This window comes from Aminobacter sp. SR38 (assembly GCF_014843375.1).
Classification (GTDB): domain Bacteria; phylum Pseudomonadota; class Alphaproteobacteria; order Rhizobiales; family Rhizobiaceae; genus Aminobacter; species Aminobacter ciceronei.
Genome location: NZ_CP062112.1, coordinates 113,414 through 170,567 on the forward strand (window position 1 = coordinate 113,414; position 57,154 = coordinate 170,567).

Annotated in this window: 52 protein-coding genes, 4 tRNA genes and 2 pseudogenes (2 of these 58 cut by a window edge); 43 read left to right on the forward strand and 15 right to left on the reverse strand. The window is 61.9% G+C overall.

Annotation, left to right across the window (positions count from 1 at the left end):
* Positions 1-158 carry the start of a glycerophosphodiester phosphodiesterase family protein gene (locus tag IG197_RS00555; RefSeq protein WP_192316327.1) on the reverse strand. The gene continues 823 nt to the left of window position 1, outside the view, so the window shows 158 of its 981 coding nt (coding positions 1-158); it begins with the start codon at positions 156-158; its stop codon lies beyond the left edge, outside the window.
* Between the two features lie 257 nt (positions 159-415).
* Positions 416-1,672: a cyclopropane-fatty-acyl-phospholipid synthase family protein gene (locus IG197_RS00560; protein ID WP_067961817.1), complete on the reverse strand. Its 1,257-nt coding sequence runs from the start codon at positions 1,670-1,672 to the stop codon at positions 416-418.
* A gap of 602 nt (positions 1,673-2,274) precedes the next feature.
* Between IG197_RS00560 and IG197_RS00565 the strand changes: the two genes are divergently transcribed.
* On the forward strand, positions 2,275-2,562 hold the full coding sequence (locus tag IG197_RS00565) for a Dabb family protein (RefSeq protein ID WP_154384181.1): 288 nt from the start codon (positions 2,275-2,277) through the stop codon (positions 2,560-2,562).
* Positions 2,563-2,623: 61 nt separating this feature from the next.
* On the opposite strand, the gene IG197_RS00570 is transcribed toward IG197_RS00565, so the two are convergent.
* Both IG197_RS00570 and IG197_RS00575 read right to left on the reverse strand, forming a co-directional pair.
* Positions 2,624-3,085, reverse strand: a complete 462-nt coding sequence (locus tag IG197_RS00570; protein ID WP_067961820.1) for a MucR family transcriptional regulator — start codon at positions 3,083-3,085, stop codon at positions 2,624-2,626.
* Between the two features lie 165 nt (positions 3,086-3,250).
* Positions 3,251-6,121, reverse strand: coding sequence for a ribonuclease E/G (locus tag IG197_RS00575; RefSeq protein ID WP_192316328.1), 2,871 nt, complete (start codon positions 6,119-6,121; stop codon positions 3,251-3,253).
* A gap of 649 nt (positions 6,122-6,770) precedes the next feature.
* Between IG197_RS00575 and IG197_RS00580 the strand changes: the two genes are divergently transcribed.
* The 7 genes from IG197_RS00580 to IG197_RS00610 all read left to right on the forward strand — a co-directional run bounded on the left by IG197_RS00580 (position 6,771) and on the right by IG197_RS00610 (position 14,454).
* Positions 6,771-8,036, forward strand: a complete 1,266-nt coding sequence (locus IG197_RS00580) for an N-acetylmuramoyl-L-alanine amidase (RefSeq protein WP_067961822.1) — start codon at positions 6,771-6,773, stop codon at positions 8,034-8,036.
* 217 nt (positions 8,037-8,253) lie between these two features.
* A complete protein-coding gene (locus IG197_RS00585; protein WP_067961823.1) occupies positions 8,254-10,704 on the forward strand; it encodes a penicillin-binding protein 1A in 2,451 nt (816 codons plus the stop codon).
* Between the two features lie 265 nt (positions 10,705-10,969).
* Positions 10,970-11,440, forward strand: coding sequence for a VOC family protein (locus tag IG197_RS00590; RefSeq protein ID WP_067966506.1), 471 nt, complete (start codon positions 10,970-10,972; stop codon positions 11,438-11,440).
* 143 nt (positions 11,441-11,583) lie between these two features.
* Positions 11,584-12,715, forward strand: a protein-coding gene (gene prfB, locus IG197_RS00595; protein WP_154384183.1) for a peptide chain release factor 2 whose coding sequence is annotated in 2 segments (ribosomal slippage) — positions 11,584-11,649 and positions 11,651-12,715 — 1,131 coding nt in all. Because the reading frame shifts where the segments join, the coding sequence is not laid out codon by codon here.
* A gap of 133 nt (positions 12,716-12,848) precedes the next feature.
* The gene (locus IG197_RS00600) at positions 12,849-13,184 is read left to right on the forward strand and encodes a hypothetical protein (protein WP_246765281.1); all 336 of its coding nucleotides are present in this window, start codon (positions 12,849-12,851) and stop codon (positions 13,182-13,184) included.
* Between the two features lie 103 nt (positions 13,185-13,287).
* A complete protein-coding gene (locus tag IG197_RS00605; RefSeq protein ID WP_192316330.1) occupies positions 13,288-13,656 on the forward strand; it encodes a GFA family protein in 369 nt (122 codons plus the stop codon).
* Positions 13,657-13,806: 150 nt separating this feature from the next.
* On the forward strand, positions 13,807-14,454 hold the full coding sequence (locus IG197_RS00610) for an OmpA family protein (protein ID WP_067961829.1): 648 nt from the start codon (positions 13,807-13,809) through the stop codon (positions 14,452-14,454).
* Between the two features lie 179 nt (positions 14,455-14,633).
* Here the strand turns inward: IG197_RS00610 and IG197_RS00615 are convergent, their stop codons facing one another.
* From IG197_RS00615 to IG197_RS00625, 3 genes are all read right to left on the reverse strand, one after another.
* Positions 14,634-16,175, reverse strand: a complete 1,542-nt coding sequence (locus IG197_RS00615) for a DEAD/DEAH box helicase (protein ID WP_192316332.1) — start codon at positions 16,173-16,175, stop codon at positions 14,634-14,636.
* Between the two features lie 167 nt (positions 16,176-16,342).
* Positions 16,343-17,116, reverse strand: coding sequence for an NAD kinase (locus tag IG197_RS00620; RefSeq protein ID WP_067966513.1), 774 nt, complete (start codon positions 17,114-17,116; stop codon positions 16,343-16,345).
* Positions 17,117-17,229: 113 nt separating this feature from the next.
* Entirely contained in the window at positions 17,230-17,646 is a 417-nt protein-coding gene (locus IG197_RS00625) for a hypothetical protein (RefSeq protein WP_067961833.1), read from the reverse strand.
* A gap of 237 nt (positions 17,647-17,883) precedes the next feature.
* On the opposite strand from IG197_RS00625, the gene IG197_RS00630 reads away from it, so the two are divergent.
* Positions 17,884-18,624: a GGDEF domain-containing protein gene (locus tag IG197_RS00630; protein WP_067961835.1), complete on the forward strand. Its 741-nt coding sequence runs from the start codon at positions 17,884-17,886 to the stop codon at positions 18,622-18,624.
* 21 nt (positions 18,625-18,645) lie between these two features.
* Here IG197_RS00630 and IG197_RS00635 read toward each other — a convergent pair whose 3' ends face one another.
* A complete protein-coding gene (locus IG197_RS00635) occupies positions 18,646-18,813 on the reverse strand; it encodes a hypothetical protein (RefSeq protein WP_165915959.1) in 168 nt (55 codons plus the stop codon).
* Between the two features lie 161 nt (positions 18,814-18,974).
* Here IG197_RS00635 and IG197_RS00640 point away from each other — a divergent pair.
* A tRNA-Thr gene (locus IG197_RS00640) sits at positions 18,975-19,050 on the forward strand.
* A 44-nt stretch (positions 19,051-19,094) separates the two neighbouring features.
* Here IG197_RS00640 and IG197_RS00645 read toward each other — a convergent pair.
* Positions 19,095-20,280, reverse strand: a pseudogene (locus IG197_RS00645) (integrase core domain-containing protein).
* A 76-nt stretch (positions 20,281-20,356) separates the two neighbouring features.
* Positions 20,357-20,851: a YbaK/EbsC family protein gene (locus IG197_RS00650; RefSeq protein ID WP_192316334.1), complete on the reverse strand. Its 495-nt coding sequence runs from the start codon at positions 20,849-20,851 to the stop codon at positions 20,357-20,359.
* 205 nt (positions 20,852-21,056) lie between these two features.
* On the opposite strand from IG197_RS00650, the gene IG197_RS00655 reads away from it, so the two are divergent.
* Positions 21,057-21,380, forward strand: a complete 324-nt coding sequence (locus IG197_RS00655) for a BA14K family protein (protein ID WP_192316335.1) — start codon at positions 21,057-21,059, stop codon at positions 21,378-21,380.
* A 54-nt stretch (positions 21,381-21,434) separates the two neighbouring features.
* On the opposite strand, the gene bhcR is transcribed toward IG197_RS00655, so the two are convergent.
* Entirely contained in the window at positions 21,435-22,271 is an 837-nt protein-coding gene (gene bhcR / locus IG197_RS00660) for an HTH-type transcriptional regulator BhcR (RefSeq protein ID WP_067961840.1), read from the reverse strand.
* Positions 22,272-22,464: 193 nt separating this feature from the next.
* On the opposite strand from bhcR, the gene gcl reads away from it, so the two are divergent.
* From gcl to IG197_RS00675, 3 genes and pseudogenes are all read left to right on the forward strand, one after another.
* Positions 22,465-24,246: a glyoxylate carboligase gene (gcl, locus tag IG197_RS00665; RefSeq protein ID WP_067961842.1), complete on the forward strand. Its 1,782-nt coding sequence runs from the start codon at positions 22,465-22,467 to the stop codon at positions 24,244-24,246.
* Between the two features lie 18 nt (positions 24,247-24,264).
* Positions 24,265-25,062 carry a 2-oxo-tetronate isomerase gene (gene otnI / locus IG197_RS00670; RefSeq protein WP_067961844.1) on the forward strand — a complete coding sequence of 266 codons (798 nt, stop codon included), beginning with the start codon at positions 24,265-24,267 and terminating at the stop codon, positions 25,060-25,062.
* Between the two features lie 30 nt (positions 25,063-25,092).
* Positions 25,093-26,013 (forward strand): annotated as a pseudogene (locus tag IG197_RS00675) (2-hydroxy-3-oxopropionate reductase); the annotation flags it as partial.
* A 109-nt stretch (positions 26,014-26,122) separates the two neighbouring features.
* Here the strand turns inward: IG197_RS00675 and IG197_RS00680 are convergent.
* The 3 genes from IG197_RS00680 to rlmB form a co-directional block, all read right to left on the reverse strand.
* Complete coding sequence (locus IG197_RS00680) at positions 26,123-26,872, reverse strand: exo-alpha-sialidase (protein ID WP_192316339.1); 750 nt, start codon at positions 26,870-26,872, stop codon at positions 26,123-26,125.
* 77 nt (positions 26,873-26,949) lie between these two features.
* Entirely contained in the window at positions 26,950-27,351 is a 402-nt protein-coding gene (locus IG197_RS00685; RefSeq protein WP_192316340.1) for a hypothetical protein, read from the reverse strand.
* Between the two features lie 8 nt (positions 27,352-27,359).
* Complete coding sequence (gene rlmB / locus IG197_RS00690) at positions 27,360-28,235, reverse strand: 23S rRNA (guanosine(2251)-2'-O)-methyltransferase RlmB (protein ID WP_192316342.1); 876 nt, start codon at positions 28,233-28,235, stop codon at positions 27,360-27,362.
* 198 nt (positions 28,236-28,433) lie between these two features.
* Between rlmB and IG197_RS00695 the strand changes: the two genes are divergently transcribed.
* The 17 genes from IG197_RS00695 to IG197_RS00775 all read left to right on the forward strand — a co-directional run bounded on the left by IG197_RS00695 (position 28,434) and on the right by IG197_RS00775 (position 48,440).
* Positions 28,434-28,518: transfer RNA gene (locus IG197_RS00695), tRNA-Tyr, on the forward strand.
* A 121-nt stretch (positions 28,519-28,639) separates the two neighbouring features.
* A tRNA-Gly gene (locus IG197_RS00700) sits at positions 28,640-28,713 on the forward strand.
* 195 nt (positions 28,714-28,908) lie between these two features.
* A complete protein-coding gene (gene tuf, locus IG197_RS00705; RefSeq protein ID WP_067961853.1) occupies positions 28,909-30,084 on the forward strand; it encodes an elongation factor Tu in 1,176 nt (391 codons plus the stop codon).
* 123 nt (positions 30,085-30,207) lie between these two features.
* A complete protein-coding gene (locus IG197_RS00710) occupies positions 30,208-31,809 on the forward strand; it encodes a hypothetical protein (RefSeq protein ID WP_192316344.1) in 1,602 nt (533 codons plus the stop codon).
* A gap of 86 nt (positions 31,810-31,895) precedes the next feature.
* Positions 31,896-32,375, forward strand: coding sequence for a group II truncated hemoglobin (locus tag IG197_RS00715; protein ID WP_192316346.1), 480 nt, complete (start codon positions 31,896-31,898; stop codon positions 32,373-32,375).
* Between the two features lie 89 nt (positions 32,376-32,464).
* Positions 32,465-32,974 (forward strand): metal-dependent hydrolase, encoded by a 510-nt coding sequence (locus tag IG197_RS00720; protein ID WP_192316347.1) that lies wholly within the window; start codon positions 32,465-32,467, stop codon positions 32,972-32,974.
* A 153-nt stretch (positions 32,975-33,127) separates the two neighbouring features.
* Positions 33,128-33,203, forward strand: a tRNA-Trp gene (locus IG197_RS00725).
* Positions 33,204-33,506: 303 nt separating this feature from the next.
* Positions 33,507-33,707 carry a preprotein translocase subunit SecE gene (secE, locus tag IG197_RS00730; protein WP_192316349.1) on the forward strand — a complete coding sequence of 67 codons (201 nt, stop codon included), beginning with the start codon at positions 33,507-33,509 and terminating at the stop codon, positions 33,705-33,707.
* A gap of 26 nt (positions 33,708-33,733) precedes the next feature.
* Entirely contained in the window at positions 33,734-34,261 is a 528-nt protein-coding gene (gene nusG / locus IG197_RS00735; protein WP_067961861.1) for a transcription termination/antitermination protein NusG, read from the forward strand.
* 155 nt (positions 34,262-34,416) lie between these two features.
* Entirely contained in the window at positions 34,417-34,845 is a 429-nt protein-coding gene (gene rplK, locus IG197_RS00740; RefSeq protein WP_067961864.1) for a 50S ribosomal protein L11, read from the forward strand.
* A gap of 4 nt (positions 34,846-34,849) precedes the next feature.
* Positions 34,850-35,548, forward strand: a complete 699-nt coding sequence (gene rplA / locus IG197_RS00745) for a 50S ribosomal protein L1 (protein WP_067961865.1) — start codon at positions 34,850-34,852, stop codon at positions 35,546-35,548.
* A 388-nt stretch (positions 35,549-35,936) separates the two neighbouring features.
* Positions 35,937-36,455 (forward strand): 50S ribosomal protein L10, encoded by a 519-nt coding sequence (gene rplJ, locus IG197_RS00750; protein ID WP_067961867.1) that lies wholly within the window; start codon positions 35,937-35,939, stop codon positions 36,453-36,455.
* A gap of 54 nt (positions 36,456-36,509) precedes the next feature.
* Positions 36,510-36,884, forward strand: coding sequence for a 50S ribosomal protein L7/L12 (gene rplL, locus IG197_RS00755; RefSeq protein WP_067961869.1), 375 nt, complete (start codon positions 36,510-36,512; stop codon positions 36,882-36,884).
* Between the two features lie 202 nt (positions 36,885-37,086).
* Positions 37,087-41,220 carry a DNA-directed RNA polymerase subunit beta gene (rpoB, locus tag IG197_RS00760; protein ID WP_067961871.1) on the forward strand — a complete coding sequence of 1,378 codons (4,134 nt, stop codon included), beginning with the start codon at positions 37,087-37,089 and terminating at the stop codon, positions 41,218-41,220.
* Between the two features lie 178 nt (positions 41,221-41,398).
* Positions 41,399-45,595 carry a DNA-directed RNA polymerase subunit beta' gene (gene rpoC / locus IG197_RS00765; protein WP_067966519.1) on the forward strand — a complete coding sequence of 1,399 codons (4,197 nt, stop codon included), beginning with the start codon at positions 41,399-41,401 and terminating at the stop codon, positions 45,593-45,595.
* Between the two features lie 135 nt (positions 45,596-45,730).
* Complete coding sequence (locus tag IG197_RS00770) at positions 45,731-46,825, forward strand: esterase-like activity of phytase family protein (protein ID WP_192316351.1); 1,095 nt, start codon at positions 45,731-45,733, stop codon at positions 46,823-46,825.
* A 199-nt stretch (positions 46,826-47,024) separates the two neighbouring features.
* A complete protein-coding gene (locus IG197_RS00775) occupies positions 47,025-48,440 on the forward strand; it encodes an APC family permease (protein ID WP_192316352.1) in 1,416 nt (471 codons plus the stop codon).
* Positions 48,441-48,465: 25 nt separating this feature from the next.
* Here the strand turns inward: IG197_RS00775 and IG197_RS00780 are convergent, their stop codons facing one another.
* Positions 48,466-48,747 carry a transcriptional regulator gene (locus IG197_RS00780; RefSeq protein WP_115732109.1) on the reverse strand — a complete coding sequence of 94 codons (282 nt, stop codon included), beginning with the start codon at positions 48,745-48,747 and terminating at the stop codon, positions 48,466-48,468.
* A gap of 474 nt (positions 48,748-49,221) precedes the next feature.
* Here IG197_RS00780 and rpsL point away from each other — a divergent pair, with 474 nt between their 5' ends.
* The 12 genes from rpsL to rpsC form a co-directional block, all read left to right on the forward strand.
* Positions 49,222-49,593: a 30S ribosomal protein S12 gene (gene rpsL, locus IG197_RS00785; protein WP_008837709.1), complete on the forward strand. Its 372-nt coding sequence runs from the start codon at positions 49,222-49,224 to the stop codon at positions 49,591-49,593.
* A 76-nt stretch (positions 49,594-49,669) separates the two neighbouring features.
* The gene (rpsG, locus tag IG197_RS00790) at positions 49,670-50,140 is read left to right on the forward strand and encodes a 30S ribosomal protein S7 (RefSeq protein ID WP_067961877.1); all 471 of its coding nucleotides are present in this window, start codon (positions 49,670-49,672) and stop codon (positions 50,138-50,140) included.
* Between the two features lie 32 nt (positions 50,141-50,172).
* A complete protein-coding gene (gene fusA / locus IG197_RS00795; RefSeq protein WP_067961879.1) occupies positions 50,173-52,263 on the forward strand; it encodes an elongation factor G in 2,091 nt (696 codons plus the stop codon).
* A 67-nt stretch (positions 52,264-52,330) separates the two neighbouring features.
* Positions 52,331-53,506 (forward strand): elongation factor Tu, encoded by a 1,176-nt coding sequence (tuf, locus tag IG197_RS00800; protein WP_067961853.1) that lies wholly within the window; start codon positions 52,331-52,333, stop codon positions 53,504-53,506.
* 64 nt (positions 53,507-53,570) lie between these two features.
* Positions 53,571-53,879 carry a 30S ribosomal protein S10 gene (rpsJ, locus tag IG197_RS00805; RefSeq protein ID WP_006205468.1) on the forward strand — a complete coding sequence of 103 codons (309 nt, stop codon included), beginning with the start codon at positions 53,571-53,573 and terminating at the stop codon, positions 53,877-53,879.
* 58 nt (positions 53,880-53,937) lie between these two features.
* Positions 53,938-54,648 (forward strand): 50S ribosomal protein L3, encoded by a 711-nt coding sequence (rplC, locus tag IG197_RS00810; RefSeq protein WP_067961881.1) that lies wholly within the window; start codon positions 53,938-53,940, stop codon positions 54,646-54,648.
* Positions 54,648-55,268, forward strand: coding sequence for a 50S ribosomal protein L4 (gene rplD / locus IG197_RS00815; RefSeq protein ID WP_055976408.1), 621 nt, complete (start codon positions 54,648-54,650; stop codon positions 55,266-55,268). Before rplC ends, rplD begins: the two co-directional genes overlap by 1 nt.
* On the forward strand, positions 55,265-55,558 hold the full coding sequence (locus IG197_RS00820) for a 50S ribosomal protein L23 (protein ID WP_067961884.1): 294 nt from the start codon (positions 55,265-55,267) through the stop codon (positions 55,556-55,558). The genes rplD and IG197_RS00820 overlap by 4 nt, the downstream gene beginning before the upstream one ends.
* Before the next feature lie 22 nt (positions 55,559-55,580).
* Positions 55,581-56,414, forward strand: a complete 834-nt coding sequence (gene rplB / locus IG197_RS00825) for a 50S ribosomal protein L2 (protein WP_055976411.1) — start codon at positions 55,581-55,583, stop codon at positions 56,412-56,414.
* 15 nt (positions 56,415-56,429) lie between these two features.
* On the forward strand, positions 56,430-56,708 hold the full coding sequence (gene rpsS, locus IG197_RS00830; protein ID WP_055976414.1) for a 30S ribosomal protein S19: 279 nt from the start codon (positions 56,430-56,432) through the stop codon (positions 56,706-56,708).
* 1 nt (position 56,709) lies between these two features.
* On the forward strand, positions 56,710-57,099 hold the full coding sequence (gene rplV, locus IG197_RS00835; protein ID WP_055976417.1) for a 50S ribosomal protein L22: 390 nt from the start codon (positions 56,710-56,712) through the stop codon (positions 57,097-57,099).
* A protein-coding gene (rpsC, locus tag IG197_RS00840) for a 30S ribosomal protein S3 (RefSeq protein WP_067961888.1) crosses the window boundary here: on the forward strand, positions 57,099-57,154 show its start. Its footprint extends 664 nt past the window's final position; the window shows 56 of its 720 coding nt (coding positions 1-56); the start codon lies at positions 57,099-57,101; its stop codon lies off the right edge, out of view. The genes rplV and rpsC overlap by 1 nt, the downstream gene beginning before the upstream one ends.

Genomic DNA, 57,154 nt, shown 5'->3' on the forward strand with positions numbered 1-57,154 from the left:
TTGGTCAGTCCGGTACGATCATATTCCTGCGCCAGCCCGCGATGGGCCAGCACCACGGGCTTTCCGGCGGCTCGGTCCGAGAGCAGCGACGTGTTGTTGAGATAGACGGCTCCAGCGGCCGTAACGACCAGAAGCAAGATAATATTGCGCTTGCGCATGCCAGGTTGTCCCTCCGTTGCCCCGACCGAGACAATGATACAGAGGAGCGAGCAGGCATTTTCACGGCGGAAATGCGCAAATTGAAGACTATTTCAAGAATTCATCGGGAGTTGCGGCCTTGGATGTGCCGAGATCGAAGATTACAAGCAGGAAGAATGTCGCTGATTCTTGCGCAGGTCAGGCCTAGTCAAATCGAGACGGGGGCGGGGGCGAAGAGCACCGGTCTCCGCCCCTTGTCCTGTTCAGCTTAACGCGCCTAGGCCTTGTAGACCACTTGCCTGACGTCGATATACTCGGCGCGGAAGCCTGCCTCGCAATAATGGAGATAAAACTCCCAGAGCTTCTTGAAGCGATCGTCGAAGCCGAGCGGCACGATGCGCTCCCAGGACGACCAGAAGCGGGTGCGCCATTCGGCGAGGGTACGGGCATAATCCTGCGGAAAGACGCGCTCGCGCAGATAGTCGAGGCCGTGCTCGGTGCCGAGCGACTTGAGCAGCGTCGGCGTCGGCAGCATGCCGCCGGGAAAGACGTAGCGCTGGATGAAATCCGGCCGCTTCCGGTACACGGGATAGGCCGCCTCATTGATGGTGATGATCTGCAGGCCCGCCGTGCCGCCCGAGGGCAGGCACTGCTTCATCTTGGCAAAGAAGGCCGGCCAGTATTTTTCGCCGACGGCCTCGAACATCTCGATCGATGCGATGCGGTCGTAGCGGCCGGTCTCGTCGCGATAATCCTGCAGCTTGAGCTCGACCTTGTCGGCAAGCCCGGCATTGTGGATGCGCTTCTGGGCAAAGTCGAACTGCTCGCGGCTGATCGTGAGCCCGGTCACCTTGCAGCCGATCTCGCGCGCCGCAAACTCGGCGAAGCCGCCCCAGCCGCAGCCGATCTCCAGCACATGGTCATTCGGGCCGATACCGGTGTCGCGCGCCAGCGCCCGGTACTTTTCGGTCTGCGCGCCGGCAAGATCATTGGCGCCGGTGGCAAAAAGCCCCGACGAGTATGTCATGCTCGGGTCGAGCCACTGGCTGTAAAAGGCGTTGCCGAGGTCGTAGTGCGCGGAAATGTTCTTCTTCGAGCCGGTGCGGGTGTTGTCGTTCAACCAGTGACGAATGCGCTGGATGGTGGTCAGCAGCCAGTTGGCGCCGCCGGCGACACCTTCGCCGGCTTCGCTGTTGATCACGAACAGCTCTAGGAAGCTGGTGACGTCGGGGCTGTCCCAGTCGCCGTCGATGTAGGATTCCGCGACCCCGATCGTGCCGCCGCTGAAGGCGCGCGATGGCAGCTTCCAATTGTGCAGGACAATCTCCGCCTCGGGTCCGGGTGCCTTGCCGCCGACCAGGATGCTGCGTCCGTCAGGCATCTTCACCTTGAGCGAACCGCGCGGCAGGTGCAGTGCTGCAGACAGCGTCATGCGCACGCGCGCCGGCAAACCTCTGGCAAAGTCCGCGACATTGCCCTCGTGAAGCTTTGTCACGCCCTGATTCGTGAAACCGTCCGAGTTCCGCTGGGCCATCTCGACGTCCCAATGTTGCTGCCCGGTTCGGCGTGTCGGGCGCGTTGCTCCAAGCCAGTGCACCGCTCACTCATCTGATCGGGGACGCGCCGCCGGACGCATCTCCGGTCAGCTCGCGATCGACTTGGCGTGGACCCGCCAAGACTTCTGCGCGCTGCGGTGAATCTGTCGTGATCTTCACCGTCAAAATCTCCAACTTCAAGTGACATCTGGCAAGCGCTGATATGCCAGAGGGGAGCCCTCCGGGATTGCCCTGATGCAATCCCGTGCAGCGTCGATTTCCTTTGTTATTAGAGCGCGCTAATGCTCTAAGGTGAGCCGACGGCGCATATCGTTTCCCAGGCTGCTGCGCCGCTCAGGGGAGGACATCAAATTCGCTACGTCATCGCGATCATGTGCGTCGCCTTGTTCCTGATCTGGGACATGCTCTACAACCATGGCGACGCGACCGCCAAAGCCGTGCGCGAAGTGCATCGCATCGTCAGGATGGTCACGGACTGACGGATCTGCTGCCCGATCTCTGCTGCTGCCTTTTGCCCGATTGACGCGGGCCGAAAGCCGACCCAAAAGGCGCCAGCGAAAGCAGCAGAAGGAGTCGCGGCTTGATCCGGCACATCGTGTTTTTCAGTGCGCGGCAGAAACAGGACGTCGAGATGATCCGCGAGGAATTGTCGGCGCTTGGCAGCATTCCGCACTCGACGGTCTTCGAAGTGACGGTCAACACCAAGGTCGACTGGTATTCCGACGAGATCGACATCGTCGTCTATGCCGAGTTTGCCGACCAGGCAGCGCTGGACGCGTACAAGGCAGATCCGATCTATGACCGGACGACGCAGCGCGTGCGTCCGATGCGCGAACTGCGTTTTTCGGCGGACGTGGTCGCCGCATAAAAGCCGCGCAACAAAAAACGCGCTCCGGGAAGCCCGAAGCGCGTAACTGAAGCTCGGGAAATTATGCCTTTTTGGCGCGGCCGCGTGTCTTGGCAGGTGCGGCCGCTGCCTTCGAGGACGCGGCAGCTGCCTTTCGTCCGAGGCCCAGCGACCTTGCGAGCTGAGAGCGCGCGGCGGCATAGTTCGGCGCGACCATCGGATAATCGGCCGGCAGGCCCCACTTGGCGCGATATTCTTCGGGTGTCAGCCCGAAATGAACCGAGAGATGGCGCTTGAGCGACTTGAACTTCTTTCCGTCCTCCAGGCAGACGATGTAGTCGGGGTGAACCGAGCGCTTCGGGTTCACCGCCGGCTGCTGGGCTTCGACAGGTTCTTCGGCGGGCTGATCGAGCGACAGGATCGAGGCGTTGATGCTGGCGATCAACTCTGGCAGGCCAGTTGCAGGAACCTTGTTGTTCTCTACATAGGCGCTGACGATATGGGCAGTCAGTCCTAGGATGTCGATCTTGCTATCACTCGTCATCGGCCGTCTCTCCGGGCAGTATTAAAAGCAAAATATGAGTCTAACCATTTGCTGAGCCGTATATCGGTGCAAATGGTGTCGGACGGCAAGCAAAATAATCTCACAAATTGAAGACCCCGGCCAGCGAATGCTGGCCGGGGTCTTTAATGTCGGAAAAATCGAAGATTAGAAAAAGCCCTTGCGCTGCCACCAGCCGCCTTTTTTCGGCTTGGCTTCGCCAGCGGCAGCTTCTTCGGTCTCGACGACCGAGGTGACGACAGGCGTCGCAGGCGCGATTGCAGCCGCGGCAGGGGGTTCAGTGCTGCGGGCTTCGGAGACGACCTCATCCTCGGCTGGGGCTGCGGCAGCCTTGCGACGTGGCGCACGCGGCTTTGCCGCCTTCTTTCCGGGCTTCGTTTCAGCTTCCGGCGCTGCAGCCTCGGCAACGACTTCGGCGGCGGGCGCTTCAGCGGCTGCTGCTTCGGCCTCAGCCTTCTTGGCCTTTGCCGAGCGGCGCGGCGCCTTCTTCGGCTTGGCTTCGATGACGGCCTCCGGCTCTTCAGCGGCAACCTCGACCACCGCCACTTCCGCCGTCACGACTTCGCTGGCAACGGTTTCGGCAGCGGCGCCTTCGTCGCCTGCGACCTGTTCGCTGCCTTCCGCCGACTGCTCGTCGTCTTCCTTGCGGTTACGCTTACCGCCACGCTTGCCGCGACGGCGCTTCTTGGCGGCGGCATCTTCGGCAGCGGTTGCGTCGACAGCGGCGATTTCACCGGCTTCCTCGGACACAACGGCTTCAGCGGCGACGTCCTCTTCGCCATCTTCGGCTTCGTTGGCCTCGCCAGCGACGACGGCACCTTCCTGAGGAGCGCCATGCTCGCGGTCACGGTCGCGGCCGCCACGGCGACGCCGGCGCTTGCGCCGCTTGCGGTCGTGCTGCTCGCCGCCTTCGGCCGCAGCCGGCTGCGGCGCGCGGGCGGGCTGCGCCTCGACGACGACGGTCTCTGCTTCCTCTTCGACGATCTCGTCTTCGATTTCCTCTGGCTCTTCATAGGCCGGAGCTGCGACGGGCAGGGCGAAGTTTGCCGGCTTCTCGGCAATGGCACCGCGGAAGATGGCGTGGTTCTGCGAACCGACGCTGTCATCGGCCTCGAGTGTGACCGTCACACCGAAGCGGTTTTCGAGATCGACCAGCGTCGAGCGCTTGTGGTTCAGCACGTAGAGCGCGGTCGCAACCGGCGTCTTGACCGTGATGTGGCTGCGCGAGTCCTTGAGCAGGAACTCTTCGATCGCGCGCACAACCTGGAGTGCCACCGACGAGTCCGAACGGACATGACCGGTTCCGCCGCAATGCGGGCAGGGCTTCATCGTCGATTCCAGCACGCTGGCGCGGATGCGCTGGCGCGACATCTCCATCAGGCCGAAATGCGAGATGCGGCCGACCTGGATGCGGGCGCGGTCGTTCTTCAGGCAGTCCTTGAGCTTCTTTTCGACCGCACGGTTGTTGCGGTTCTCCTCCATGTCGATGAAGTCGATAACGATCAGGCCGGCGAGATCGCGCAGCCTGAGCTGGCGCGCGACTTCCTCGGCGGCTTCAAGGTTGGTGTGAAGGGCGGTTTCCTCGATCGAGTGCTCCTTGGTGGAGCGCCCGGAGTTGACGTCGATGGCAACCAGCGCTTCGGTCTGGTTGATGATGATGTAGCCGCCCGACTTCAGCGTCACCTGCGGCTGGACCATACGTTCGAGCTGCGATTCGATGCCGCTGCGTACGAAGATCGGCGTGATGTCGCGGTAAGGCTGGACGACCTTGGCATGGCTGGGCATCAGCATGCGCATGAAGTCCTTGGCCTCTCGATAGCCGTCTTCGCCGGCGACCAGAACCTCGTCGATGTCCTTGTTGTAGAGGTCGCGCACCGATCGCTTGATCAGGCTGCCCTCCTCATAGACCAGTGCCGGGGCCGTCGACTGCAGCGTCAGGCTGCGGACGTTCTCCCACAGGCGCATCAGGTACTCGTAGTCGCGCTTGATCTCGGCTTTGGTGCGGCTTTCACCTGCGGTGCGCAGGATGACGCCCATGCCCTTCGGCACTTCGAGATCGGCAACGACCTCCTTCAGACGCTTGCGGTCCTGGGCGTTGGTGATCTTGCGCGAAATGCCGCCGCCGCGTGCCGTGTTGGGCATCAGCACCGAGTAGCGGCCGGCGAGCGACAGGTAGGTCGTGAGAGCAGCGCCCTTGTTGCCGCGCTCTTCCTTGACCACCTGGACCAGCAGGATCTGGCGGCGCTTGATGACTTCCTGGATCTTGTAGTGGCGGCGAACCGGCTTGCGGCGGTTGCGCACCTCTTCGAGTGCGTCTTCGGCGCCGACCGATTCGATCTCGTGATCGTCGTGATGGGTCGAATGCACTTCCTCGATCACGCCGCCGTTTTCGTTTTCGGTGACCGTCGGCTCAGGTGCCCGCTCGGACACGACGTCGGCATCGACCGATGCGGCGATCGACGTCGGTTCGCGCTCGTCGGAACCGCCATTGCCTTCATCGTTGGACGTCTCTGTGGCGTGCTCGTCACCATTGGCGTCCGAAGCATCGCTTGCGGCGATGGAATCGCCATCGTCCTCGGAAGACGCGCTGTCGTCGTCGCCCGAACCCTCCGGCTTGTTCTCGTCGTTGCGGTCACGGTTCTTGCCGCCGCGGCGCCTGCGGCGGCCACGGTTACGATCCTGGCTCTTGCTCTCGTCGCCGTCGTTGTTTTCGTCGTCCTCGTCCTCGGCTTCTTCCGCCTCGGCGCGCAGCAGCGCCTGCCGATCGGCAACCGGGATCTGGTAATAGTCGGGATGGATTTCGCTGAAGGCGAGGAAGCCGTGACGGTTTCCGCCATACTCGACAAAGGCAGCCTGGAGAGACGGCTCAACCCGCGTTACGCGGGCGAGGTAGATGTTTCCTTTGAGCTGCTTCTTGTCCTGTGATTCGAAATCAAATTCTTCAATACGGTTACCGCGAACTACGACAACCCGTGTTTCCTCCGGGTGGGAGGCGTCTATCAGCATCTTGTTGGGCATTATTTGTCCTCCCGGCAGCCGTCAGCTGCGGCCTGCGGGAACTCGTCCGCCGCCGTGGGGTCGCTGAAATGGGGGTGCCGGATGATTTTGCGCCCGCCGGTCGCAGCCAAAACGCCATGGCGGTGCCGCCCGCTGCCGTGATGGCGCGGTTACCTGCGGACCAGTCCATGATTGCGTCTGTGGCCAATGCGTGACCTTGCGGAACCTTGTTTCAAATCGAAGCCCGGGAATCCGGACCAGCTACTTTGCTCTTACAGAGCCGGCGCGGAACGGTGCCCGGGCCGTTTTTCCAACGCAGTCGCTACCCCGCCACGGGCCGCGCCTGCGAATCTCGTCGCGATCACTGAAACTGTCTCTGTTGCGAGCCGGGCCATCGCTCGTCGCGTGGTTCCCTAGCGGAAGGCGCTGGGGGCGCGGGCCCTGGATTGCAGTGATCCAATGTCGCTTTTATGATTTGGCGAGACTGAGCGCAACCCTGATTTCCGATGCCGGCAAAGGCGGATGCGGCGACGTCGGGGGGAGCATTCCGACAAAGACTCGGTTAACCTTCTCTGGTTACCACTCGTTAATCGAGGGGCCGCCTGTTCGGCCTGCGAATGGTAACGGCGTGCAATGACTGCACGCCTGCTTTTGGAGCGGCAAGACTGAGATGGGGCCTGCGGCATTGACTGGCAAGAGCTTCCCGTTCGGGGGCACTCAGCCCGGCGGCGCGGTTCGCCGCACCGTGTTCGCGGCTTTGGCGTTCCTCACCATCTTTGCCGGCATCTTTTGCCAGCCGGTAATCGCCGCCGACACGATCAGGACGCTCGACTACAAGATGGCGGGTGACGCGACTCATATGCGCATCGTCATGAATTTCGACAAGGAACCCGAACCGAAGTGGTTCTTGCTGCGTAGCCCGCATCGACTTGTCGTTGATCTTCCTGGTGCGACGCTCGCGATCGACGCCAGGGACTTGAAGCCGCGCGGTCTCATCAAAAGCGTGCGTTATGGCGCCGCGGGCGAGGGCGCCTCGCGGTTGATCGTGACCTCGAAGGGGCCGTTCAACGTCGAGAAGGTCGACATTCTCAAGAATGAAGACGGATCGGGTTATCGCCTGGTTGCCGACATCGCCGCCGCCTCGGAGCGCGAGTTCGATGCCGCGCTGGCCATCCAGGCTGAAACGACAGGTTCGACGACACCCAAGACCGACAGGCTCGGCAAGATCGCGCATCGCGGCGACCGCCCGTTCACCATCGTGCTCGATCCTGGCCACGGCGGCATCGACGGTGGCGCCGAAGGCCTGAATGGCACTGTCGAGAAGACGGTCACGCTCGCCTTCGCCAAGGAGCTGCAGGCCAAGCTCGCCGCCAACAAGGCCTACAAGGTCGTCCTGACCCGCGAAGGTGACGAGTTTCTCCGCCTCGACGACCGTGTTCGCATCGCGCGTCAGCAGGAAGCCGACCTGTTCATTTCGATCCATGCCGACACGATCCGGCTCAAGGGTATCCGAGGTGCCACCGTCTACACCGTCTCGGACAAGGCCTCCGACGCCGACGCGCAGGCACTGGCTGATCGCGAGAACCTCTCCGACCAACTGGCTGGCGTCGATGTCGCCGAAGAAGACCACGCGGTATCCGACATTCTTGTCGATCTGATCCGGCGCGAGACGCATGGCTTTTCGACGCGTTTCGCGCGCTCGTTGGTCGGTGAACTGTCGCCGACGGTCGGCATGATCAACAACCCGCATCGTTCGGCCGGCTTCCGGGTGCTGAAGGCGCCTGATGTGCCGTCGGTCCTCGTCGAGCTCGGCTATCTCTCCAATCCGCAGGACGAAGAGCAGCTGCGCAGCGCCGACTGGCGCGAGAAGGCCGCGACGAGCATTTCCAAGGCGGTGGCAGCCTTTGTTGCCGAGCGCGGCGCAACCGGCGGCTGAGTCGACTTGCCTGGCATGCTTGCTGGCATTGCCGGCAAGCGGCGGAACGGGCATTTCTAGTGTTTTCGGCCAGAATATTTGGTGCTTGCGGGCTGTTGCCGTATTTTGTCCACAACCGCGCGACATGGGTGGCCGTTAGCGGATCGGGACAGTACCTGCGGCTTGCGATGATGGCGGGTTGGTTTAGGGAATCCCCGGACCTTGTACTGGAGCGGGCATGATTCGTCTTATCGGCTATTTCTTCGGCATCGGCACGACGCTTGCGCTCGTCGTCGCAGCTGGCGTGGCGATCTATCTCGGCCAGCTGACCAAGGAGCTTCCCGACTACGAGGTGCTCGCCAAATACGAGCCGCCGGTGACGACGCGTGTCCACGCTTCGGACGGCGCGCTGATGGGCGAATTCGCGCGTGAGCGCCGGCTCTACCTGCCGATCCAGGCCGTGCCTGATCGCGTCAAGGCGGCGTTCCTGTCGGCCGAGGACAAGAACTTCTACAATCACCCCGGCATTGACGTGACCGGCCTTGGCCGCGCCGTGCTGACCAACTTCCAGAATTTCGGTTCCGGCCGCCGCCAGGTAGGCGCGTCGACCATCACCCAGCAGGTCGCCAAAAACTTCCTCCTGAGCTCGGACCAGACCTACGAGCGCAAGATCAAGGAAATGGTGCTGGCCTTCCGCATCGAGCAGGCCTACTCGAAGGACCGCATCCTCGAACTTTACGTCAACGAGATCTTCTTCGGGCTCGGTGCCTACGGCATCGCGGGTGCCGCGCTGACCTATTTCGACAAGTCGGTCAACGAGCTGACCGTCGCTGAAGCCGCCTATCTCGCCGCGCTGCCGAAGGGCCCGTCGAACTATCACCCGTTCAAATATGCCGACCGTGCCATCGAGCGCCGCAACTGGGTGGTCGACCAGATGGTCGCCAACGGCTACGTGTCGCGCGAAGAAGGCGACAAGGCCAAGGCCTCGCCGCTTGGCGTGACGCCGCGCCGGACCGGCACCTATGTCTTCGCCGGCGAATACTTCACCGAGGAAGTGCGCCGCGAGCTGATCGCGCGCTACGGCCAGGACGCGCTCTATGAAGGCGGCCTGTCTGTCCGCACCACGCTTGATCCGAAACTGCAGGCCATGGCACGCAAGGCCATGCAGTCGGGCCTGGAGAAATATGATCGCCTGCGCGGCTATCGCGGCCCGGTCAAGAGCATCGACATATCTGCTGACTGGGGCACGGCGCTCGGCGAGGTCAAGGCGCTGGACGACATTCCGGAATGGCGTCTCGCCGTGGTGCTCGACGCCACGAAGACGGGCCTCGATATCGGCTTGCAGCCCAAGCGCGAGATATCAGGCGCGCTGTCCAAGGAGCGCGAGACGAGCACCGTTTCGAAAGACGACATGAGCTTTGCCATGCGCTACGTCGCCGACGGCAAGCGCGTGAAGGCCAACTCGCCCTCCGAAGTGCTGAAGGCCGGCGACGTCATCTATGTCGAGAAGAACGAAGGCGACAGCTACGCGTTGCGCCAGGTGCCGGAGGTGTCGGGCGGCCTCGTCGCCATGGACCCGCACACCGGCCGCGTGCTCGCCATGGTCGGCGGCTTCTCCTACTCGCAGTCCGAGTTCAACCGCGCGACCCAGGCGATGCGCCAGCCAGGTTCGGCCTTCAAGCCGTTCGTCTACGCGGCAGCACTCGACAACGGTTACACGCCGGCCTCGGTGATCATGGACGGCCCGATCACCATCCAGTCGGGCAATACCAGCTGGTCGCCGAAGAACTATGACGGCAAGGCGGCTGGCCCGTCGACCCTGCGCGCCGGCATCGAGCGCTCGCGCAACCTGATGACGGTGCGCCTCGCCAATGACATGGGTATGAAGACGGTTGCCGAATACGCCGAGCGCTTCGGTGTCTACGACAAGCTGGCGCCCTATCTGCCGATGGCGCTGGGTGCGGGCGAAACCACCGTCATGCGCATGGTTTCGGCCTATGCCGTGATGGCCAATGGCGGCCGCCAGATCAAGCCGTCGCTGATCGACCGCATTCAGGACCGCTACGGCAAGACCGTGTTCAAGCATGATGAGCGCGGCTGCGAGGGATGCGTCGCCACGGAATGGGCCAATCAGCCCGAGCCGGAACTTGTCGACAATTCCGAGCAGGTGCTCGACCCGATGACCGCCTACCAGATCACCTCGATGCTGGAGGGCGTTGTCCTGCGTGGTACCGCAACGACGCTGCTGTCGCTCAATCGTCCGATCGCCGGCAAGACCGGAACGACCAACGACGAGAAGGACGCCTGGTTCGTCGGCTATACGCCGAACCTCGTTGTCGGCCTGTATATGGGCTATGACAAGCCGCAGGGGCTCGGCAAGGGCACCACGGGTGGCGGCCTTGCCGCGCCGGTGTTCAAGGATTTCATGACGACGGCACTCGACGGCACGCCCAAGAGCGACTTCGTCGTTCCAGCCGGCATGAAGCTGATCTCGATCGATCGCAAGACCGGCATGCAGGCAGCCGAGGGCGCGCCGGGCACCATCATGGAGGCCTTCAAGCCGGGCACCGGACCTGCCGACAGCTACTGGGTCATCGGCATGGGCGAGGACGGCACCAATGGCTACGGCGAAGCGCTGTCGCCGCAGGCCAGCAAGGCCATCAGCGAAGGCGGCGGCGGCCTCTATTAGGGCACCGATCGGCCGGCATCAGCTGGCACATCGAAGGGAACCGACAAATGCGCGTGGCTTGGCCGCGCGCATTTTGTTTGTAGCCTCGCTTGATAATATCCAAATAGTTATATATCCTTTTAGTTATAGAATGCTGTTCGAGCCTGACGTCATGCGGGAACGCGAGCGGTCCGAAGTCCCTGCCGGAACCTGCTCTGTCGAGGTGTCTGACGCGACAGCCGGCCGGAAACGGCGAGACAATTGCAATTTCAGTGAGGAGAAGATGATGCAGAAGATCAGCCCGTTCCTGTGGTTCGACAACCAGGCTGAAGAGGCGGTGACGTTCTACACGTCGGTTTTCCGCAACTCCAAGGTCGGCAAGATGACCCGCTATGGCGAGGCTGGTCCCGGGCCTGCCGGCAGTGTCATGGTGGCCGAGTTCGAGCTCGAAGGACTGCAGTTCACCGCGCTGAACGGCGGTCCGATGTTCAAGTTCACCGAAGCGATCTCGATGAGCATCGACTGCAAGGACCAGGCCGAGGTCGACCATTTCTGGCACAAGCTGTCCGAGGGCGGCCAGCCGGGTCAGTGTGGCTGGTTGAAGGACAAATTCGGGCTTTCGTGGCAGGTCATCCCCGAGGCATTGCCGCGCCTGCTGGGCGACCCCGATGGCGCCAGGGCTGCCAGGGTCATGCAGGCGATGCTGCAAATGACCAAGATCGACGTCGCCAGGCTTGAAGCGGCCTATGCCGGCTAGGTGATCGACGCAGTGACATGGCGGATGGGCAGAGCTGAAGGCGCCTGCCCATTTTGCTTTACAGGGGACGACCTCATCCCTATGTTCCGCGCGGATTCAACAGCCGCCTTCGGGCGCGAAACAAGCAAAAAGAAGCAATCTCCATGCGCGCGGAAACGCAGAACATTGTCGACGAAATCAGGCAGGCGATAACCCTGCTGAGGAGGCATCTTTGACTGGGATCAAGCGGTAAAACGACTTGATTACCTGAACATGCGGGCAGAGGACGGCAACCTCTGGAACGACCCGCAGGAAGCCCAGAAGCTGATGCGCGAGCGCCAGTCGCTCGACGACAACATCAAGGCCATCAAGGGCCTGAGCCAGGCGCTGGACGACAATATCGGCCTGATCGAGATGGGCGAGGAAGAAGGCGACGCTGACATCATCAGCGAAGCGGAAACCGCCATCCGTTCGCTGGCCGGCGAGATCCGGGCGCGCCAGATCGAGTCGCTGCTGTCGGGCGAAGCTGACCAGAACGACACCTATCTCGAAGTGCACGCTGGTGCCGGCGGCACCGAGAGCCAGGACTGGGCCAACATGCTCTTGCGCATGTACACGCGCTGGGCAGAACGTCGCCGGTTCAAGGTCGAGGTACTGGAAGTCCATGACGGCGAAGAGGCCGGCATCAAGTCTGCCACGCTGCTGATCAAGGGCCACAACGCCTATGGCTGGCTGAAGACGGAATCGGGCGTCCACCGCCTGGTCCGCATTTCGCCCTATGACAGCAATGCGCGCCGCCACACTTCGTTCTCGAGCATCTGGGTCTACCCGGTGGTCGACGATTCGATCGAGATCGACGTCTCGGAATCGGATGTGCGCATCGACACCTACCGTTCGTCGGGCGCCGGCGGCCAGCACGTCAACACCACCGACTCGGCGGTGCGCATCACACACATCGCCACCGGAATCGCTGTTGCCTGCCAGGCCGAACGTTCGCAGCACAAGAACAAGGCCAAGGCCTGGGAAATGTTGCGCTCGCGCCTCTATGAGGAAGAGCTGAAGAAGCGCGAAGCCATCGCCAACGCAACGGAATCGGCCAAGACCGACATCGGCTGGGGTCACCAGATCCGCTCCTACGTGCTCCAGCCTTATCAGCTGGTGAAGGATCTGCGCACCGGCGTCGAAAGCACCAGCCCGTCCGACGTCCTCGACGGCGACCTCGACGACTTCATGGAAGCGTCGCTGTCGCAGCGCATCGAAGGCGGGGCAGGGCAGGCGGTTGCCGATCTGGACTAGTCCTTTCCGGCATCACCCTGTCATCGCTAAAGCGTGATGACCGGGTTGCCCCTCGACGGAACATTTCAGGTAGGATTTCGTTAAGCGTGCGGGAGCAGGATTCGCTTGGGAGGTAATCTCAGGGGATGACGCTATGCGTCCAGAAAACCTCCGTTTGCGCCGATACATCCTTGCACTGTCCACGCTCGCGCTGATTTCGCTCAGCACGCCGCTCGCTCTATCCCACGACGCGCCGAAAGGCTGGACTTATCCCTTCGCTTGCTGTTCCGGCTACGACTGCCGTGAGGTGCCGAAGCAGGCGATAAGCGAGCGGCCACAAGGCTATGTCATCGAGGGCACTGGCGAGGTGGTGACCTACCAGGATGCACGGATCCACGAATCGCCTGATGGCCAATATCATTGGTGCTCCGTCGCGGGTGCCGATGACAGCAAAACCATCTGCCTGTTCGTGCCGCCGAAGTCCTACTGACAATCCTGACAGTCGTTCTGCTGACACCAGCGTGTCAGCAGCGTCTCGCTATGGTGCGCCGTCGCAGGAAAGCGACCCAAAACGACATGCGAGGAAGACCAGGATGGTGATCAAGGGCAGCTGTCACTGCAAGGCGACTATGTTTGAGGTAACGGAGGTGCCAGAGACGGTGACCTTCTGCACCTGCACGTTCTGCTCCAAGCGTGGTGCGCTTTGGGCCTATTACGTGCCTGCCCAGTTCAAGCTGACCAGTCCGCCCGAAAACGTCTCGATCTACGCGCGCGATTCGAGTGTGGTGAAGCATGGTTTCTGCGCCATCTGCGGCTGCGGTACCTTCACCGAGACGCCTGACTGGTCGACCGGCGAAGCCGACTTCGACAATCCCAAGGTGAGCGTCAATGCGCGCCTTTTCGATGATTTCGACCTCGATCGGATCGAAGTCGTCGTGCTCGACGGCAAGAACCTCTGGTAGCCGACCAATTTGTCCTGCAGTCAGGTCCGAGTTTGCCCATTTGCCACTGCTTCCGTTCCGTTTTTCGCCGTATTTCATGCTACAAGGCCGGTGAAGGGCTTTGCGCGGAACGCCCGACGCGTTTCGCGGTACGGAGAGGGACACATCCTGATGAAGAAGACAGTGATTTTCGCGCTGGCTGGCAGCATGCTTGTCGGTGCGTGCACGACCGATCCTTATACCGGTCAGCAGAAGGTTTCGAACGCCGCTGCAGGCGCTGGTATCGGCGCACTCGCCGGCGCCGGCCTTGGTCTGCTCGCCGGCGGCAATGACCGCCGCAATGCGCTGATCGGTGCTGGTGTCGGCGCTCTCGCCGGTGGTCTCGCTGGCGGCTACATGGACCGGCAAGAATCCGAGCTGCGTGCCCAGCTGCAGGGCAGCGGCGTCAGCGTCACCCGCGCCGGCGACCAGATTATCCTGAACATGCCGTCGAACATCACCTTTGCCACCGACCAGGACGCGGTGAAGGCGGGCTTCTACAACACGCTGAACTCGGTGGCGCTGGTGCTCAAGAAGTTCAACCAGACCACCGTCGACGTGTTCGGTCATACCGATTCGACCGGCGGCGACCAGCACAATTTCGACCTGTCACAGCGTCGCGCGTTGTCGGTCGCCAACTACCTTGGTGCCCAGGGCGTCGATTCCAGGCGCTTTGCCGTTACCGGTTTTGGTGCGACTCGCCCGATTGCGTCCAACGCGACTTCGGAAGGCCGCGCGCAAAACCGCCGCGTCGAGATTCAGTTGTCGCCGCTCACCTGAGCTGCAGACCGGAAAACTCATGAAAGAGACGGCCCCTTGCGGGGGCCGTTTTTCATTGAGCGCCGGTGCGAAAAACATGGCGCGCTGACGAAGCCGTCTCGACTGAACGACATCAGGATGGGTGTAGCAGCAAAAGAAAATGGCCCCGTTTGGGGCCATTTTCTGGAGCGTCATGTCGCTCAGATGTTTGTCGCGATGAGCATGAAGGCTGGCATGTCGTCGCCGAAGCCGACAGTGCGGTCGTCTTCTTCCTCGCGCTGATGGCGGCGATTGCCACGATGATCGTCGCGTCGCGGCCGGTCCTCGTGCTCGCGGTGTTTGCGATCGGCATTGCCGTTCCTGATCGCTTCCTTGCGTTCACGACGCTCGTTGATGTCGGCAACGACGTTGTCTGCAGGCGCTTCGGCTGCCACGATGGCGGCAGCGTCGACAACCGGTGCCTCGTCACGCGGCCTGCGGTCGCGCTCGCGGCCTGGCTTGTCCTTGCCGCCGGCGCGACGTGGCGCGCCACGGCCGCGGCGCGGAGCCTCGTCGTCGCCTTCGCTGGCAACGACAGTCGACAGGTCACCGTCGTGCCATTCGATCTTGTTGCCGATCAGTTTTTCGATGGCGTCGACATATTTGGTGTCGGAACGCGTCGCGATGGTGAACGACTTGCCCGAGCGTCCGGCGCGACCGGTACGGCCGATGCGGTGGACGTAGTCCTCTGCATGGATCGGCACGTCGTAATTGAAGACGTGGCTGACATCAGGGATGTCGAGGCCGCGCGCGGCAACGTCCGACGCTACGAGAAGGCGCAGTTTGCCGTCGCGGAAATTGGACAGCATGGTCATGCGCGCTCGCTGGTCCATGTCGCCATGCAGCGCGCCGGCATCGAAGTCGTGCTTGACCAGCGAGCGGAACAATTCCGAGACATCGACCTTGCGGTTGCAGAAGATGATCGCGTTCTTGATCTCGTCGCCTTCCGCCTTGATCAAGCGGCGCAGGGTCTCGCGCTTGTCCCAGGGCTTGGGGCCGGATTTGGCAAGGCGCTGGGTGATGTTGACGGCGGTAGAGGCCGCCTTGGCAACCTCGACACGCACCGGCGCATGCAGGAACTGCTCGGTGAGCTTGGTGATTTCAGGCGGCATCGTCGCCGAGAAGAACAGCGTCTGGCGCGTGAACGGGATCAGCTTGCAGATGCGCTCGATGTCGGGGATGAAGCCCATGTCGAGCATGCGGTCGGCCTCGTCGATGACGAGAATCTCGACGCCGGTCAGCAGCAGCTTGCCGCGCTCGAAATGGTCGAGCATGCGGCCGGGCGTGGCGATCAGGACGTCGGCGCCGCGCTCGAGCTTCTTTTCCTGCTCGTCGAACGACACGCCGCCGATCAGCAGCGCGATGTTCAGCCGGTGGTTCTTGCCGTACTTGACGAAGTTCTCCTCGACCTGCGCCGCGAGTTCACGCGTCGGCTCAAGGATCAGAGTGCGTGGCATGCGCGCACGGGCGCGGCCCTTTTCGAGGCGCGTCAGCATCGGCAGCACGAACGAAGCCGTCTTGCCGGTGCCTGTCTGGGCGATGCCGAGAACGTCCTTGCCCTGCAGCGCGTGCGGAATCGCGCCTGCCTGGATCGGCGTGGGCTGGGTGTAGCCCGCGTCGGTGACTGCGGAAAGGACCTTCGGCGAAAGGCCGAGGTCTGCGAAGGTCAACGCTTCTGGAGCGGTCTGAGTGTCTTCGGACAAGTGTGTTGGCTGTCTTTGCTCGTTCAAGGGCGCGGCACGCTGGCCACGACAGGCGCAAACCGCCTGCAATATGCCGCAACGCGATAGGCGTAAGTGCGCGATTTGTCAACTCAAACTGGCACGCACGCGGCGATTGCAGCTGAATACTTCCAGCTGTGGCCCAATGGTCAGTATTTGAATTGCTCGGCCAGGATGCGTTCGCTCCAGGAATGGCCCGGGTCGAACAGCAGCGTCGCGGTGTGCACAGCGGATTCCCGAACTTCCACTGAAACCACAGACTTGACCTCGGTATGGTCGGCAACTGCGTTCACCGGCCGCTTTTGCTCTTCCAGAATGTCGAAGCGAACAACCGCCGTCTTGGGCAGCAATGCACCGCGCCAGCGCCTGGGTCGGAACGGGCTGACCGGGGTCAGGGCCAGCAGCGGCGCATCGAGCGGCAGGATAGGGCCGTGGGCCGACAGATTGTAGGCAGTGGACCCTGCCGGCGTCGCCACCATGACGCCGTCGCAAATCAACTCGTCCAGCCTGACCTTGCCGTCGACCGAAATGCGCAGCCGGGCTGCCTGGTAGGATTGGCGCAGCAGCGAAACCTCGTTGATCGCCAGCGCTTCCCTTGACGTGCCGGTGTCGTCGACGGTCATCATTTCCAGCGGCCGGATGGTTTCGGGCACCGCAGCCGCAAGGCGCTCGGGCAGGGCGCCTTCGCGGTACTCGTTCATCAGGAAGCCGACCGTGCCGCGGTTCATGCCGTAGACACGCTTGCCGGTACTCATCGTCTCGCGCAGCGTCTGGAGCAGAAACCCGTCGCCGCCCAATGCGACGACAATATCTGCCCGGTCATGAGGTATCTGGCCATAGCGCTGGGCGAGCCGCTTGGCCGCGGCATCCGCCTCCGCGGTGCCTGACGATGCGAACGAAAATGTCAGCGACTTGGCGTCCATGTGCTCCCTGGCGGCGGTCCGAACGCCGATGCCGGCCGCCGGCAACGGGGTAGCACGCTGATTTGCCAAAGCAAAGGGAGCTAGCCGGCCTGCGCCAGCCTGGCGCTGGCTGCTCAACCGCCGGCCGAGCGGATGATCGAGCACATGCCGGTGCGGACAACGTCGTTGGTGGTCACCTGGCCCGGCTGGATGTCGAACACGGCGTTGACCAGGGTGCCGCCGCCCTGGCTTCGAGCCACAACACGCAATGTCTGCAGCCGGCCGCTGCCCGAAGTGTCTTGATAGGCGTCGATCGCCCCGAGCTCCTTGTTGACCGTGATGCCGGAGAAGCCCTCGGCGGCGATTGCCTGGGCGAGGCGCTTCAGGGCCTGCGCCTGTTTGACCTTGGGAAACGACTGCGAGCTTTTGAAGGAAACCGCCGTAACCAGCGGAATGCCGCTGACCTTGAAGTTCTTTTCGCATGTCTGTGCCTGAGCTACGGAAACGGTGATCGCCGCCAGGGCAGAGGCGACCAAGACTTGCTTTAGCATTTGCTACTCCATGGACGGGGATTCGATGTCGTTCGGGCCTACATTCCGCCTTCGGCCTCGGGAAGGTCAAGTATCCGCCTCGACAAAGACTGTGCCGGAGGCAGGCGTACATTTCCACGGGGCTCACACCACTTACGCATTCCGTCAGCGAGATACATCCATGGCCGGATCGCAAAGCGTTAAGCTTCGCTCGCTATCCAGCTCTGCATTCGGACCCGGACATGGAAGGGGATCGTCGTGTGGAAGATCACGTTCAAGGCCAGCCTGGTCACCATCGCCGTCATCCTCGTGACCCAGGTCGTTTCGTTTTCGATCCGTCATTCAGCCGGCCAGTCCTTCACGGCGTTCGTCTTTGCTATGAATTCGATCCTGCCGGTGCTGACGGCGTTTCCTGCGGCATTCCTGATCTTCTGGCAGAACGAGAAACTCAGCCGTGCGCTTGCCGAACTGTCGCAAGCCCACATGCAGTTGAAGGCAAAAGCAACGCACGACCACATGACCGGGCTGCTGAACCGCGAGGCATTTTTCGAGAAATCGAAACAAGCCAGGCGCAAATGCGATTCCGGCGCGCTGCTTCTGATCGACGCCGACAATTTCAAGAGCATCAACGACACCTTTGGCCACCTCGTCGGCGACGAGGCGCTCAAGCTGATCTCGAAGGCGCTACGTTCGGCGATCCGCGAAAACGACCTGGTCGGGCGTGTCGGCGGTGAGGAGTTCTGCGCCTTCCTGCCAACCACAGGTCCGGATGAAGCGGCCGCTGTCGCCGAGCGGATCCGCGTCGAGGTCGAGCGGCTTGCATTCTATCCGGTGGAAGGCCGCCCGCATCGCCTGACGGTCAGCATCGGTGCGGTCGTATCCGCTGGGCAGCAACCAACATCGCAGCTCATGCGCCTTGCCGACCGCTGCCTCTATGAGGCCAAGGAACAGGGGCGCAATCGTGTGGTGTTTGCCAGTCCGGTGGTGCCGGTTGTCTGAGGCCGTCTTGCGGGGGCAGGGTCAGCCGATGCCGGTGACATAGTGCAGGTAGATGGCGAGCACGATAAAGCCGATGATCGTGGCGATTCCGGTCCAGTCGACCCGCGCCTCTTTCATCTGGCGGAAAAGCTTGAGCAAAAGCAGCCACGCGACAATCACCACCACGGCAATAATCACGAACCTGATCATCCATCACCTCCAGCGCCGGCGTTCATGCTGCCTGCGATCTGGATATAGTGGGCGCGAGGCTTCAGTTTTAGGGCGCGGGGCCTGTGCGCATCTGGGGATGCCGCGCGGCTCGCCCGAAATTGTCTTTACTGGACCGCAAAATATGCTAACCGGGGCGAATTGCCCTTGTAGCTCAGCTGGTAGAGCAGCGGTTTTGTAAACCGAAGGTCGCGGGTTCGATTCCTGCCGGGGGCACCAGTTCTTCTTATGTACAGCCCGAAGACATAGGTAACAGTTTGTACCTAAGACATGGGTGACAACCTCGTGCCGAACGGGTTGTCGATGGTCTGCAGGGTCCTCTGTTCGAGGTCGATATAGCCAAGATCATAGTGCATGAAGGAGACGAGCCAAATGGCGTCGTCGACTTCAGTGATTCCGAGCCTCTGGCCGGCGAGCACGGTCGAGATATTGATCTTCTTGCGGTGCATGCAGATGCGGCCACAGGCGGTGACGAGGATGTCGCGGTCATGGAAGGGGTAATGCAGGTCTGGCAGCCCCTCATAGGCTCTTGAAGAGGGCTTATAGAGTTCGTCCGGCACCTTCATGCCGATCGCTTGGTGCGGTCGTTCGGCATTGAATTCGCTGACGAATGCATCGAACCTGGCCTGCTGCTGTAGAATGTTCATGCCCGGCGGCCGGGTCGTCTCCTGCTTGAGGGTCCGGTGCATACGCTCATGCCTGCCGTTCTGCTGCGGGTTGCCGGGTTTGATGCGCTCGATGTCGATGCCCAGCCGCAGCCAGAAGACCGAGAGCCTGGACAGATTGTAGAGCCCGTTGGGAGAGGCGAAGGGCAGCCCGTTGTCGCTTCTGATCGCCGCCGGCAGGCCGCGCTGTTTGAACAACCTCACGAAGGCTTCGACGACGGGCACCTCCCGCGTTGATCTGAGGGCTTCGCACAGAAGGATCATGCGCGAGGCCTGGTCAGTCACCGTCAAAGGGTAACAGTACTGGCGATTGCCGAGCCTGAACTCGCCCTTGAAATCGACACACCACAGATCGTTAGCAGCATGCCGCCGACAGCGGCGTGCCCTCGGCCTTGCAGCGCCGCCTCTGACGGGCGCGCGTGATAAGGCCGTGGCGGTCGAGCACGGCATGGACCGTGCTCGTCGACGGCAGCCGAACGTCGCCGGCCAGCTTGCGCACCAGAAGCTCACGGATCTTCCTGGCGCCCCAGTGCGGCTTGTCCTTCTTGGCCTTCACAATCGCCTGCTCGATCTGACAGGGCAGTTGGTTGGCATAGCGGACCGGCCGCCGTGACCGGTCGGTCAGCGCCTCCAGGCCGTCGTCCTTGTAGCGGTTGAGGATCTTGTAGCCGGTCTTGCGGGAAATCCCGAACTCTCGGCACACATCACTCATGCCCTCGCCATCCAGAAGCCGCGCAACAAAACGAAGACGTTCCTCCATCACCGAACTCTCCTTCCACGGCATCAACACCTCCGGCCAAAAGCCAAAAGTGTTACCCATGTGTCCGGTACGAAACGTCACCTATGTCTCGGGTCGCTCATTACTCAGCAGCTTCCGCATCCGTCTTGGCGACGGCGTCCTGGCAGATGTCGCACCATTCGGCGCTGACGAGCGTTGCCATGCGCTCGACGCCGATTCGCACTGCGGCGTTGGTGGCGCCGGCCGCCGGCACGACTTCGTCATAGGCACGCAGCGATACGTCGCAATAGATCTTGAGCGGTGTTGCCAGGCCGAACGGGCAGACGCCTCCGACGGGATGTCCGGTCAATTCCGCCACCTGCTCGAAGTCCAGCATGCGCGGCTTGGCGCCAAAGGCGTCGCGGCATTTGCGGTTGTCGATGCGTGCATCGCCGCGCGTGACGACAAGGACCACCCGCTCGCCGACGCGCATGCAGATGGTCTTGGCAATCTGGGCGGGCTCGACGCCGTGCGCCTCGGCCGCCAGCGCCACGGTTGCCGAGCTTGTCTGTGTCTCGATGACGTCGATGTCAGGGGCGTGTTCGGCGAAGAAGGCTTTCACGGATTGCAGGCTCATGATCGTTCCAGCGCTGGTCATTGCGAATGAGGTGACTTCAGCCGTTGTCACGCCGCTGTCAAGTTAAGGCGATGGCTGACGCGGATCGGCGTTTTGAACTATCCGCAAAAAAGATTCTCGGGGGTCGTGAACCTTTTGGGTGCTGGCCACGACTGACTGGCATGAGGCGGAGAAACGCCTCCCAGATCAACCGAAGGAGAGCACCATGTCTTTCAAGAGCAAGATGATTTCGGGCCTTATCGCAGTCACCGTCGTCGCAACCGGCCTCATCTGCACCGTCCAGCAGTCGTCTGCCGGTGGCCTGACCCGCGCCGAGGCTGCAGCCCTTGCCGGCGCCGGCGGTTTCATCGCCGGGGCGATCATTGCCGGCGGCCACCGCCCGGCGCCTGGACCCTATTACGACGCCTATTACCCGGTCGACCCTTACGACAGCCACGTCCAACGCTGCTTCGCGCGCTACCGCAGCTACGATCCGCGCACCGACACCTATGTCGGCTATGACGGCCGCCTGCGCTACTGCCGCCTGTAGTCGGAACCAGATTGCATTGTGGGAGAGGGGCAACCCTTCTCCCACCAGGCGCTTTCAGAGACCCGGCACCGTGCCTTCGGGCGAGCCGCCGATCATCCTGGTCAGTTCTGCTGCGGCGTCGCGGACGATCGGGCCGATTTCGCCGAGACGTTCCGAGGTCACCCGCACCGTCGGCCCGGAAACCGAAACGCCGCCAATGGGTTCGCCGAATTCGTTGAACACAGCGGCAGCGATGCAGCGCATGCCGGGATAACGTTCTTCGTCGTCGACAGACCAGCCGCGGCTGCGGATTTTCTCGAGATCGCGGGCAAGCAGCGCCGGTTCAGACAGTGTCCTTTCCGTATAGGCGTCGAGCCCGGCCTTGCGGACGATGGCATTGACCCGCTCGCGGTCGAGATGGGCAAGCACTGCCTTGCCGATGCCCGAGGCATGGAAGGGGCTGCGCGTGCCCGGCCGGAAGAAGGCGCGGATCGCCTGGTGCGTCTCGACCTGGCTGACGAAGACCACGCAATCGTCTTCGGCGACGCCGAGATTGGCGGTTTCCCCGGTCTTTTCCATGAGCTCCTGCATCACCGCGCGTGCGCGGTCGACGAGCTTGCGCCGGCGCAGGAAGGCTGCCCCCATACGATAGGTCTCGACCCCGATCGACCACAACTGGCCGTCGCTGTCGAATTCGACCATGCCGTGGTTCTGCAAGGTGGTCAGCATGCGATAGGCGGTCGCGGCGGCAAGGTCGGACGCAGCCGAAATCTCGCTCAGCGACAGGCCGTCACCGTGTGCGACGATGGCGAGGATGCGCAACGCCCGGTCGAGCGACTGCACTGATCCTGCGTCCGATGCCGGTTGGAATGCGCGGGGCCGTCCGCGCTGTCGTTTTTCCATCGTTGCCATTGCGTCGCTCCAGTTGCTTTTAAAAAACTTTTTCATCCAGATTGGCGAGTGATGCAACGAAAAATGAAAATCGAAGCAAAATCATATGGTAAGCGTCGATCTCAATGAATGAAAAAATATTTTGAAAAAATTGCAAAATGCGGTCGTCGATGACACGATTTGCCAACATCAGTTTTCAGTTGGAGGTAAGACCATGGCCAGGATGCGCGCTGTCGATGCAGCGGTCCTCGTTCTTGAGAAGGAAGGCATCTCGTGTGCCTTCGGTGTGCCGGGTGCGGCCATCAACCCGTTCTATTCAGCGCTGAAGGCGCGCGGTACCGTCCGGCACGTCCTGGCCCGCCACGTCGAGGGCGCCTCGCACATGGCCGAAGGCTATACCCGCGCCAAGGCCGGCAACATCGGCCTGTGCATCGGTACGTCGGGTCCGGCCGGCACCGACATGATCACCGGCCTGTATTCGGCATCCGCCGACTCGATCCCGATACTCTGCATCACCGGCCAGGCGCCGCGTGCGCGGCTGAACAAGGAAGACTTCCAGGCCGTCGACATCGCCGCGATCGCCGCCCCGGTGACCAAGTGGGCAGTCACCGTCATGGAGCCGTACCTGGTTCCGATGGCGCTGCAGAAGGCCTTCTATCTCATGCGTTCGGGTCGCCCGGGCCCGGTTCTGGTCGACCTGCCGGTCGACGTCCAGCTCGCCGAGATCGAGTTCGACATCGACGCCTATGAGCCGCTCGCCATCCACAAGCCGGCGATGACGCGGGCCCAGGCCGAGAAGGCGCTGTCGATGCTCAACCAGGCGGAGAAGCCGCTGATCGTTGCCGGCGGCGGTGTCATCAATGCCGATGCCTCGGACCTGCTCATCGAATTCGCCGAAATCACCGGGGTTCCGGTCGTTCCCACCCTGATGGGCTGGGGCTCGATCCCCGACGATCATCGCCTGATGGCCGGCATGTGCGGCCTGCAGACGTCGCACCGCTATGGCAACGCGACAATGCTGGCCTCGGACTTCGTTCTCGGCGTCGGCAACCGCTGGGCCAACCGTCACACCGGTTCGGTCGACAAGTACACCGCAGGCCGCAAGTTCATTCACATCGACATCGAGCCGACCCAGATCGGCCGTGTCTTTGCGCCCGATCTCGGCGTGACCTCGGATGCCGGTGCTGCCTTGAAGATCCTTCTCGACGTCGCCACCGAGTGGAAGACGGCAGGCAAGCTGCGTGACTGGTCCGGCTGGGCCAAGGAATGCCAGCAGCGCAAGAAGACGATGAAGCGCAAGACCCATTTCGACCAGGTCCCGCTCAAGCCGCAGCGCGTCTATGAGGAGATGAACAGGGCATTCGGCCGCGACACAACCTATGTCACCACCATCGGTCTGTCGCAGATCGCCGGCGCGCAGTTCCTGCACGTCTACAAGCCGCGCAACTGGATCAATTGTGGCCAGGCCGGCCCGCTCGGCTGGACCCTGCCGGCAGCGCTCGGCGTCCGTGCCGCCGATCCGGACCGCGACATCGTCGCCTTGTCGGGCGACTACGATTTCCAGTTCATGATCGAGGAACTGGCCGTCGGCGCCCAGCACAAGCTGCCTTATATCCATGTCGTCGTGAACAACGCCTATCTCGGCCTGATCCGCCAGGCGCAGCGCGGCTTCCAGATGGACTTCGAGGTCAGCCTTGCCTTCGAGAACATCAACCGCGCGGACGATCCAGAGGCGGGGTATGGTGTCGACCACGTCGCGGTTGCCGAGGCCATGGGCTGCAAGGCGGTCCGCGTGCGCAAGCCGGAAGAGTTCGCCGCAGCCTTCAAGCAGGCCAAGCAGCTCATGAAGGAGCACCAGGTGCCGGTCGTTCTCGAGTTCATCCTCGAACGCGTTACCAACATCTCCATGGGCGTCGAGATCGACAATGTCGTCGAGTTCGAAGAGCTTGCCGAGAGCAACGAAGACGCGCCGACCGCAATCATGCTGCTCGACTGATTTTTCGAGGAAACAACAATGCCCAAGTTTTCAGCCAATTTGTCGATGCTCTTTGGCGAGCATGACTTTCTCGATCGCTTCGACGCCGCCGCGCGCGCCGGCTTCAAGGCCGTCGAATACATCGCGCCTTACGATCATGCGCCCGACGTCGTTGCCGCGCGCCTCAAGAAGAACGGCCTGACGCAGGCTCTGTTCAATCTGCCGCCTGGCGACTGGGCGGCAGGCGAGCGCGGCATCGCCGTGTTGCCAGACCGAATCCACGAGTTCCGCCAGGGCGTCGCCAAGGCGATCAGCTATGCGCATGCGCTCGGCTGCGAGCAGGTGAACTGCCTGGCCGGCATCGCGCCTGCCGGCAACGCCCGCGACGTGCTGGAAAATGTCTTCGTCGAAAATCTCGCCTTCGCGGCAGAAAAGCTGAAGACGGCGGGCATCCGCCTGCTGATCGAACCGATCAACACCAGGGACATCCCCGGCTTTTTCCTGAACACCACCAAACAGGCGCTCGGCATCATCGACAGGGTCGGCTCGGACAATCTCTTCCTGCAATACGACATCTATCACATGCAGATCATGGAGGGCGATCTCGCCCGCACCATCGAGGCCAATCTGACCCGCATTGCGCATGTGCAGCTGGCGGACAATCCCGGTCGTCATGAGCCGGGCACGGGCGAGATAAACTACCCGTTCCTCTACGAGCATCTCGACCGCATCGGTTACACCGGCTGGGTCGGCGCCGAATACAAGCCCAAGGCCGGAACGGTCGAAGGCCTGGGCTGGTTTGCTGGATTTGCCGACAAGGGCAGCGCCGCTGCCTGAGCGCGCGGCCACTGGAATAAAAGGAATACGAAAATGGAAAAAATCGGATTTGTCGGCCTGGGCATCATGGGCGCGCCGATGGCAGGTCACCTGCTCGACGCCGGTTATGAAGTCATCGCCAGCGATCATCGTGGCGCGCTGCCGACCGAGCTGGTTGGCAAAGGGTTGAAGGCGGTCAGCGGGCACCAGGCACTGGCCAAGGCTGCCGACATCATTATCCTGATGGTGCCCGATACACCGCAGGTTGCTGACGTGCTGTTCGGTGAAAACAGTGTTGCGTCAGGCCTGTCCAAGGGCAAGCTGGTGATCGACATGAGCTCGATCTCGCCGATCGAGACCAAGGAATTCGCCAAAAGGATCAACGCGCTTGGCTGCGACTATCTCGACGCACCGGTGTCAGGCGGCGAGGTCGGCGCCAAGGCGGCATCGCTGACGATCATGGTCGGCGGCGAGGAGAAGCCATTTGAGCGCGCCCGTCCGGTGTTCGAGAAGATGGGCAAGAACATCACGCTCGTCGGGCCCAACGGCGTCGGCCAGACCACCAAGGTTGCCAACCAGATCGTCGTGGCTCTCACCATCGAGGCCGTCGCCGAGGCGCTGGTCTTCGCTTCCAAGGCGGGCGCCGACCCGGCAAAAGTTCGACAGGCGCTGATGGGCGGACTGGCTGCCTCGCGCATCCTCGAGGTTCACGGTGACCGCATGGTCAAGCGCACCTTTGCGCCGGGCTTCCGCATCGAACTGCATCAGAAGGACCTCAATCTGGCGCTTCAGGGCGCCAAGGCGCTCGGCGTATCCTTGCCCAACACCTCTATGACGCAGGAGCTGTTCAATTCCTGCGCCGCCAACGGTGGCGCGAAGGAAGACCATTCGGCGCTGGTGCGTGCGCTCGAGCGCATGGCCAATTTCGAAGTCGGCTCGGAAGCGACTGAGACCAAAGGCAAGGCGGCATAGGAGGGGAAGCCACGGCGCAACGTTCCCACGCCGTGATCGTCCCGGCACTGTCGAGGACCGGGCTCCAGCGGCGACGTTGGAGCCCGTTCCGCGTTTCGTAGGGACAACGTCACTTGGCGCCTAGAACCGACCATGTCGCGCCGGCATCGCTTGAAACGACGATGGCGCTGGTGCCGGTGACGGCGACCATGCGGTTGGGTGCCTGCGCGTCCAGTGCCAGGTGCAGTATGTATCCGGCAGGGTCGGGGCCTTCGCCCACTGCCTTGAAGTCCGGCGCCGCCTCGGTGGCGCGCAACAGCCCACGCCCCGGCACGTAGGCGCAGATCGCGCCGTCGGAGGCCAATTCCACTGTCGTGACCGGCTGGCCGGCCAGGGCGAGCTGTTGCCAGCTCTTGGCGCCATCACGGCTCACCATCAACCCGTCTTCTGTTGCGGCGTAGACGGCATCGGGATTTTCAGACGAGACCGCCAGGTCGATCAGCTTGGCCGGCGCGTCGCCGGCGATCGCCCAGCTCTTGCCGCCGTCGCGGCTGGCCTGGATCGCGCCATATGAACCGTAAAGCACGTCAGGGTTCGAGGGGCTGACCGCCAGTTGATGAAAATCGACGGGGCCGTCGACGCCGGGTGCGATCTGCTGCCAGCTCTTTCCCGCATCGCCCGACCTGATGAAGCCGAGATTGCCGCCATCCTTCGGATGTCCGCTGGCAAACAGGATCGTCGCGTCGGTCGGGTGCGGTGTAAAGCCCATGAAGTCGTCCTGGCTGTCCGACACCGGCGTCACCGCGCCGTCGAGCGCCGCCTTCATCAGGCCGTGATGGTTGGCAACCAGGAAGGCGCCAATTGGGGGGCGGCTGGCCATGGCGAAACTCCGTTGCGCCATGGAAATTACGGCTTCCTCCAGGTGGAAGGTCAAGGGGCCGGGGAGGGCCGGAGCCGTCACTCTTGGAGGGTGAAGTGGTCGATGTTGGCAGATAGCTGTTCAAGGGCCGGAATCAGCACGCCATCATTGAATGCCCTTGCCAGAAAACCCGGCATCCATCGTTCGTCAGCGAAGGTACATATGAGCCGAATGTGCATATCTGACAGCGCCATCCCCCTCAATGCCTCGGGGGTAGAAGGGAGCCGGCGTGTCGTCTGGTCCTCACGCTGAAGGAACGCACCAAAATCGCCGGCGTCCGCGAGCCCATTGGCCAATCTCACAACGGCCGATCTGGCCGTAGAATGATACTCCATTGTCTCCTTGTTGTAGAATTCGCTTGGTGACATCGACCCAAGCAGTTCCACTGTGTTTGCACAGGCGACCAGCCAATCCTCTTTGGTCGCGAACTTCCGTGGCATCCGCAGCGCTAGCCGTTGCCAGCCAGGAAGCGTCGAGCCGCATACAGCGACACTGCCGCTGCGTTCGACACGTTGAGCGAGTGAATGGCGCCCGGCATGTCGAGGCGGGCAAGTGCCGTCACGGTTTCGCGCGTCTTTTGGCGCAGGCCCTTGCCCTCTGCGCCGAGCACCAAAGCGACCTTGTCGCCGGCAAACGCCTTTTCGAGTTCCGCGGGGCCTTCCGAATCAAGCCCGATCGTCTGGAAGCCGGCCTCGTGCAGCACGCCGAGCGCGTCGGCGAGATTGCGCACCTCTATCATGTCGATGTGCTCGAGCGCGCCGGAGGCCGATTTGGCCAGTACGCCGCTTTCATGTGGACTGTGGCGCTGCGTTGTGATGAGCGCGCCGGCGCCGAATGCTACTGCAGAACGAATGATCGCCCCGACATTATGGGGGTCGGTCACCTGGTCGAGCACCAGAATCAGCGGCGAATCGCCCAGTGCCGACAGCGCCTTGGCCTTTAGCGGCTCGGCCTCGATCAGCACGCCCTGATGCACTGCGTCGGTGCCGGTGATCTTGTCGATGTCCTTCGGCTCGACCAGTTCCGTGGCAAAGGGCAGGCTGCCGATGTCGGCAATCTCCAGCCGCTCGGCGGCATTGCGTGTCACCAGCATGCGCCTGATCTTGCGGCGTGGATTGTCGAGTGCCGCGCGCACCGTGTGCAGGCCATAAAGCCGCACCAGGCCGTCAGGAGCGTTCTCGCCCGGAGGCAGCGGACGCTTGGGCCTGAAGGCGGGCGCCCCGCCACTTTTCTGGTCGCGGCCATTCTTCTGATCGCGGAAGGTGCGACGCAGCTTGGCATAGTGGCTGTCTTTGGGTGTTCCGGGCTTTTTCGTATCGTTCATGCGCCTGCTATAGCCGCCACGCCTGGCTTTGGATACGGCCCGTTAGTCGGCGCTTTGAATAATCCGCATGAAAACGCACCATGTCCGGTTGACAGGCCAAAACCTTGTCGCCATAAGCCCACCCAGATTTCGGGGCAGGGCGCTTCGCCACGAACCGGGATCGGAAATGCCTCGTAGCATGGCTCCGGCAAAGCAGTTGGAGGAGTGCCCGAGTGGTTAAAGGGGACGGACTGTAAATCCGTTGACTCAGTCTACGTTGGTTCGAATCCAACCTCCTCCACCACTGCCGGCCCGGACGCCATAAAACGTTGCCTCAAAGGATGGTTCCATCTTTTGGATGCAATGCGCGGCAAGGAATACCAGGGCGTGCTTCGCTCCTGAACAGGCGCGTGACGCTCAGGGGCGCGGGTATAGCTCAATGGTAGAGCAGCAGCCTTCCAAGCTGAATACGCGGGTTCGATTCCCGCTACCCGCTCCAGGCTTTTCGCCGAAGCAAGAAGCCTTTTATTTGCATCCGCTTGTCCCCATATGTGCGTCCAGCACTGAAAGAGCAGCACTGCTTTTGGCCTCGACGTGGTCGTTTGGCCAAAAGGCGCTTGTCTTTTTCGGCCTTTATCGGTAATCGCCCCGCATCCGACCGGAACCAAGGTCCCGATGCTCAAGGAAAGAGACAATGGCAAAAGGTAAATTCGAGCGTAACAAGCCTCACGTGAACATCGGCACGATTGGTCACGTTGACCACGGCAAGACGTCGCTGACTGCTGCGATCACGAAGTATTTCGGCGAGTTCAAGGCCTACGACCAGATCGACGCAGCGCCGGAAGAGAAGGCCCGCGGCATCACGATCTCGACGGCGCACGTCGAGTATGAGACGCCGGCCCGTCACTACGCCCACGTCGACTGCCCCGGCCACGCCGACTACGTCAAGAACATGATCACCGGTGCTGCCCAGATGGACGGCGCGATCCTGGTCGTGTCGGCTGCTGACGGCCCGATGCCGCAGACCCGCGAGCACATCCTGCTCGCCCGTCAGGTCGGCGTTCCCGCCCTGGTGGTGTTCCTGAACAAGGTCGACCTTGTCGACGACGCCGAGCTGCTCGAACTGGTCGAGCTCGAGGTTCGCGAGCTGCTGTCGAAGTACGAATATCCGGGCGACGACATTCCGATGATCAAGGGTTCGGCTGTTGCTGCGCTCAACGATTCGGACAAGAAGATCGGTGAAGACGCGATCCGCGCGCTGATGGAAGCCGTCGACGCCTACATCCCGACGCCGGAGCGTCCGATCGACCGTCCGTTCCTGATGCCGATCGAAGACGTGTTCTCGATCTCGGGCCGCGGCACTGTCGTCACCGGTCGCGTCGAGCGCGGCATCGTCAAAGTTGGCGAAGAAGTCGAGATCGTCGGCATCAAGGCAACCTCGAAGACGACGGTTACCGGCGTTGAAATGTTCCGCAAGCTGCTCGATCAGGGCCAGGCTGGCGACAACATCGGCGCGCTGATCCGCGGCGTTGGCCGTGAAGACGTCGAGCGCGGCCAGGTGCTGTGCAAGCCGGGTTCGGTGAAGCCGCACAAGAAGTTCGTGGCTGAAGCCTACATCCTGACCAAGGAAGAGGGTGGCCGTCACACGCCGTTCTTCACCAACTACCGTCCGCAGTTCTACTTCCGCACGACGGACGTGACCGGCATCGTGTCGCTGCCGGAAGGCACCGAGATGGTCATGCCCGGCGACAACATCACCGTCGACGTCGAGCTCATCGTGCCGATCGCCATGGAAGAGAAGCTCCGCTTCGCTATCCGTGAAGGTGGCCGCACCGTCGGCGCCGGCATCGTCGCTTCGATCAAAGAATAATCGACGTCCTTTCGTCGAATGCATCAAGGGCGGCCTTCGGGCCGCCCTTTTTGTTTGCGCGCCACATTGCGCGTCACCGATCCCGCATTAGTATCTCGGCAAGAAGGCAGGTGGGGATTTGTCATGGGGACAGGAGTGCGCGCGGTTTGGCGGGGAATTCTCCTGCCGCTTTTCTTTGCCGCCGCAACTGCCCTTTTTCTCCCCTGGTCGGCTGAAGCAGCCAAGAGCAAGCCGCCGGAAAATGACGGACCGCCCATGCGCTTTGTCGTCGTGCGCAGCTCTGCTCCGGGATGCGAGCCTTTTTGTCCGGAATGGATCTCGGCCGAGGGCGCGATCACTCCAGCGACACCAGCCGCCTTCAAGAAGTTTCTCAAGAAACTCGGCGACAAGAAGCTGCCGGTCATCGTGACCTCGCCAGGCGGTCGGGTCGAGGCAGCCTTGGAACTGGGCCGCATGCTGCGTACCCGCAAGCTCGACATTGGCGTCGGGCTGACACGCTTCGTCGAATGCGCGCCCGATCAGAAGGGCTGCAAGCTCGATCCGGCCAGGAAAGGCATCTACCAGGGAGCTCTATACTCGGCTGGCGCCTATTGCGCCTCCGCCTGCTCGATGATGTTCGCGGGCGGAGTACGCCGCCATGTCGGCCAGTGGGCCTATATGGGGGTGCATCAGGTGACGTCCCATGTCACGCAGCAAAAGATCACCTATCGCGAGACCTATAAGGTCGTGAAAGGCAAGAGGAAGACCGTCAGCCGCAAGGTCGTCCGTCGCAAGACCGTTGGCAGCTACACCACCACCAAGATGGGAAAGGCGTTCAACGCCAGGATGTTGACCTATCTCAAGGAGATGGGGGTCAAGAAGGAGATGTACGAGGTCGGGCAAAGCACTCCCGCCGCCGAGATGCGGCAGCTGGCGCCCGTCGAGATGCTCAACATGAACCTGATAACCAGCCTGGATGCTACCGACGTGCTGGTGAGCATCGAGAACTGCAGGACCGCGGCTCCTGCTGCGAACTGCGTTCTGGCGCCGGGAAAAAACCTTGCGTCCAATTCCTACCCCAAGCCGCTCGTGCCGAAAGGACCCGGGATGTGGCTCGCAGTCGTGCGTTCGGTCGGGGCCTGTGAACCTGACTGCCCGGAATGGATCTCCGCCGAAGGGCAAGTCGACGAAACTGCGCCGCAGCGGCTGGAAACTCTGCTCAAGGAACTAGGTGACATAAAGCTGCCATTGATAATTTCCTCAAGCGAGGGCGATCCGATTGCCGCGATGCTGATGGGGCGCGTTGTCCGCGCCAACGGTCTTGATGTGGCCGTTGGGCGCACGTTCTTCGCCGGCTGCAAGCCGAACGGCAAGGGCTGCACCGGCTGGCAAGGTGACGGGCGGCCATATCTGGGCATAGCGGGATCAGGCGGGGCGGAATGTGGCGAGAGTTGCCTTTTGGTGCTGTCGGCAGGAAAGACCCGACTGATTGGCGAGGGAATTCTAGCAGGCTGGGGTGCCAGTCCGGCACTGGATGCTCCAATACGGAACCATTACCTCGTGCAGATGGGGGTTGGACCGAAAGTCGCCGACGCGACACCCGGTTTTGACACGTTGGATGACGCAGCGCTGGCTCTCCTCCGGGAGGGATACCTGACGACCAGGTCGGGTTCTACGCAACTTCTGATCGACAGCGGCCTTTGCCGGATGTCACCTCGGCCTGTGAACTGCCGCGCGCTGCGTTAGGAGGGGCATGGCAGGAGTTCTTCGTTGCTCACTTCCCGCCGGCGATTCAGCTCCCCATATGCCTCCAACGCAAGTGGAGGAAAACGATGCAGAAAGACGTACCGACATTGTTCGATTGGGCCGGCGGAGCTGCGGCGCTCAACCGGCTGACGGAGGTGTTTTACCACAAGGTCCTCGCGGATCCGGTGCTCGAGCCGGTGTTCCGACACATGTCCGGCAACCATCCCGCGCATGTCGCTGCGTTCATCGGCGAGGTGTTCGGCGGACCGAAGGATTATAGTGAAAACCATGGCGGCCATCCCGCGATGATCAGCCACCACCTCAATCGCCACCTGACCGAGGAGCAGCGCCGGCGGTGGATCGCGCTGTTGCTCGATGCCGCCGACGAGGTGGAGCTGCCCGACGATCCCGAGTTTCGTTCGGCATTCGTCGCCTATCTCGAATGGGGCACGCGGCTGGCCAAGCTGAATTCACAGGACGGTGCCGCACCGGCGCTGCACGAGCCTATGCCTCGTTGGGGCTGGGGCGTTCCTGGCGGACCTTACGTGCCAGCAGCCAAATCGTGAGATGAAGCCTGGGCCTTCCCAGGCAATGCCCCGACCCCAAAAACCGCCGTAATTTCGCGGAACCTGTCTTGGGACAGGGGACAAATCGCATGCTGATCGCGCATCTGCCGGCCGGTTTCGTCCTGGGGACGCTGGCTCGGGACGTCAGGCCTGGTATCCGCGCGGTTATGCCCGCCGCGCTTTTGGGCAGCATCGCGCCCGACCTCGACATGTTCTACTTCTACCTGGTCGACGGCCAGCAGACGCACCACCACAGCTTCATCACACACTGGCCGCTGTTCTGGGTCGCGCTTGGATGTGTCGTCCTGCCGCTGGTCAAGTGGCTGAGGCCACGGTTCGCATCCGCAGCCGCGGTATTCTTATTTGCCGCCATGATCCACATGGTGCTCGATTCGATTGCAGCGCCGATGCTGTGGCTGATGCCGTTCAGCGACGGCTCCGTCGAGCTTGTCACCATTCCGGCGCGCTATTCGCACTGGGTGCTGAGCTTTGTCCTGCACTGGACCTTCGCGCTCGAGATCACCATCTGTGCTTGGGCAGCGTTCCTGGCCGTCAAACAGATTCGGCAGCGCAAACTGGCGAAAGCCGCGTGCAGCTGAACGCCGGTAGCCATCGGAGCGGGAGAGGGCGCTTGTGTTACGCCTGACGAAATCCGCCTGTGAATGTTTCCGACATCACGCATTGCGCTCTTTACAGATGCGGTGGAAATCCCTAGGAAGCCCGTGCTGCGCAGATGATGCGCGGCGAGATGCACGGGCATAGCTCAGTTGGTAGAGCGGCGGTCTCCAAAACCGCAGGTCGTAGGTTCGAGCCCTGCTGCCCGTGCCAGTCTTGCCAGAATTCGCTAATTCAGGCATAAGGACTGCAATAGCCGGAACGGAACGACTGGATGGTTCCGACGCGGCGTACAAACGTAAAGCTTGTTCCTGCCACTTGCGTGGAGAGAGAATCGGTTTTATGTAAGCGAAACAGACACGCGGCGCGTGGAGCTGGGGATCCGGCTTTACGCGTCCGAATTGCATGGGCGAAATGTTGCGCTGATTCGGCGTGGATATCGGCCATGTGATGGCATCTCCCGGTCACGGGATCATCCAGAAGTCCGGTCAACGGACGTTGAGAGCAGAGCGGCACATGGCGAAAACCACGAACCCCTTCACCTTTCTGCAGCAGGCAAGGTCGGAAACGGCGAAGGTGACGTGGCCATCGCGGCGCGAGACGATGATCTCCACGGTCATGGTTCTCGGCTTTGCAATTATTGCGATGATTTTCTTTTTTGCCGCTGACCAGCTGATGGCATTCGCCGTCGAGCAGATCTTGGGCATGGGCCGTTAAGGTCGCGAATACGGAGAATTCCTGAGATGACTGCGCGCTGGTACATCGTCCACGCCTATTCGAACTTCGAAAAGAAGGTCGCCGAGGACATCGAGCACAAGGCCAAGCAGAAGGGCCTGAGCGAGCAGATCGAGCAGATCGTCGTTCCGACCGAGAAGGTTGTCGAAGTTCGCCGCGGCCGCAAGGTTGATGCCGAGCGCAAGTTCTTCCCGGGCTATGTGCTTTTGAAGGCCCATCTGACCGATGCCGTGTTCTCGCTCGTTAAGAACACGCCGAAGGTCACTGGTTTCCTTGGTGATTCGAAGCCCGTGCCGATCACGGAATCCGAGGCCCAGCGCATTCTGAACCAGGTTCAGGAAGGCGTCGAGCGCCCGAAGCCGTCGGTTACCTTCGAGATTGGCGAGGCGGTTCGCGTTTCCGACGGTCCGTTCGCGTCGTTCAACGGTTTCGTCCAGGAAGTGGACGAGGAGCGCGCGCGCCTCAAGGTGGAAGTTTCGATCTTCGGGCGCGCCGTGCCTGTCGATCTCGAATTCGGTCAGGTCGAAAAGGGCTGATCGAAGCGCCTGTCACCGGTTTCGGTGGAAGGCAGTGCCGGGCGCAGGCCTGGCGCAAGCATGGTGGGAGATGAGGCGGCTTAGCCGGTTGTCTTTTTCGCACCACCGAACTGCAACCGCCGGGTCATCCGGCATAAGACGAAAGCAGGAAAGAGATGGCTAAGAAAATAGCGGGCCAGCTCAAGCTCCAGGTTTCCGCGGGTTCGGCGACGCCGTCGCCCCCGATCGGTCCGGCGCTTGGTCAGCGTGGCATCAACATCATGGAGTTCTGCAAGGCGTTCAACGCGCAGACCCAGGAGCTCGAGAAGGGATCGCCGATCCCGGTCGTGATCACCTATTACCAGGACAAGTCGTTCACCTTCGTCATGAAGACGCCGCCGGTGTCCTACTTCCTGAAGAAGGCTGCCAACCTGAAGTCGGGTTCCAAGGAGCCGGGCAAGGTCAAGGCTGGTGAGATCAGCAGCGCCAAGGTGCGTGAGATCGCCGAGACCAAGATGAAGGATCTGAACGCGAACGACATCGAAGCCGCCATCAAGATGGTGGAAGGCTCGGCTCGTTCCATGGGCCTGGAAGTGGTGGGCTGAGATCATGGCTAAGATTGCAAAGCGCGTTTCCAAGTCCCGCGAAGGCATCGATGTGAACAAGGCTTATGGCCTTGGTGAAGCCATCGAGCTTTTGAAGGCTCGCTCGTCGGTCAAGTTCGACGAGACCATCGAAGTCGCCATGAACCTCGGCGTCGACCCGCGCCACGCTGACCAGATGGTCCGCGGCGTGGTCAACCTGCCGAACGGCACGGGCCGTACTGTCCGCGTCGCCGTGTTCGCACGTGATGCCAAGGCTGACGAAGCCCGCGCCGCCGGCGCCGACGTCGTTGGTGCGGAAGATCTCGTCGATATCGTCCAGAAGGGCCAGATCGACTTCGACCGCTGCATTGCCACCCCGGACATGATGCCGCTGGTCGGCCGTCTCGGTAAGGTGCTCGGCCCGCGCGGCATGATGCCGAACCCGAAGGTCGGCACCGTCACCACCGACGTCGCGGCAGCCGTCAAGGCTTCGAAGGGCGGCGCCGTCGAGTTCCGCGTCGAGAAGGCCGGCATCATCCACGCTGGCGTCGGCAAGGTCTCGTTCGACGTCAAGGCGCTGGAAGAAAACGTCCGCGCTTTCGCTGACGCGGTCAACAAGGCCAAGCCGGCAGGCGCCAAGGGTGTCTACGTCAAGAAGGTCTCCGTCACCTCGACGATGGGCCCGGGCCTCAAGGTCGACCTCGGCACGCTCGCAGCGTCCTGATGATTTGAAGCGGGATCAGCCGGCAACGGCTGGATCCTGCATAGTATTCCGGGCCTCCGGGCCCGGATTTTCGGAAGCTGGCAACAGCTTTCGAAAATCCTGTCCGAGATTGCAGGCGGTCCAGGCGACCCTTGGTCCTTAATTCGAATGGGCCTGCATGAGACGGGTGAAGACCAGACAACGGAGCCTCTGCTCCAATGAAAGGTTCGAACCGTGTTTGCCTTTTGTCTGCGCATCGCGCCGGGCCGCAAGCCCGTCAGGTGTGGCGAAAGGGGGCAGGATCCTCGAGCGCCGTTCGGGTGATCTGGAATTTCTGGATTGGCCGCCCGGCAAAAGGCAACCCGACCGCTCACCCCGCAAATGGGAGGCGGTCAACTGGAGATAGGCAGTGGACAGAGCGGAAAAACGCGAACTCGTCACGGGCCTGAATGACGCGTTCTCGAACGCAGGTTCAGTGGTCGTGGCCCACTATGCCGGTATCACCGTCGCGCAAATGAACGATCTTCGCGTGAAGATGCGTCAGGCCGGCGGCACCGTCAAAGTCGCGAAGAACCGTCTCGCCAAAATCGCTCTTCAGGGCACGGAATCCGAAAACATCATCGATCTGTTCAAGGGACAGACGCTGGTTGCTTATTCGGAAGATCCGATTGCAGCGCCGAAGGTCGCGTCCGAATTCGCCAAGACCAATGACAAGCTTGTCATCCTTGGTGGTTCGATGGGCACGACCTTGCTCAACGCCGATGGTGTGAAGGCTCTCGCCTCGCTCCCGTCGCTCGACGAGCTGCGTGCAAAGCTGGTTGGCATGATCGCCACCCCGGCTACCCGGATCGCCCAGATCGTCAATGCGCCGGCGGCTTCGGTCGCGCGCGTCATTGGCGCTTATGCCCGGAAGGACGAGGCGGCATGAGGCCGTTCCTCGCTATCATCAACTCACGTTCGAACTGATTGAAGGAATAGAAAAATGGCTGATCTCGCAAAGATCGTTGACGACCTGTCGGCCCTGACCGTCCTCGAGGCGGCTGAGCTGTCGAAGCTCCTCGAAGAGAAGTGGGGCGTTTCGGCTGCAGCTCCCGTGGCTGTTGCTGCTGCTGGCGGCGGCGCCGCTGCTGCACCGGTCGAAGAGAAGACCGAGTTCGATGTCATCCTGGCAGCTGCCGGCGACAAGAAGATCGAAGTCATCAAGGAAGTCCGCGCCATCACCGGCCTGGGCCTCAAGGAAGCCAAGGACCTCGTCGAAGGCGCTCCGAAGCCCGTCAAGGAAGGCGTTTCGAAGGCCGACGCCGAGAAGCTCAAGGCTCAGCTGGAAGCAGCTGGCGCCAAGATCGAGCTCAAGTAAGCTCACGGTTTCGGTGGGCGGCACAGTTGCCGCCCACCGGCTCCCGTGACCCGGGGGATTGAGGGGAACCTATTTCCTGAGGGCCGCAAGGCGGCTTTCAGGAAACGGGTTTTCGCCCGTTTTGGATAGGCCGCCGCTGAGGCGGCGCGCATGCAAGGTGAGCATTAGCGACGCTCACCCCAAGAGGCAGCAAGGAGCGACGATGGCCCAGGTCCAGACTTTCAATGGCCGCAGACGCGTACGCAAATTCTTCGGAAAGATCCCGGAAGTTGCGGAGATGCCGAACCTCATCGAGGTTCAGAAGGCATCATACGATCAGTTCCTCATGGTGGACGAGCCCAAGGGTGGCCGTCCGGACGAGGGACTGCAGGCCGTTTTCAAGTCGGTCTTCCCTATTTCTGATTTTTCCGGCGCGTCGATGCTGGAATTCGTCAAGTACGAGTTCGAAGCACCCAAGTTCGACGTCGACGAATGCCGTCAGCGCGATCTGACCTTCGCTGCGCCGCTCAAGGTGACGCTGCGCCTCATCGTGTTCGATATTGACGAGGACACCGGCGCGAAGTCGATCAAGGATATCAAGGAGCAGGACGTCTACATGGGCGACATGCCGCTCATGACGTCCAACGGCACCTTCATCGTCAACGGCACCGAGCGCGTCATCGTCTCGCAGATGCACCGTTCGCCGGGCGTGTTTTTCGATCACGACAAGGGCAAGTCGCACTCGTCGGGCAAGCTTTTGTTTGCCGCGCGTGTCATCCCTTACCGTGGCTCGTGGCTCGACATCGAGTTCGACAGCAAGGACATCGTCCATGCCCGTATCGACCGTCGCCGCAAGATTCCGGTGACGTCGCTGCTGATGGCGCTCGGCATGGACGGCGAAGAGATCCTGTCGACCTTCTACAACAAGATCACCTACAAGAAGTCGGGCGACCACTGGCGCATTCCGTTCTCGGTCGAGCGTTTCCGCGGCCTCAAGGCCGTTGGCGACCTGGTTGACGCCGACACCGGCGAGATCGTTGTCGAAGCCGGCAAGAAGATCACCGCGCGTCAGGCCAAGCAGCTTGCCGAGAAGGGCCTCAAGGCGATCAAAGCGACCGAAGACGACCTCTTCGGCAGCTATCTCGCCGAAGACATCGTCAACTACGCTACCGGCGAGATCTTCCTCGAAGCCGGCGACGAGATCGACGAAAAGACGCTGAAGACGCTGCTGGCGGCTGGCGAGGAAGAGATCAACATCCTCGACATCGACCACATCAACGTCGGTGGCTATATCCGCAACACGCTGACCGTCGACAAGAACGAGAGCCGCCAGGATGCTCTGTTCGACATCTACCGCGTCATGCGCCCGGGTGAGCCGCCCACGCTCGAAACAGCTGAAGCCATGTTCAACTCGCTGTTCTTCGACAGCGAGCGCTACGACCTGTCGGCAGTCGGCCGCGTCAAGATGAACATGCGCCTCGAGCTCGACGCCGAAGACACCGTCCGTGTCCTGCGCAAGGATGACATTCTTGCCGTGGTCAAGACGCTTGTCGAACTGCGCGACGGCAAGGGCGAAATCGACGACATCGACAACCTCGGCAACCGCCGTGTCCGTTCGGTCGGCGAGCTGATGGAAAATCAGTACCGCGTCGGTCTGCTTCGCATGGAGCGCGCGATCAAGGAACGCATGTCCTCGATCGAGATCGACACGGTCATGCCGCAGGACCTGATCAACGCGAAGCCGGCGGCCGCCGCCGTGCGCGAGTTCTTCGGTTCTTCGCAGCTGTCGCAGTTCATGGATCAGACCAACCCGCTGTCGGAGATCACCCACAAGCGTCGTCTTTCGGCGCTTGGACCTGGTGGTCTGACCCGCGAGCGCGCTGGCTTCGAAGTCCGCGACGTGCACCCGACGCATTACGGCCGTATCTGCCCGATTGAGACGCCGGAAGGCCCGAATATCGGTCTGATCAACTCGCTGGCTACCTTCGCACGCGTCAACAAGTACGGCTTCATCGAGAGTCCGTACCGCAAGATCGTCGACGGCACGCTGACCAATGAGGTTGTCTATCTCTCGGCGATGGAAGAGGCCAAGCACTTCGTTGCCCAGGCCAACGCCGCGCTCGACAAGGACGGCCACTTCGTCGACGAGTTCGTCATTTGCCGCAACGCCGGCGAAGTGATGATGGCGCCGCGCGAAAACGTCGACCTCATGGACGTTTCGCCGAAGCAGATGGTGTCGGTCGCAGCTGCGCTGATCCCGTTCCTGGAGAACGACGACGCCAACCGCGCTCTGATGGGCTCGAACATGCAGCGTCAGGCCGTGCCGCTGGTGCGCGCCGAGGCTCCGTTCGTCGGTACCGGCATGGAGCCGATCGTTGCCCGTGACTCTGGCGCTGCCATCGGCGCTCGCCGCGGCGGTATCGTCGACCAGGTCGACGCGACCCGTATCGTTATCCGTGCGACCGAAGACCTCGATCCGGGCAAATCCGGTGTCGACATCTACCGTCTGATGAAGTTCCAGCGTTCGAACCAGAACACCTGCATCAACCAGCGCCCGCTGGTTCGCATGGGTGACCGGGTCAACAAGGGCGACATCATCGCTGACGGTCCGTCGACCGAGCTCGGCGATCTGGCTCTCGGCCGTAACGTGCTCGTCGCGTTCATGCCGTGGAACGGCTACAACTACGAGGACTCGATCCTGCTCTCCGAGCGCATCGTGGCCGACGACGTCTTCACCTCGATCCACATCGAGGAGTTCGAGGTCATGGCGCGCGACACCAAGCTCGGGCCAGAGGAAATCACGCGCGACATTCCGAACGTTTCGGAAGAGGCTCTGAAGAACCTCGACGAGGCCGGTATCGTCTACATCGGTGCGGAAGTTGCACCGGGTGACATCCTGGTCGGCAAGATCACACCGAAGGGCGAAAGCCCGATGACGCCGGAAGAGAAGCTTCTGCGTGCCATCTTCGGTGAAAAGGCGTCCGACGTCCGTGACACCTCCATGCGCATGCCGCCCGGAACCTTCGGCACCGTCGTCGAAGTGCGCGTCTTCAACCGCCACGGCGTGGAGAAGGACGAACGCGCCATGGCAATCGAGCGCGAGGAAATCGAGCGTCTCGCCAAGGACCGTGACGACGAGCAGGCGATTCTCGATCGCAACGTCTACAGCCGTCTGAGCGACATGCTCATCGGCAAGGACGCGATTGCCGGACCGAAGGGCTTCAAGAAGGGCTCGACCGTCGCCAAGGAGACGCTGGACGACTATCCGCGTTCGCAGTGGTGGCAGTTCGCCGTCGAAGACGAGAAGATGCAGGGTGAGCTTGAAGCTCTGCGCGGCCAGTACGACGACTCCAAGAAGCAGCTCGAGCAGCGCTTCATGGACAAGGTCGAGAAGGTGCAGCGCGGCGACGAGATGCCGCCCGGCGTCATGAAGATGGTCAAGGTCTTCGTTGCGGTGAAGCGCAAGATGCAGCCCGGCGACAAGATGGCCGGCCGTCACGGCAACAAGGGTGTCGTGTCGCGTATCGTTCCGGTCGAGGACATGCCGTTCCTCGAAGACGGCACGCATGCGGACATCGTGCTCAACCCGCTCGGCGTGCCTTCGCGCATGAATGTCGGCCAGATTCTGGAAACGCATCTGGGCTGGGCATGCGCAGGCATGGGCAAGAAGATCGGTGAGCTGATCGAGGCGTACAAGTCTGGTGGCGATATCAAGCCGCTGCGCGAGACGCTCGAGAGCTTCATTCCGGCCAACGACCGCAACGAGCCGGTCCGCGATTACGACGACGAAAGCATCGTTCGCCTCAGCGAGCAGATGAAGCGTGGCGTCTCGATTGCGACCCCGGTGTTCGACGGCGCGCATGAAGCCGACATCAACATCATGTTGGAGCAGGCGGGTCTTCACACCTCCGGCCAGTCGCAGTTGTACGATGGCCGTACGGGTGAGCCGTTCGACCGCAAGGTGACCATGGGCTACATCTACATGCTCAAGCTTCACCACCTGGTCGACGACAAGATCCACGCCCGCTCGATCGGACCGTACTCGCTCGTGACCCAGCAGCCGCTGGGCGGCAAGGCGCAGTTCGGTGGCCAGCGCTTCGGCGAAATGGAGGTCTGGGCGCTCGAGGCTTACGGCGCCGCCTACACGCTGCAGGAAATGCTGACCGTGAAGTCGGACGACGTGGCCGGCCGTACCAAGGTCTACGAGGCGATCGTGCGCGGCGACGACACGTTCGAAGCGGGCATCCCCGAGAGCTTCAACGTTCTCGTCAAGGAAATGCGTTCGCTGGGCCTCAACGTCGAGCTTGAGAACACCAAGGTCGACGAAAACCATCGGCTGCCCAACGCCGCCGAGTAAGCACCAAAGGCGCGCCGCGGGATTTGCCCGCGGCGTAGCCGCCTGAACGCGATCCCCATGGTTGGGTACTGATCGCGTTCATCGATGAGAATTCTTCGGCGATGGCCGAAAGCTGGCGGGCGCTCTGGCCCGCACACGATGAAAAGGGGCTTTCGTGGGCCCCGAAAAGGAGAACGGCATGAACCAAGAGGTCATGAATCTCTTCAACCCCCAGGCGCCTGCGCAGGTGTTCGATTCCATCCGGATTTCGCTCGCCAGCCCTGAGAAGATTCTGTCCTGGTCGTTCGGCGAAATCAAAAAGCCGGAGACGATCAACTACCGCACCTTCAAGCCGGAGCGTGACGGGCTGTTCTGCGCCCGCATCTTTGGCCCGATCAAGGACTACGAGTGCCTGTGCGGCAAGTACAAGCGCATGAAGTACAAGGGCGTCATCTGCGAAAAGTGCGGCGTGGAAGTCACCCTGTCGCGCGTTCGCCGCGAGCGCATGGGCCACATCGAGCTCGCTGCGCCCGTCGCCCACATCTGGTTCCTGAAGTCGCTACCGAGTCGCATCGGCACGCTGCTCGACATGACGCTCAAGGATATCGAGCGCGTCCTGTATTTCGAAAACTACATCGTCACCGAGCCGGGCCTGACCGCACTCAAGGAGCACCAGCTCCTCGGCGAGGAAGAGTACCAGATCGCCGTCGACGAGTATGGCGAGGACAGCTTCACCGCCATGATCGGCGCTGAAGCCATTCACGACCTGCTCGCCTCGATGGATCTCGAGAAGATCGCCGGCGACCTGCGCTCCGAGCTTGCGACGACGACGTCGGAACTGAAGCAGAAGAAGTATCTCAAGCGCCTCAAGGTGGTTGAGAACTTCATGGAGTCGGGCAACCGTCCCGAGTGGATGATCATGAAGGTCGTGCCGGTGATCCCGCCGGACCTGCGTCCGCTGGTCCCGCTGGACGGTGGTCGCTTTGCGACGTCCGACCTGAACGATCTCTATCGCCGCGTCATCAACCGCAACAACCGCCTGAAGCGCCTGATCGAGCTCCGTGCGCCGGGGATCATCATCCGCAACGAGAAGCGCATGCTGCAGGAGGCCGTCGACGCTCTGTTCGACAACGGTCGCCGTGGCCGCGTCATCACCGGCGCCAACAAGCGTCCGCTGAAGTCGCTGTCCGACATGCTCAAGGGCAAGCAGGGCCGCTTCCGTCAGAACCTGCTCGGCAAGCGCGTCGACTATTCCGGCCGTTCGGTCATCGTGACCGGTCCCGAGCTCAAGCTGCACCAGTGCGGCCTGCCGAAGAAGATGGCGCTCGAGCTGTTCAAGCCGTTCATCTACGCTCGTCTCGACGCCAAGGGTTACTCCTCGACCGTCAAGCAGGCCAAGAAGCTGGTCGAGAAGGAAAAGCCTGAGGTTTGGGATATCCTCGACGAGGTCATCCGCGAGCATCCGGTTCTGCTCAACCGCGCACCGACGCTGCACCGCCTGGGCATCCAGGCCTTCGAACCCACGCTGATCGAAGGCAAGGCGATCCAGCTGCACCCGCTCGTCTGCACGGCCTTCAACGCCGACTTCGACGGCGACCAGATGGCTGTCCACGTTCCGCTGTCGCTCGAAGCTCAGCTCGAAGCACGCGTGCTGATGATGTCGACCAACAACATCCTGCACCCGGCTTCCGGCGCGCCGATCATCGTGCCATCGCAGGACATGGTTCTCGGTCTCTATTACCTCTCGATCGTCAACCAGAACGAGCCGGGCGAGGGCATGGTGTTTGCCGACATGGGCGAACTCCAGCACGCGCTTGAGACCAAGGCTGTCACGCTGCACGCCAAGATCAAGGGCCGCTTCCGCACGGTCGACGCCGAAGGCAATGTCGTGTCCAAGATCCACGACACGACCCCTGGCCGCATGATCATCGGCGAACTGCTGCCGAAGAACGTCAACGTGCCGTACGACACCGCGAACCAGGAGATGACCAAGAAGAACATCTCCAAGATGATCGACACCGTCTACCGCCACTGCGGTCAGAAAGAGACGGTCATCTTCTGCGATCGCATCATGGCTCTCGGCTTCGCTCATGCCTGCCGCGCCGGCATTTCGTTCGGCAAGGACGACATGCTGATCCCGGATACCAAGGAGAAGCTGGTCGCCGACACCGAGGCTTTGGCCAAGGAGTACGAGCAGCAGTACAATGACGGCCTGATCACCCAGGGCGAGAAGTACAACAAGGTCGTCGACGCCTGGGCCAAGTGCTCGGAAAAGGTCGCCGACGAAATGATGGCCCGCATCAAGGCGGTGGAGTTCGAGGACAGCGGTCGTCAGAAGCCGATGAACTCGATCTACATGATGTCGCACTCCGGTGCGCGTGGTTCGCCCACCCAGATGCGCCAGCTCGCCGGCATGCGCGGCCTGATGGCCAAACCGTCGGGTGAAATCATCGAGACGCCGATCATTTCCAACTTCAAGGAAGGTCTGACGGTTCTCGAGTACTTCAACTCGACCCACGGCGCCCGTAAGGGTCTCGCGGATACCGCTCTGAAGACGGCTAACTCCGGCTACCTGACCCGTCGTCTCGTCGACGTGGCGCAGGACTGCATCGTCAACTCGGTTGATTGCGGCACCGACAAGGGCCTCACCATGCAGCCGATCGTCGATGCCGGCCAGGTTGTCGCTTCGCTCGGACTGCGCATTCTCGGCCGCACCGCGCTCGACGACATCAACCACCCGGTCACTGGCGATCTGCTGGTCAAGGGCGGCACGCTCATGGACGAGCGTGACATCGAGGTCATCGAGAAGGCTGGCGTCCAGTCGGTTCGTATCCGTTCGGCCCTGACCTGCGAAGTCAAGGTCGGTGTCTGCGCGGTCTGCTACGGTCGCGACCTGGCACGCGGTACCCCTGTCAACCAGGGCGAAGCTGTCGGTGTCATCGCCGCTCAGTCGATCGGCGAGCCGGGCACGCAGCTCACCATGCGTACCTTTCACATGGGCGGTACCGCGCAGGTGGTGGACAGCTCGTTCCTTGAAGCCTCGTATGAGGGCAAGGTCGAGATCCGCAACCGCAACGTGGTTCGCAACTCAGACGGCAACCTCGTCGTGATGGGCCGCAACATGGCGATCCTGATCCTCGACGAAACCGGCAAGGAGCGTGCCACCCACCGCGTCACTTATGGTTCGCGTATCTTCGTGGACGATGGCGACAAGGTGAAGCGCGGCCAGCGTATCGCCGAGTGGGATCCCTACACCCGTCCGATCCTCACCGAAATCGAAGGCCGTGTGGCGTTCGAGGATCTGGTCGACGGCATTTCCGTCCAGGAAACGGCCGACGAGTCGACCGGCATCACCAAGCGTGAGGTCATCGACTGGCGTTCGACCCCGCGCGGCAACGACCTGAAGCCGGCGATCGTGGTTCAGGACTCCAAGGGCAAGGTTGGCAAGCTGTCGAAGGGCGGCGATGCCCGCTTCCTGCTCTCGGTCGAGGCCATTCTCTCGGTCGAGCCGGGTGCACAGGTTCGCCCTGGCGACGTTCTGGCGCGTATCCCGATGGAAAGCGCGAAGACCAAGGACATCACCGGCGGTCTGCCGCGTGTTGCCGAGCTCTTCGAAGCCCGTCGTCCAAAGGATCACGCCATCATCGCCGAGATCGATGGTACGGTCCGCTTCGGTCGCGACTACAAGAACAAGCGCCGCATCATCATCGAGCCGCATGACTCGACGCTTGAACCGGTCGAATACCTGATCCCGAAGGGCAAGCCGTTCCATCTCCAGGACGGCGACGCCATCGAAAAGGGCGACTACATCCTCGACGGCAACCCGGCGCCGCACGACATCCTGGCCATCAAGGGCGTGGAAGCTCTCGCTTCCTACCTCGTCAATGAAATCCAGGAAGTCTACCGACTGCAGGGCGTGTCGATCAACGACAAGCACATCGAGGTCATTGTCCGGCAGATGCTGCAGAAGGTCGAGATCACCGCACAGGGCGACTCGATCTATATCCCGGGCGATCACGTCGATGTCATCGAGTTCGACGAGATCAACGAGCGCCTGATCGAGGAAGGCAAGAAGCCTGCCGAAGGTCAGCCGGTTCTGCTCGGTATCACCAAGGCATCGCTGCAGACGCCGTCCTTCATCTCGGCCGCTTCCTTCCAGGAAACGACCCGCGTGCTCACCGAAGCAGCTGTCGCCGGCAAGACTGACATGCTGCAGGGCCTGAAGGAAAACGTCATCGTCGGCCGCCTGATCCCGGCCGGCACGGGCGGCATGATGAGCCAGATCCGGCGCATCGCCACCTCGCGCGACGAGCTGATCCTCGACGAGCGCCGCAAGCTCTCGGGTGCGGAAGTGGCCGAGCCGATCCTGACCGACATGGTCAACGCCGCTCAGTAAGAGCGTCGTCGCAAAGAACTGGAAAAGGGGGCCTCGGCCCCCTTTTTTCATTTCGGTGACAACAGGGCTTCATGCCGCTGTCAAATGCCGCCGCTAATCATGCTGCTTCAACGCACATGCCAGGTGGCCGTCATCATGAAAACCGTCTTTTCCGCCCTCGCTGCCCTTTTGGCGTCGGCAGCCTTGCCAGGCCAGGCCGAGGAGGCCACGCCATTCAAGGCGTCATTGCTCGGCCAGGTCGTGCTGCCGACCGGACTGAAGATCGCGGGCACCGAGTTCGGCGGGATTTCCGGTCTCGACTACGACGCTGCGAGCGGGCTGTTCTACGCCATTTCTGACGACCGCTCTGAGCGCGCGCCGGCGCGGCTCTACACGCTGAAGCTTGCCATCGACGGCAAGGGCGTTCACGGCATCGACATCGTGTCGAGCGCGGAGCTACGCAACGCCGAAGGTGCTGCCTTCGCCAAGAAGGACGTCGACCCCGAGGCGATCCGCTTCGACGCGGCGGCCAACCGTCTCTTCTGGTCGAGCGAGGGTGATGCCGCCGGCCAACCGGCAATCTATGAGGCAAAACCCGACGGCACCCATGTCAGGAGCTTTGCCATTCCCGAAGCCTATCTGCCCGATGCCGACAGGACGCGGGGTGTTCGCGGCAACCTGGCTTTCGAAAGCCTTGCCATTTCGCCCGACGGCAGGACCCTTTGGGCGGGGACCGAAAACGCATTGGCACAGGACGGCGAAAAGGCGACGCTGGAAGCCGGCAGCCCGTCGCGCGTCATCGGCTTCGACATTGCCAGCGGTACTCTCACGGCCGAGTATGTCTATGACAACGGGCCGATCTTCACCAAGGCGACCCAGGACCCGTTCTACAACGACAACGGTCTCTCCGAGTTCATGTTCTTCGGACCGGACCAGCTGTTGGCGATCGAACGCTCTTTCGCGCTCGGCATCGGCAGCGAGATCAATTTCTACCTGGCGAGTTTCTCCGGCGCGACTGACGTGAAGGGGGCGGCCTCGATCAAGGGCGTCGCTGCAACCGCGATGCCCAAGCGCAAGGTTCTTAAGCTGGGTGAGGGTGACTTTGGTCTCGACATCGACAATATCGAGTCGGTGACATGGGGACCGGATATCGACGGCCAGCGCACTTTGGTCATTGCCTCCGACAACAACTTCAACCCGGAGCAGTTCACCCAGTTCGTCGTGCTCAAACTGGATGCCGCGACGAACTGATCTGAGCGCTGCAGATCCTTCGGTGAAAGGGCCGCCGGCGCAATCTGGCGGCTTTTCCCGAGATCTCGCAGGGATGGCACCGGTCGACGAGCTTTCAGCCGCATCTGCGTCTGTTCTAACGTATTGGCGGCGTTTGACATCCCGAGGTTGCGAAAATAGCCTCCTCCTTGAAGTGCATCAGCCCTGAAAGGAGTGCCCGATGACCGATGTCCCCTCCAATGCGAAAGGACAGGCGGTCGAGCCGAGCCTCCATCGCGTCATGGGCCCGTGGCTTCTGTTGCTGTTCATCGTCGGCGACATATTGGGCACCGGCATCTATGCGCTGACCGGGCAGGTGGCCAAGCAGGTTGGCGGCGTGGTCTGGCTGCCGTTCCTGATTGCCTTCGTCGTCGCGGTCATCACTGCCTTCAGCTATCTCGAACTGGTCACAAAATACCCGAAGGCGGCCGGTGCCGCTCTCTACGCCCACAAGGCATTCGGCATCCATTTCATCACCTTCATCGTCGCTTTCGCCGTCATGTGCTCGGGCATCACCTCGGCGTCGACGGCCTCGCGCGCCTTCGCTGCCAACATGTCTGGGGCTTTCGATCTCGGCCTGTCCGGCACCTATGGCATCACGCTCATCGGTCTGGCATTCATGGCGATCGTCGCAGCCGTGAATTTCCGCGGCGTCGGCGAAAGTGTCAAAGCCAATGTCGTGCTGACCTGCGTCGAGTTCACCGGCCTGATGATCATCATCGTCATCGGCCTCTGGGCGATCGGCGCCGGTGAGGGCGACGTCTCCCGTATCACTCAGTTCCACTCGGCGCCCGACCGCAGCGCCTTCTGGTCGGTGATCGCGGCGACGACGCTCGCTTTCTTCGCCATGGTCGGCTTCGAGGACTCGGTCAACATGGCCGAGGAGTGCAAGGATCCGACGCGCATCTTCCCGAAGGTGCTGCTGACCGGTTTGCTGATCACCGGCGTGATCTACGTGCTCGTGTCGATCTCGGCGATCACGCTCGTGCCGCCGGAACAACTGGGCGAGGGCGAGACGCCGCTGCTCAAGGTCGTCCAGGCCGGCGCGCCGAACTTCCCGGTCGAGATCTTCGGCTTCATCACCATGTTTGCCGTCGCCAACAGCGCCTTGATCAACATGCTGATGGCGAGCCGTCTGGTCTATGGCATGAGCCGCGAACACGTCTTGCCGGAAGTGCTAGGCAAGGTTCACGCCTCGCGTCGCACGCCCTACATCGCGATCGGCTTCACCACCTTGCTCGCTTTCGCGCTGATCACATTCGTCGGCGAGGTGCCGGCGCTGGGCGGCACAACCGCACTGCTGCTGCTATGCGTCTTCACGGTGGTCAACATCGCGGTGCTGGTGCTGCGCAAGGACAGGGTTGGGCACGATCACTTCCGCACCCCGACGCTGTTGCCGATCCTGGGAGCCGTGGCTTGCGCTTTCTTCGCCGGCCCCTGGACTGGGCGCGACCCTGTTCAATACCAGATCGCCGGTATCCTGATCGGCATTGGTGTCGTGTTGTGGTTCGTCACCGTGCTGGTCAATCGCGCCACTGGCCAAAAGCCTGCCGAACCTGAAATGGCCGACATCGGCGGGGCAGGGCCGGTCAACTGACCTCTCTATATATACATGCGCTGACTCAGAACGGCTCGTTGAAGGTGACGATCGAGACTTCGCCTTCGAGGGCCCCCTGATAGGCGGAGATGTGCGGCTCGTCGTCAGGTTCGCCCTGCATGTCGCCGATCTGATCGAGTTCTGCTTCGGCGTAACCCTCCTTTGCCAGCGCGTCCAGCGCCGAGCGCACGGCGCTGTCGTCGTCGGGCGCCACCAGCATGATGTGGACGCCTTCGGGCTTGCCGCCCTTCTTGCGCCAGACCCGACCGGTGATGATCGTCACGGGCCGTTCGTCGTTGTCGTTCATGGTGATTCCCTGGATCTGGATTCGTTTGCGGGGGATTCGCCCCGGTTTCCCCGATTTTCGCACGAAGGCGGGGTGCAAGACAGGACAAACAGCCTTATAAACTGACTTACAGCCCATGTTGCAGCGCAATATAGTTGCCGCAAGCCCGCCAACCCGCCCGAAGCCCCGGTTTCGTTAAGGTTTTTGGGGGGATGGGCTTGACGGTTCGCGGTCATGCGAGTAGATACCGCGTCGTCTGAGCCGATGTGAGGTTGGCTTTTCCGAAGCGACGTGCTTTGGAGTTCACCTCAAACAGGGTTCGTTTTTTACGAGCGAGAAGACATTTCCGGCGTGCATGAAGCGGATTCGCTTCCTCTGCCTTTGTTCGGGCAAGACCGCAGATCGCGGTTTGTGGCCCGAATTCGCGTATGGATTTCGCGCTTGAAGCCGCCCCGAACGGGCTTAAGACACGGAATTGAGAGACAAGAGGGTTTAATGCCTACCGTCAACCAGCTGATCCGCAAGCCGCGCATTGCGCCGGTGAAGCGCAACAAGGTTCCGGCCATGCAGGCCAACCCGCAGAAGCGTGGCGTCTGCACGCGCGTCTATACGACGACGCCGAAGAAGCCGAACTCCGCTCTGCGTAAGGTCGCGAAGATTCGCCTGACCAATGGCTTTGAAGTGATCGGCTACATCCCGGGCGAAGGCCATAACCTTCAGGAGCACTCCGTGGTCATGATCCGCGGCGGTCGCGTGAAGGACCTTCCGGGCGTTCGCTATCACATCATCCGCGGCGTGCTCGACACGCAGGGCGTGAAGAACCGCAAGCAGCGCCGTTCGAAGTACGGTGCTAAGCGTCCGAAGTAATTCGGCTTCTGCAATTAGGTGCTGCGCGAGGTTCTCCGCGTCATATAGCGCCAGTCAAGTTTGAGAGACAAAAGCTATGTCCCGTCGTCACAGTGCAGATAAGCGCGAAATCAACCCGGATCCCAAGTTCGGCGATCTCGTCGTCACCAAGTTCATGAACGCCGTCATGTATGATGGCAAGAAGTCGATCGCCGAAACGATCGTCTACGGTGCGCTTGACCAGGTTCAGGCCAAGACCAAGCAGGAGCCGGTCACTGTCTTCCATCAGGCGCTCGACAATGTCGCGCCGCACGTGGAAGTGCGTTCGCGTCGCGTCGGCGGCGCCACCTACCAGGTTCCGGTCGATGTGCGCCCCGAGCGCCGTCAGGCACTCGCCATTCGCTGGCTGATCACTGCTGCCCGCAACCGCAACGAGACCACCATGGTCGACCGCCTCTCGGGCGAGCTGATGGACGCGGCGAACAACCGCGGCACCGCCGTCAAGAAGCGTGAAGACACCCACAAGATGGCGGAAGCCAACCGCGCCTTCGCGCACTACCGCTGGTAATAGCGCGTCCGAACGACTGAGAGGCACCTCCCATGGCCCGCGAATACAAGATCGAAGACTACCGCAATTTCGGTATCATGGCGCATATCGACGCCGGCAAGACCACGACCACCGAGCGCATCCTTTATTACACGGGCAAGTCGCACAAGATCGGCGAAGTCCATGACGGCGCTGCCACCATGGACTGGATGGAGCAGGAGCAGGAGCGCGGCATCACCATCACGTCCGCTGCCACCACGACCTTCTGGAAGGGCCGTGACGGCCAGCAGCGCCGCTTCAACATCATCGACACCCCCGGCCACGTCGACTTCACCATCGAAGTCGAGCGTTCGCTGCGCGTTCTCGACGGCGCCATTGCGCTGCTCGATGCCAACGCCGGTGTTGAGCCGCAGACCGAGACCGTGTGGCGTCAGGCGGACAAGTACCACGTCCCGCGCATGATCTTCTGCAACAAGATGGACAAGATCGGCGCCGACTTCTATCGCTCGTACGAGATGATCAAGTCGCGCCTCGGTGCGACCGCCGTTGCCGTTCAGCTGCCGATCGGCGCCGAGTCGGAATTCAAGGGCGTCGTCGACCTGATCGAGATGAATGCGCTCGTCTGGCGCGACGAGAGCCTGGGCGCTGCCTGGGACGTAGTCGAGATCCCGGAAGACCTCAAGGCCAAGGCTGAAGAGTTCCGCGAGAAGATGATCGAGACCGCCGTCGAAATGGACGAGACGGCTCTCGAGAACTACCTCGAAGGCAAAATGCCGACCAACGACGAACTGCGCGCGCTGATCCGCAAGGGCACCATCGCCGTCAAGTTCTTCCCGATGTTCTGCGGTTCGGCCTTCAAGAACAAGGGCGTGCAGCCGCTGCTCGACGGCGTCGTCGACTTCCTGCCGTCCCCGCTCGACGTTCCGGCCATCAAGGGCATCGATGCCAAGACCGAAGCCGAGATCGAGCGTCACGCCGACGACAGCGAGCCGCTGTCGATGCTGGCCTTCAAGATCATGAACGATCCGTTCGTCGGTTCGCTGACCTTCTGCCGCATCTACTCGGGCAAGGTGGTCAAGGGCGCTTCGCTCGAAAACACCGTCAAGGGCAAGAAGGAGCGTCTCGGCCGTATGCTGCAGATGCATTCGAACTCGCGTTCGGACATCGAAGAGGCATATGCCGGCGACATCGTTGCTCTGGCCGGCCTCAAGGAAACGACCACCGGCGACACGCTCTGCGATCCGCTGCACCAGGTCATCCTCGAGCGCATGGAATTCCCCGAGCCGGTCATCCAGATCGCGATCGAGCCGAAGACCAAGGGCGACCAGGAAAAGATGGGCCTCGCGCTCAACCGCCTGGCTGCTGAAGATCCGTCGTTCCGCGTCAAGTCGGACGAAGAGTCGGGCCAGACCATCATCGCCGGCATGGGCGAGCTGCACCTCGACATCATCGTCGACCGCATGCGTCGCGAGTTCAAGGTCGAGGCGAATGTCGGCGCTCCGCAGGTTGCGTATCGTGAGACGATCACCCGCACCCACGAGCAGGACTACACCCACAAGAAGCAGTCGGGTGGTACCGGTCAGTTCGCTCGCGTCAAGCTGGTGTTCGAGCCGAACCCCGAGGGCGAAGACTTCGTCTTCGAATCGAAGATCGTCGGCGGTGCTGTTCCGAAGGAATACATCCCGGGCGTCGACAAGGGCCTCCGCAGCGTCCTGTCGTCGGGTCCGTTCGCTGGCTTCCCGATGATCGGCGTCAAGGCGACGCTCATCGACGGTGCCTACCACGATGTCGACTCGTCGGTTCTCGCCTTCGAAATCGCCGGCCGCGCCTGCCTTCGCGAAGCTGCTCCGAAGCTGGGCGTCCAGCTGCTCGAGCCGATCATGAAGGTCGAAGTCGTCACGCCGGAAGACTATGTCGGCAACGTCATCGGCGACTTGAACAGCCGTCGCGGCCAGATCCAGGGCCAGGAAAGCCGTGGTATCGCCGTGGTCGTCAACGCGATGGTGCCGCTGGCAAACATGTTCAAGTACGTGGACAGCTTGCGTTCGATGTCGCAGGGCCGCGCCCAGTACTCGATGCAGTTCGACCACTACGAGCCGGTTCCGACCGCGGTCGCTCAGGAAGTTCAAAAGAAATACGCGTAATTCCAAGGAATTGCAGCGTTTTATTAATTCAACGCCCTTACTGGGCTAGCAAGAATGGAGACCTCACATGGCAAAAGGTAAATTCGAGCGTAATAAGCCTCATGTGAACATCGGCACGATTGGTCACGTTGACCACGGCAAGACGTCGCTGACTGCTGCGATCACGAAGTATTTCGGCGAGTTCAAGGCCTACGACCAGATCGACGCAGCGCCGGAAGAGAAGGCCCGCGGCATCACGATCTCGACGGCGCACGTCGAGTATGAGACGCCGGCCCGTCACTACGCCCACGTCGACTGCCCCGGCCACGCCGACTACGTCAAGAACATGATCACCGGTGCTGCCCAGATGGACGGCGCGATCCTGGTCGTGTCGGCTGCTGACGGCCCGATGCCGCAGACCCGCGAGCACATCCTGCTCGCCCGTCAGGTCGGTGTTCCCGCCCTGGTGGTGTTCCTGAACAAGGTCGACCTTGTCGACGACGCCGAGCTGCTCGAACTGGTCGAGCTCGAGGTTCGCGAGCTGCTGTCGAAGTACGAATATCCGGGCGACGACATTCCGATGATCAAGGGTTCGGCTGTTGCTGCGCTCAACGATTCGGACAAGAAGATCGGTGAAGACGCGATCCGCGCGCTGATGGAAGCCGTCGACGCCTACATCCCGACGCCGGAGCGTCCGATCGACCGTCCGTTCCTGATGCCGATCGAAGACGTGTTCTCGATCTCGGGCCGTGGCACTGTGGTCACCGGTCGCGTCGAGCGCGGCATCGTCAAGGTTGGCGAAGAAGTCGAGATCGTCGGCATCAAGGCAACCTCGAAGACGACGGTTACCGGCGTTGAAATGTTCCGCAAGCTGCTCGATCAGGGCCAGGCTGGCGACAACATCGGCGCGCTGATCCGCGGCGTTGGCCGTGAAGACGTCGAGCGCGGCCAGGTGCTGTGCAAGCCGGGTTCGGTGAAGCCGCACAAGAAGTTCGTGGCTGAAGCCTACATCCTGACCAAGGAAGAGGGTGGCCGTCACACGCCGTTCTTCACCAACTACCGTCCGCAGTTCTACTTCCGCACGACGGACGTGACCGGCATCGTGTCGCTGCCGGAAGGCACCGAGATGGTCATGCCCGGCGACAACATCACCGTCGACGTCGAGCTCATCGTGCCGATCGCCATGGAAGAGAAGCTCCGCTTCGCTATCCGTGAAGGTGGCCGCACCGTCGGCGCCGGCATCGTCGCTTCGATCAAAGAATAATCCGAATTAACGATCTGTCGCGGGCGGGAATACGCCCGCGCCGCGCCAGAACAAGGAAGTGACCATGAACGGACAGAATATCCGCATCCGCCTCAAGGCGTTTGACCACCGGGTTCTCGACGCTTCGACGCGTGAGATCGTGTCGACCGCGAAGCGCACCGGCGCCAATGTTCGCGGCCCGATCCCGCTGCCGACGCGGATCGAGAAGTTCACGGTGAACCGCTCGCCGCACGTCGACAAGAAGAGCCGCGAGCAGTTCGAAATGCGCACGCACAAGCGTCTGCTGGACATCGTCGACCCGACCCCGCAGACCGTCGATGCTCTGATGAAGCTCGACCTCGCGGCAGGTGTGGACGTCGAAATCAAGCTCTAAGAGCTAACATGAGCCGCGCGAACAGATCCAAACGGCTCCTCTGAAGGAAAACGAACCGATGCGTTCAGGTGTAATTGCACAGAAGGTGGGAATGACCCGCGTCTATAATGACGCTGGCGAACACGTTCCCGTCACCGTTCTCCGCATGGAGAACTGCCAGGTCGTGGCGCAGCTGACCAAAGAGAAGAATGGCTACACTGCCGTTCAGCTCGGCGTTGGCCTGGCCAAGGTCAAGAATACGACGAAGGCGTTGCGCGGTCACTTCGCTGCCGCTTCCGTCGAGCCGAAGTCGAAGGTTGCCGAGTTCCGCGTCTCCGCAGACAACATGCTGGACGTTGGCGCCGAGATCACCGTCGAGCATTTCGTCGTTGGCCAGAAGGTCGACGTGACGGGCACGACCATCGGTAAAGGCTTCCAGGGCGTCATCAAGCGCCACCACTTCGGCGGCGGCCGTGCCACCCACGGCAACTCGCTGTCGCACCGCGTTCACGGTTCGACCGGTCAGCGCCAGGACCCGGGCAAGGTGTTCAAGGGCAAGAAGATGGCCGGCCACATGGGCGACGTTCGCGTCACCACCCAGAACGTGGAGGTCGTCTCGACCGACACCGATCGCGGTCTCATCCTGATCCGCGGCGCGGTTCCGGGTTCTAAGGGTGCATGGATCCTGGTTCGCGACGCCGCAAAGGTTGCGCTTCCTGAGAACGCGCCGAAGCCGGCTGCGATCCGCGCTGCCAGCAACAAGGCTCCGGCCAACGAGGGAGCGGAATAATGGACCTCAAGATTACAACCCTCGCAGGCAAGGATGCCGGCAAGGTTGAGCTCTCGGAAGAGATCTTCGGCCTCGACCCGCGCGAAGACGTTCTCCAGCGCGTCGTGCGCTGGCAGCTCGCCAAGAAGCAGCAGGGCACGCACAAGGCCAAGGGCCGCGCGGAAATCGCGCGCACCGGCGCCAAGATGTACAAGCAGAAGGGTACGGGCCGCGCTCGTCACCATTCGGCACGCGCTCCGCAGTTCCGCGGCGGCGGCAAGGCCCACGGCCCGGTCGTTCGCAGCCACGAGCATGACCTTCCCAAGAAGGTCCGCGCTCTCGGCCTGAAGCACGCCCTGTCGGCCAAGGCCAAGGCATCGAACCTGATCATCGTCGACGAGCTGACGCTCGCCGAGGGCAAGACCAAGGCGCTGATCGCGAACTTCGCGACGCTGGGCCTGACCAATGCCCTGGTGATCGGTGGTGCTGAGCTTGACCTCAACTTCAAGCGCGCAGCGACCAACATCCCGAACATCGATGTCCTGCCGATCCAGGGCATCAACGTTTACGACATTCTGCGCCGCGGCACGCTGGTCCTTTCGAAGGCCGCCGTCGAGGCTCTCGAGGAGCGCTTCAAATGACGGATCTCCGCCACTATGACGTGATCGTCTCGCCGGCGATCACTGAAAAGTCGACCATGGCTTCGGAAAACAACCAGGTCGTCTTCAATGTCGCCAAGAAGGCGAGCAAGCCCGAGATCAAGGCTGCCGTCGAAGCGCTGTTCGGCGTGAAGGTGACTGCTGTGAACACCCTGGTCCGCAAGGGCAAGGTGAAGCGCTTCCGCGGCACGATCGGCCGCCAGAGCGACGTCAAGAAGGCGGTAGTGACGCTGGCCGATGGCCAGTCGATCGACGTCGCGACGGGTCTCTGAGCTGGGCTGAGAGGACAGGACAATGGCACTTAAGAAATTCAAGCCAGTAACGCCGAGCACGCGCCAGCTGGTCATCGTCGACCGCTCGGGTCTGCACAAGGGCAAGCCCGTCAAGGGTCTGACCGAAGGCCTGACCAAGTCGGGCGGTCGTAACAACTACGGCCGCATCACGGCTCGCTTCATCGGCGGCGGTCACAAGCGTTCGTACCGTATCATCGACTTCAAGCGTCGCAAGTTCGACGTCGTCGGCACGGTCGAGCGTCTTGAGTACGATCCGAACCGCACCGCCTTCATCGCACTGATCAAGTACGACGATGGTGAGCTGAGCTACATCATTGCTCCGCAGCGTCTGCAGGCCGGCGACAAGATCATCGCTGGTGAGCAGGTCGACGTGAAGCCGGGCAATGCAATGCCGCTCGCTTCGATGCCGGTCGGCACGATCGTCCACAACATCGAGCTGAAGCCCGGCAAGGGCGGTCAGGTCGCTCGTTCGGCTGGTGCTTACGCCCAGCTCGTCGGCCGCGACCAGGGCATGGCGATCCTTCGCCTCAACTCGGGTGAACAGCGCGTCGTCAGCGGTCTCTGCATTGCCACCGTCGGCGCCGTGTCCAACCCGGACCACGGCAACATCAACGACGGCAAGGCCGGTCGTACGGTCTGGCGTGGCAAGCGTCCGCACAACCGCGGCGTGACCATGAACCCGGTCGACCATCCGCACGGCGGTGGTGAAGGCCGCACCTCGGGCGGACGCCATCCGGTGACCCCGTGGGGCAAGCCCACCAAGGGCAAGAAGACGCGGTCCAACAAGGCGACCGACAAGTTCATCCTGCGCTCGCGCCATCAGCGCAAGAGCTAAGAAGAGGTAACGCCAGTGACTCGTTCAGTCTGGAAAGGCCCGTTCATTGACGGCTATCTGCTCAAGAAGGCAGAGAAGGTTCGTGAAGGCGGTCGCAATGAGGTGATCAAGATGTGGAGCCGTCGCTCCACCGTCCTGCCGCAGTTCGTCGGCCTCACCTTCGGTGTCTACAACGGCCAGAAGCACGTCCCGGTCTCGGTGAACGAGGACATGGTCGGCCACAAGTTCGGTGAGTTCGCTCCCACCAGGACCTACTACGGTCACGGCGCGGACAAGAAGGCAAAGAGGAAGTAACATGGGCAAGGCCAAAGCTCCGCGCAGGCTTGCTGACAACGAGGCACGTGCGGTCCTCCGCACGATCCGGGTCAGCCCGCAGAAGCTCAACCTCGTTGCCGCGCTTATCCGCGGCAAGAAGGTAGCGACCGCGCTTTCGGATCTGGAATTTTCGCGCAAGCGCATCGCCGGAACGGTTAAGAAGACCCTCGAATCGGCTATCGCCAACGCGGAAAACAATCACGACCTCGATGTCGATGCACTGGTGGTGGCGGAAGCCTTTGTCGGTAAGTCGATCGTCATGAAGCGTTTCCACGCTCGTGGCCGTGGTCGCGCCAGCCGCATTGAGAAGCCGTTTTCGCACCTCACGATCGTCGTTCGTGAAGTCGAAGAGAAAGGGGAGGCCGCATAATGGGCCAGAAAATCAATCCAATTGGTCTCCGCCTCGGCATCAACCGCACCTGGGA

Excerpts from the sequence above, each read along its gene's own strand:
- IG197_RS00560 (WP_067961817.1), bottom strand. The coding sequence starts at position 1,672 with ATGGCCCAGCGGAACTCGGACGGTTTCACGAATCAGGGCGTGACAAAG.
- IG197_RS00570 (WP_067961820.1), bottom strand. The coding sequence starts at position 3,085 with ATGACGAGTGATAGCAAGATCGACATCCTAGGACTGACTGCCCATATC.
- IG197_RS00575 (WP_192316328.1), bottom strand. The coding sequence starts at position 6,121 with ATGCCCAACAAGATGCTGATAGACGCCTCCCACCCGGAGGAAACACGG.
- IG197_RS00580 (WP_067961822.1), top strand. The coding sequence starts at position 6,771 with ATGGGGCCTGCGGCATTGACTGGCAAGAGCTTCCCGTTCGGGGGCACT.
- IG197_RS00585 (WP_067961823.1), top strand. The coding sequence starts at position 8,254 with ATGATTCGTCTTATCGGCTATTTCTTCGGCATCGGCACGACGCTTGCG.
- IG197_RS00590 (WP_067966506.1), top strand. The coding sequence starts at position 10,970 with ATGCAGAAGATCAGCCCGTTCCTGTGGTTCGACAACCAGGCTGAAGAG.
- IG197_RS00600 (WP_246765281.1), top strand. The coding sequence starts at position 12,849 with ATGCGTCCAGAAAACCTCCGTTTGCGCCGATACATCCTTGCACTGTCC.
- IG197_RS00605 (WP_192316330.1), top strand. The coding sequence starts at position 13,288 with ATGGTGATCAAGGGCAGCTGTCACTGCAAGGCGACTATGTTTGAGGTA.
- IG197_RS00610 (WP_067961829.1), top strand. The coding sequence starts at position 13,807 with ATGAAGAAGACAGTGATTTTCGCGCTGGCTGGCAGCATGCTTGTCGGT.
- IG197_RS00620 (WP_067966513.1), bottom strand. The coding sequence starts at position 17,116 with ATGGACGCCAAGTCGCTGACATTTTCGTTCGCATCGTCAGGCACCGCG.
- IG197_RS00625 (WP_067961833.1), bottom strand. The coding sequence starts at position 17,646 with ATGCTAAAGCAAGTCTTGGTCGCCTCTGCCCTGGCGGCGATCACCGTT.
- IG197_RS00635 (WP_165915959.1), bottom strand. The coding sequence starts at position 18,813 with ATGATCAGGTTCGTGATTATTGCCGTGGTGGTGATTGTCGCGTGGCTG.
- IG197_RS00650 (WP_192316334.1), bottom strand. The coding sequence starts at position 20,851 with ATGAGCCTGCAATCCGTGAAAGCCTTCTTCGCCGAACACGCCCCTGAC.
- IG197_RS00655 (WP_192316335.1), top strand. The coding sequence starts at position 21,057 with ATGTCTTTCAAGAGCAAGATGATTTCGGGCCTTATCGCAGTCACCGTC.
- bhcR (WP_067961840.1), bottom strand. The coding sequence starts at position 22,271 with ATGGCAACGATGGAAAAACGACAGCGCGGACGGCCCCGCGCATTCCAA.
- gcl (WP_067961842.1), top strand. The coding sequence starts at position 22,465 with ATGGCCAGGATGCGCGCTGTCGATGCAGCGGTCCTCGTTCTTGAGAAG.
- otnI (WP_067961844.1), top strand. The coding sequence starts at position 24,265 with ATGCCCAAGTTTTCAGCCAATTTGTCGATGCTCTTTGGCGAGCATGAC.
- IG197_RS00680 (WP_192316339.1), bottom strand. The coding sequence starts at position 26,872 with ATGGCCAGCCGCCCCCCAATTGGCGCCTTCCTGGTTGCCAACCATCAC.
- IG197_RS00685 (WP_192316340.1), bottom strand. The coding sequence starts at position 27,351 with ATGCCACGGAAGTTCGCGACCAAAGAGGATTGGCTGGTCGCCTGTGCA.
- rlmB (WP_192316342.1), bottom strand. The coding sequence starts at position 28,235 with ATGAACGATACGAAAAAGCCCGGAACACCCAAAGACAGCCACTATGCC.
- tuf (WP_067961853.1), top strand. The coding sequence starts at position 28,909 with ATGGCAAAAGGTAAATTCGAGCGTAACAAGCCTCACGTGAACATCGGC.
- IG197_RS00710 (WP_192316344.1), top strand. The coding sequence starts at position 30,208 with ATGGGGACAGGAGTGCGCGCGGTTTGGCGGGGAATTCTCCTGCCGCTT.
- IG197_RS00715 (WP_192316346.1), top strand. The coding sequence starts at position 31,896 with ATGCAGAAAGACGTACCGACATTGTTCGATTGGGCCGGCGGAGCTGCG.
- IG197_RS00720 (WP_192316347.1), top strand. The coding sequence starts at position 32,465 with ATGCTGATCGCGCATCTGCCGGCCGGTTTCGTCCTGGGGACGCTGGCT.
- secE (WP_192316349.1), top strand. The coding sequence starts at position 33,507 with ATGGCGAAAACCACGAACCCCTTCACCTTTCTGCAGCAGGCAAGGTCG.
- nusG (WP_067961861.1), top strand. The coding sequence starts at position 33,734 with ATGACTGCGCGCTGGTACATCGTCCACGCCTATTCGAACTTCGAAAAG.
- rplK (WP_067961864.1), top strand. The coding sequence starts at position 34,417 with ATGGCTAAGAAAATAGCGGGCCAGCTCAAGCTCCAGGTTTCCGCGGGT.
- rplA (WP_067961865.1), top strand. The coding sequence starts at position 34,850 with ATGGCTAAGATTGCAAAGCGCGTTTCCAAGTCCCGCGAAGGCATCGAT.
- rplL (WP_067961869.1), top strand. The coding sequence starts at position 36,510 with ATGGCTGATCTCGCAAAGATCGTTGACGACCTGTCGGCCCTGACCGTC.
- rpoB (WP_067961871.1), top strand. The coding sequence starts at position 37,087 with ATGGCCCAGGTCCAGACTTTCAATGGCCGCAGACGCGTACGCAAATTC.
- rpoC (WP_067966519.1), top strand. The coding sequence starts at position 41,399 with ATGAACCAAGAGGTCATGAATCTCTTCAACCCCCAGGCGCCTGCGCAG.
- IG197_RS00770 (WP_192316351.1), top strand. The coding sequence starts at position 45,731 with ATGAAAACCGTCTTTTCCGCCCTCGCTGCCCTTTTGGCGTCGGCAGCC.
- IG197_RS00775 (WP_192316352.1), top strand. The coding sequence starts at position 47,025 with ATGACCGATGTCCCCTCCAATGCGAAAGGACAGGCGGTCGAGCCGAGC.
- IG197_RS00780 (WP_115732109.1), bottom strand. The coding sequence starts at position 48,747 with ATGAACGACAACGACGAACGGCCCGTGACGATCATCACCGGTCGGGTC.
- rpsL (WP_008837709.1), top strand. The coding sequence starts at position 49,222 with ATGCCTACCGTCAACCAGCTGATCCGCAAGCCGCGCATTGCGCCGGTG.
- rpsG (WP_067961877.1), top strand. The coding sequence starts at position 49,670 with ATGTCCCGTCGTCACAGTGCAGATAAGCGCGAAATCAACCCGGATCCC.
- fusA (WP_067961879.1), top strand. The coding sequence starts at position 50,173 with ATGGCCCGCGAATACAAGATCGAAGACTACCGCAATTTCGGTATCATG.
- tuf (WP_067961853.1), top strand. The coding sequence starts at position 52,331 with ATGGCAAAAGGTAAATTCGAGCGTAATAAGCCTCATGTGAACATCGGC.
- rpsJ (WP_006205468.1), top strand. The coding sequence starts at position 53,571 with ATGAACGGACAGAATATCCGCATCCGCCTCAAGGCGTTTGACCACCGG.
- rplC (WP_067961881.1), top strand. The coding sequence starts at position 53,938 with ATGCGTTCAGGTGTAATTGCACAGAAGGTGGGAATGACCCGCGTCTAT.
- rplD (WP_055976408.1), top strand. The coding sequence starts at position 54,648 with ATGGACCTCAAGATTACAACCCTCGCAGGCAAGGATGCCGGCAAGGTT.
- IG197_RS00820 (WP_067961884.1), top strand. The coding sequence starts at position 55,265 with ATGACGGATCTCCGCCACTATGACGTGATCGTCTCGCCGGCGATCACT.
- rplB (WP_055976411.1), top strand. The coding sequence starts at position 55,581 with ATGGCACTTAAGAAATTCAAGCCAGTAACGCCGAGCACGCGCCAGCTG.
- rplV (WP_055976417.1), top strand. The coding sequence starts at position 56,710 with ATGGGCAAGGCCAAAGCTCCGCGCAGGCTTGCTGACAACGAGGCACGT.